This window comes from Proteus sp. G3927, from assembly GCF_963894685.1.
GTDB lineage: Bacteria > Pseudomonadota > Gammaproteobacteria > Enterobacterales > Enterobacteriaceae > Proteus > Proteus mirabilis.
The window spans coordinates 1-57671 of sequence record NZ_CAWQGX010000003.1 but is presented as its reverse complement, the minus strand read 5'-3'; the positions used below and the strand labels follow the sequence as shown (position 1 = coordinate 57671).

General features: G+C 39.7%; 42 protein-coding genes and 2 rRNA genes (1 of these 44 running past the window's edge). 20 read left to right on the top strand and 24 right to left on the bottom strand.

The annotated features are described in order from the left end of the window. Both AACV00_RS00350 and yddG read right to left on the bottom strand, forming a co-directional pair. A protein-coding gene (locus AACV00_RS00350; RefSeq protein ID WP_004250120.1) for a bifunctional O-acetylhomoserine aminocarboxypropyltransferase/cysteine synthase crosses the window boundary here: on the bottom strand, positions 1–1165 show its 5' portion. 110 nt of this gene lie to the left of the window's left edge; only the first 1165 of its 1275 coding nucleotides appear in the window; it begins with the start codon at positions 1163–1165; its stop codon lies beyond the left edge, outside the window. 188 nt (positions 1166–1353) lie between these two features. Continuing rightward, positions 1354–2289 carry an aromatic amino acid DMT transporter YddG gene (yddG, locus tag AACV00_RS00345; RefSeq protein ID WP_004245877.1) on the bottom strand — a complete coding sequence of 312 codons (936 nt, stop codon included), beginning with the start codon at positions 2287–2289 and terminating at the stop codon, positions 1354–1356. A gap of 869 nt (positions 2290–3158) precedes the next feature. On the opposite strand from yddG, the gene AACV00_RS00340 reads away from it, so the two are divergent. The 6 genes from AACV00_RS00340 (at position 3159) to AACV00_RS00315 (ending at position 8998) form a co-directional block, all read left to right on the top strand. Next, on the top strand, positions 3159–3719 hold the full coding sequence (locus AACV00_RS00340) for a fimbrial protein (protein WP_004245878.1): 561 nt from the start codon (positions 3159–3161) through the stop codon (positions 3717–3719). A 98-nt stretch (positions 3720–3817) separates the two neighbouring features. Continuing rightward, positions 3818–4495 carry a fimbrial biogenesis chaperone gene (locus AACV00_RS00335; protein WP_004245879.1) on the top strand — a complete coding sequence of 226 codons (678 nt, stop codon included), beginning with the start codon at positions 3818–3820 and terminating at the stop codon, positions 4493–4495. 36 nt (positions 4496–4531) lie between these two features. Continuing rightward, complete coding sequence (locus AACV00_RS00330; protein WP_161679900.1) at positions 4532–7063, top strand: fimbria/pilus outer membrane usher protein; 2532 nt, start codon at positions 4532–4534, stop codon at positions 7061–7063. After that, positions 7063–7581, top strand: a complete 519-nt coding sequence (locus tag AACV00_RS00325; RefSeq protein ID WP_161679902.1) for a fimbrial protein — start codon at positions 7063–7065, stop codon at positions 7579–7581. The genes AACV00_RS00330 and AACV00_RS00325 overlap by 1 nt, the downstream gene beginning before the upstream one ends. Beyond that, a complete protein-coding gene (locus tag AACV00_RS00320) occupies positions 7581–8654 on the top strand; it encodes a fimbrial protein (protein WP_004249173.1) in 1074 nt (357 codons plus the stop codon). Before AACV00_RS00325 ends, AACV00_RS00320 begins: the two co-directional genes overlap by 1 nt. A 26-nt stretch (positions 8655–8680) precedes the next feature. Further along, positions 8681–8998: a helix-turn-helix domain-containing protein gene (locus AACV00_RS00315; protein ID WP_004245886.1), complete on the top strand. Its 318-nt coding sequence runs from the start codon at positions 8681–8683 to the stop codon at positions 8996–8998. A 132-nt stretch (positions 8999–9130) separates the two neighbouring features. On the opposite strand, the gene potD is transcribed toward AACV00_RS00315, so the two are convergent. From potD to AACV00_RS00290, 5 genes are all read right to left on the bottom strand, one after another. Next, positions 9131–10174 carry a spermidine/putrescine ABC transporter substrate-binding protein PotD gene (potD, locus tag AACV00_RS00310; RefSeq protein WP_004245887.1) on the bottom strand — a complete coding sequence of 348 codons (1044 nt, stop codon included), beginning with the start codon at positions 10172–10174 and terminating at the stop codon, positions 9131–9133. 116 nt (positions 10175–10290) lie between these two features. Beyond that, the gene (gene potC / locus AACV00_RS00305) at positions 10291–11070 is read right to left on the bottom strand and encodes a spermidine/putrescine ABC transporter permease PotC (protein ID WP_004245888.1); all 780 of its coding nucleotides are present in this window, start codon (positions 11068–11070) and stop codon (positions 10291–10293) included. Beyond that, positions 11067–11927, bottom strand: coding sequence for a spermidine/putrescine ABC transporter permease PotB (potB, locus tag AACV00_RS00300; RefSeq protein ID WP_004250112.1), 861 nt, complete (start codon positions 11925–11927; stop codon positions 11067–11069). The genes potC and potB overlap by 4 nt, the downstream gene beginning before the upstream one ends. Further along, positions 11911–13026: a spermidine/putrescine ABC transporter ATP-binding protein PotA gene (potA, locus tag AACV00_RS00295; protein ID WP_004245891.1), complete on the bottom strand. Its 1116-nt coding sequence runs from the start codon at positions 13024–13026 to the stop codon at positions 11911–11913. Before potA ends, potB begins: the two co-directional genes overlap by 17 nt. Before the next feature lie 443 nt (positions 13027–13469). Beyond that, positions 13470–14744 carry a S8 family peptidase gene (locus AACV00_RS00290; protein WP_223878647.1) on the bottom strand — a complete coding sequence of 425 codons (1275 nt, stop codon included), beginning with the start codon at positions 14742–14744 and terminating at the stop codon, positions 13470–13472. 892 nt (positions 14745–15636) lie between these two features. On the opposite strand from AACV00_RS00290, the gene dusA reads away from it, so the two are divergent. Beyond that, positions 15637–16671 (top strand): tRNA dihydrouridine(20/20a) synthase DusA, encoded by a 1035-nt coding sequence (dusA, locus tag AACV00_RS00285; protein WP_004245894.1) that lies wholly within the window; start codon positions 15637–15639, stop codon positions 16669–16671. 106 nt (positions 16672–16777) lie between these two features. On the opposite strand, the gene AACV00_RS00280 is transcribed toward dusA, so the two are convergent. Then, the gene (locus AACV00_RS00280; RefSeq protein WP_004245895.1) at positions 16778–17761 is read right to left on the bottom strand and encodes an NADPH:quinone reductase; all 984 of its coding nucleotides are present in this window, start codon (positions 17759–17761) and stop codon (positions 16778–16780) included. A 167-nt stretch (positions 17762–17928) separates the two neighbouring features. Here AACV00_RS00280 and dnaB point away from each other — a divergent pair, with 167 nt between their 5' ends. The 3 genes from dnaB to AACV00_RS00265 are packed head-to-tail and all read left to right on the top strand — an operon-like array spanning position 17929 to position 21719. Continuing rightward, a complete protein-coding gene (gene dnaB / locus AACV00_RS00275) occupies positions 17929–19338 on the top strand; it encodes a replicative DNA helicase (protein WP_004245896.1) in 1410 nt (469 codons plus the stop codon). A gap of 40 nt (positions 19339–19378) precedes the next feature. Then, entirely contained in the window at positions 19379–20470 is a 1092-nt protein-coding gene (gene alr / locus AACV00_RS00270; protein ID WP_004245898.1) for an alanine racemase, read from the top strand. 55 nt (positions 20471–20525) lie between these two features. Further along, the gene (locus AACV00_RS00265; RefSeq protein ID WP_012368490.1) at positions 20526–21719 is read left to right on the top strand and encodes an amino acid aminotransferase; all 1194 of its coding nucleotides are present in this window, start codon (positions 20526–20528) and stop codon (positions 21717–21719) included. Between the two features lie 121 nt (positions 21720–21840). On the opposite strand, the gene AACV00_RS00260 is transcribed toward AACV00_RS00265, so the two are convergent. The 3 genes from AACV00_RS00260 to uvrA all read right to left on the bottom strand — a co-directional run bounded on the left by AACV00_RS00260 (position 21841) and on the right by uvrA (position 28070). Then, a complete protein-coding gene (locus AACV00_RS00260) occupies positions 21841–23190 on the bottom strand; it encodes an L-cysteine desulfidase family protein (RefSeq protein ID WP_004245900.1) in 1350 nt (449 codons plus the stop codon). 61 nt (positions 23191–23251) lie between these two features. Beyond that, on the bottom strand, positions 23252–24583 hold the full coding sequence (locus tag AACV00_RS00255) for an amino acid permease (protein ID WP_004249166.1): 1332 nt from the start codon (positions 24581–24583) through the stop codon (positions 23252–23254). 652 nt (positions 24584–25235) lie between these two features. After that, positions 25236–28070, bottom strand: a complete 2835-nt coding sequence (uvrA, locus tag AACV00_RS00250; RefSeq protein WP_004249165.1) for an excinuclease ABC subunit UvrA — start codon at positions 28068–28070, stop codon at positions 25236–25238. A gap of 252 nt (positions 28071–28322) precedes the next feature. On the opposite strand from uvrA, the gene ssb1 reads away from it, so the two are divergent. Both ssb1 and zur read left to right on the top strand, forming a co-directional pair. Next, positions 28323–28847, top strand: a complete 525-nt coding sequence (gene ssb1, locus AACV00_RS00245) for a single-stranded DNA-binding protein SSB1 (RefSeq protein ID WP_004249162.1) — start codon at positions 28323–28325, stop codon at positions 28845–28847. 341 nt (positions 28848–29188) lie between these two features. Further along, positions 29189–29719, top strand: a complete 531-nt coding sequence (zur, locus tag AACV00_RS00240) for a zinc uptake transcriptional repressor Zur (protein ID WP_004245904.1) — start codon at positions 29189–29191, stop codon at positions 29717–29719. A 180-nt stretch (positions 29720–29899) separates the two neighbouring features. On the opposite strand, the gene lexA is transcribed toward zur, so the two are convergent. Both lexA and AACV00_RS00230 read right to left on the bottom strand, forming a co-directional pair. Beyond that, positions 29900–30511, bottom strand: a complete 612-nt coding sequence (lexA, locus tag AACV00_RS00235; RefSeq protein ID WP_004245906.1) for a transcriptional repressor LexA — start codon at positions 30509–30511, stop codon at positions 29900–29902. Positions 30512–30638: 127 nt separating this feature from the next. Next, positions 30639–31010: a diacylglycerol kinase gene (locus tag AACV00_RS00230; RefSeq protein WP_049202973.1), complete on the bottom strand. Its 372-nt coding sequence runs from the start codon at positions 31008–31010 to the stop codon at positions 30639–30641. A gap of 130 nt (positions 31011–31140) precedes the next feature. Between AACV00_RS00230 and plsB the strand changes: the two genes are divergently transcribed. Further along, on the top strand, positions 31141–33624 hold the full coding sequence (gene plsB / locus AACV00_RS00225; protein WP_020946339.1) for a glycerol-3-phosphate 1-O-acyltransferase PlsB: 2484 nt from the start codon (positions 31141–31143) through the stop codon (positions 33622–33624). Positions 33625–33737: 113 nt separating this feature from the next. Here the strand turns inward: plsB and ubiA are convergent, their stop codons facing one another. The 3 genes from ubiA to pgi form a co-directional block, all read right to left on the bottom strand. Next, positions 33738–34592 (bottom strand): 4-hydroxybenzoate octaprenyltransferase, encoded by an 855-nt coding sequence (gene ubiA, locus AACV00_RS00220; RefSeq protein ID WP_004250107.1) that lies wholly within the window; start codon positions 34590–34592, stop codon positions 33738–33740. A gap of 28 nt (positions 34593–34620) precedes the next feature. Further along, the gene (gene ubiC / locus AACV00_RS00215) at positions 34621–35130 is read right to left on the bottom strand and encodes a chorismate lyase (RefSeq protein WP_004245914.1); all 510 of its coding nucleotides are present in this window, start codon (positions 35128–35130) and stop codon (positions 34621–34623) included. A 221-nt stretch (positions 35131–35351) separates the two neighbouring features. Beyond that, the gene (gene pgi, locus AACV00_RS00210; RefSeq protein WP_161679904.1) at positions 35352–36998 is read right to left on the bottom strand and encodes a glucose-6-phosphate isomerase; all 1647 of its coding nucleotides are present in this window, start codon (positions 36996–36998) and stop codon (positions 35352–35354) included. 264 nt (positions 36999–37262) lie between these two features. On the opposite strand from pgi, the gene lysC reads away from it, so the two are divergent. Together lysC and AACV00_RS00200 are read left to right on the top strand one after the other, a co-directional pair. Then, entirely contained in the window at positions 37263–38633 is a 1371-nt protein-coding gene (lysC, locus tag AACV00_RS00205; RefSeq protein WP_017628492.1) for a lysine-sensitive aspartokinase 3, read from the top strand. 148 nt (positions 38634–38781) lie between these two features. Next, complete coding sequence (locus tag AACV00_RS00200) at positions 38782–39459, top strand: hypothetical protein (protein WP_161679906.1); 678 nt, start codon at positions 38782–38784, stop codon at positions 39457–39459. A 71-nt stretch (positions 39460–39530) separates the two neighbouring features. On the opposite strand, the gene AACV00_RS00195 is transcribed toward AACV00_RS00200, so the two are convergent. Together AACV00_RS00195 and metH are read right to left on the bottom strand one after the other, a co-directional pair. Then, a complete protein-coding gene (locus AACV00_RS00195; protein ID WP_004249153.1) occupies positions 39531–40109 on the bottom strand; it encodes a hypothetical protein in 579 nt (192 codons plus the stop codon). A gap of 133 nt (positions 40110–40242) precedes the next feature. Then, on the bottom strand, positions 40243–43914 hold the full coding sequence (metH, locus tag AACV00_RS00190; RefSeq protein ID WP_161679910.1) for a methionine synthase: 3672 nt from the start codon (positions 43912–43914) through the stop codon (positions 40243–40245). A 262-nt stretch (positions 43915–44176) separates the two neighbouring features. Here metH and iclR point away from each other — a divergent pair, with 262 nt between their 5' ends. From iclR to AACV00_RS00175, 3 genes are all read left to right on the top strand, one after another. Then, positions 44177–45013, top strand: coding sequence for a glyoxylate bypass operon transcriptional repressor IclR (gene iclR / locus AACV00_RS00185; RefSeq protein WP_004245921.1), 837 nt, complete (start codon positions 44177–44179; stop codon positions 45011–45013). A gap of 304 nt (positions 45014–45317) precedes the next feature. Further along, entirely contained in the window at positions 45318–47174 is a 1857-nt protein-coding gene (gene edd, locus AACV00_RS00180; protein ID WP_004249150.1) for a phosphogluconate dehydratase, read from the top strand. A 78-nt stretch (positions 47175–47252) separates the two neighbouring features. After that, positions 47253–47894, top strand: a complete 642-nt coding sequence (locus tag AACV00_RS00175; RefSeq protein ID WP_004245923.1) for a bifunctional 4-hydroxy-2-oxoglutarate aldolase/2-dehydro-3-deoxy-phosphogluconate aldolase — start codon at positions 47253–47255, stop codon at positions 47892–47894. Between the two features lie 72 nt (positions 47895–47966). Here the strand turns inward: AACV00_RS00175 and aceK are convergent, their stop codons facing one another. From aceK to aceB, 3 genes are all read right to left on the bottom strand, one after another. Further along, positions 47967–49685, bottom strand: coding sequence for a bifunctional isocitrate dehydrogenase kinase/phosphatase (gene aceK, locus AACV00_RS00170; protein ID WP_104459548.1), 1719 nt, complete (start codon positions 49683–49685; stop codon positions 47967–47969). A 71-nt stretch (positions 49686–49756) separates the two neighbouring features. Then, entirely contained in the window at positions 49757–51064 is a 1308-nt protein-coding gene (gene aceA / locus AACV00_RS00165) for an isocitrate lyase (RefSeq protein WP_004245925.1), read from the bottom strand. Between the two features lie 75 nt (positions 51065–51139). Further along, entirely contained in the window at positions 51140–52732 is a 1593-nt protein-coding gene (aceB, locus tag AACV00_RS00160) for a malate synthase A (RefSeq protein WP_049197717.1), read from the bottom strand. A gap of 341 nt (positions 52733–53073) precedes the next feature. Here aceB and metA point away from each other — a divergent pair, with 341 nt between their 5' ends. Continuing rightward, a complete protein-coding gene (gene metA / locus AACV00_RS00155; protein ID WP_004245927.1) occupies positions 53074–54003 on the top strand; it encodes a homoserine O-acetyltransferase MetA in 930 nt (309 codons plus the stop codon). A gap of 56 nt (positions 54004–54059) precedes the next feature. Here metA and AACV00_RS00150 read toward each other — a convergent pair whose 3' ends face one another. Further along, positions 54060–55163 (bottom strand): glycerol dehydrogenase, encoded by a 1104-nt coding sequence (locus AACV00_RS00150; RefSeq protein ID WP_004245929.1) that lies wholly within the window; start codon positions 55161–55163, stop codon positions 54060–54062. A gap of 359 nt (positions 55164–55522) precedes the next feature. On the opposite strand from AACV00_RS00150, the gene idi reads away from it, so the two are divergent. Continuing rightward, the gene (gene idi / locus AACV00_RS00145) at positions 55523–56068 is read left to right on the top strand and encodes an isopentenyl-diphosphate Delta-isomerase (RefSeq protein WP_161679908.1); all 546 of its coding nucleotides are present in this window, start codon (positions 55523–55525) and stop codon (positions 56066–56068) included. Positions 56069–56190: 122 nt separating this feature from the next. Here the strand turns inward: idi and rrf are convergent. Together rrf and AACV00_RS00135 are read right to left on the bottom strand one after the other, a co-directional pair. Continuing rightward, positions 56191–56306, bottom strand: a 5S ribosomal RNA gene (gene rrf, locus AACV00_RS00140). Between the two features lie 204 nt (positions 56307–56510). Next, positions 56511–57671: ribosomal RNA gene (locus AACV00_RS00135) — 23S ribosomal RNA — on the bottom strand; the annotation flags it as partial.

Genomic DNA, 57671 nt, shown 5'->3' with positions numbered 1-57671 from the left:
CTTCATCATTGAGTTGGCGATGAGTGGTTGATGCAGGATGACAAGCCAAGGATTTAGCATCACCAATATTGACAAGACGCACAATCAATTTCAATGCATCGATAAATTTCGCACCCGCTTCAGCACCACCTTTGATACCAAAAGAGAGAATACCAGCAGGTTTACCTGACATATAACGTACTGCTAAATCATGCTCTGGGTGGCTGGTTAAACCTGCATATTTAACCCAGACAACTTGAGGATGATTTTGCAAATATTCAGCAACTTTTTGCGCATTTTCAGTATGACGCTCCATACGTAACGCTAATGTTTCTAGACCTTGAAGAATTAAGAAGGCGTTAAATGGCGAAAGGGCGGCTCCTGTTCCACGCAATGGAGCAACACGGCATCGCGCAATATAAGCAGCCGCACCAAAGTGCTCAACATAATTAACCCCATGATAAGAGACATCCGGTGTATTGAGGATTTCAAAACGATCTTTATGTTCAGCCCAAGGAAATTTACCTGAATCAACGACGATCCCACCAATAGAGTTACCATGACCACCAATATATTTAGTGAGTGAGTGAATAATAATATCAGCACCATGCTCAAAAGGGCGACATAGGTAAGGCGTTGCTACCGTATTATCAACAATTAAAGGGACACCATGACGATGAGCCACAGTGGCGAGAGCTTGAATATCAACAATATTACCACTTGGATTAGTGATAGATTCACAAAATACCGCTTTGGTTTTCTCATCAATTAACGCTTCAAGTGCCAGCAGATCATCATGGGGGGCAAAACGCGCTTCGATACCGATACGGGGAAAAGTATGTGCCATTAAGTTATATGTACCACCATAGAGTTTCGCAACCGACACAATGTTATCGCCCACTTGTGCAATGGTCTGGATAGCATAAGTAATCGCAGCCATACCCGATGCCACAGCAACTGCTGCAATCCCTCCTTCTAAGGCGGCAACGCGTTGTTCCAATACATCATTGGTTGGGTTCATGATACGCGTGTAGATATTGCCAGGTACTTTTAAGTCAAATAGATCAGCACCATGTTGCGTATCATCAAATGCATAAGAGGTGGTTTGGTAAATAGGCACCGCAACAGCTTTGGTGGTTGGATCAGGTGAATAACCAGCGTGAACAGAAAGTGTCTCAAGTTTCATAGCAATCCCTTTGTTCTTATCATATAGGTAGCTTCTAAATAGAAGTTAGATCTTTTAACTTATAAGTAATATAGATAAGCGGATATTAGCCTTGTCGCATAGTGAAAAAATTTCAACTTATACCAATGAGACTTTTTTAAAATCGAGAGTATTTATTCAAATACCCCCAATTGGCACGAAAATTTGACTTAAGAACCCTGTTTTACATTCGATTTGCTCGTTTTTGGCATTTTTGTCATTTTTTGACGAGTCGCTAACCAACAAATTAAAGAGCCGCCTGTCACCATCATAACGCCTTGCCAAAATGAAAAAGAGAGTGCTGTAGAGAGTAGTAGGGATGAAAAAGCCGTAGAAATTACCGGAGTAAAATAAGAAAGCGTCGCTAATAATGTCACATTACCGCTGATCATTCCTGCCGTCCACGCCGCATTAGCTAACCCTATCGCAGCCCCAGTAATAAGTAACAGTGAGATACTTTTTACATTAACCACCCACTCGATTGGAGCAGAAAAAATATATTGCCCCCAAAGTGCCAATGCCGTTAAGAAAAAGAAAGGCACAATACCATTATGTCCCCCCGAAATAAGACGAGTCACATTACTGTAAAATGCCCATAACACGGCGCCGATAAACGCCAAAATATAACTGAGAGGGTTACGACAAATATTATTCCATAAGCTTTCTATTGTCAGTGGATTATCACCACTAACAACCCAAACAAGCCCACTGAATGAGCATAATAAACCCACAATCAATAGGATAGAGAATCGCTGTTTATTTAAGAATACCGCTAATGCCAGTGTAAAGCTGGGCCATAAATAGTTAACCATGCCAAGCTCTATAGCTTGTGCTCTATCACTAGCAAATCCTAGCGCCAACGATAAACAGATTTCATAGCTAACAAATAAAAGTGCCCCCCAAGCAAGGTAACGCTTAGGAAAAAGAGATAACTTAGGTACCCCTAAGATCAAAATCAAAAACAGCGTTCCCGTTGTGTAAATCAGCGCAGCACCCCCTACCGCACCAAAATACTCACTGATATTGCGAATTAACCCAACAATGGTACTCCAAAGGAATATCGCCACAATGCCATAGAGTGTTCCTTTTGATGTACTGGAAATCATGTTTATACCTTCAGATTTAAGTTTTTCTCTATATAGCCGATAGTAAAACAGAATCGGGATAATTGCTTGAATTACTCACTCCCTATAGAAGAAGCGCACTCGAAAATGAAACATTTTGTTACAATTAATATAGCAAATTAAATATATTGATTTACTCCCAATACGAGTAATAAAAGTATCTTTTATTTTTATACGATAAAAATACGCTTTGTAATTTCCAATAAAAATGAATAAACAATATTTCTATTTTATTTACAAATAATAAATTTTAATTTTAAAATTTACTTAAATGCCCCCTTTCAGCGTGCTTTTTTGCTTAACAAAAAGCCATTTTTCGTTTCATTTTATAAAAAAACTGTCCATAAAATACATTTTATGAAACATCATCTTATAAGTATAAGTACGCTATCTTTTTACGATATATCAGATAAATGATAAGATAGATGTAATAAAATCAAATAAAAAACCAAGCAATATCAATCAGATAAAAAATCACTCACAAAACATTAGACAAAGTAATATATTTTTCTATTTTTTAACAATTAAATATTACCGATAGTTGAGCAGATATTAATAGAATTTATCTATAAAACCAGCAAAAAACGATCGTTTAAAACGATTTCTCTATTTTTTTTACCACATTTATAATTTTTGTAAATTTGACTTAAGTGAATATATGGCAATTTATTCGTTTTCACGAAGATTGCTATCACTCGCTTTTGTTTTAATAAATAAAATAGTCTTATTTGGCATTTTCCAAAAATAATTTAATCCTTGTTTTTTATTATTAATAATAAAAACAGAATTAAATATTAGCTTATTTTATTAAGCTAAGTATTAAATATATATTGAAAATATAGGAACATTTAATGAAAAAGTTATTATTATCTGCAATTATTACTTCAGCAATGGCCATAATTGCTACACCTGCCCTAGCAGAAGATACTGGTACACCAGCACCAACAGAAGTTACAGTTAATGGTGGTACTATTAACTTTGAAGGTTCTGTCGTTAATGCTGCTTGTGGTGTTGATAGTAGTTCAAGTAACCAAACTGTTCGTTTGGGTCAATTCCGTGTCGCTGAATTCACTAAAAAAGGTGATGAAACAGGACGTATTCCTTTTAGCATTAAATTAAATAACTGCGATATTACTGTTTCATCATTAGCAGCAATTACCTTTAACGGTACAGCTTCTGATGGTGATGCAACTGCATTCGCATTACAAGGCAGTGGCGCAGCAACCAATGTAGCGTTAAAAATTACCGATTCAAGCAGCAAAAATGTTGTTCCAGGACAACCTTCTTCAACTCAAAAATTAATCGAAGGTGAAAACCAATTAAATTATAACGCTTCTCTTATTTCCACTGATGATACAGTGAAGGCAGGTAGCGCAAACGTTACAACTAACTTTATGGTGACTTACTCTTAATCACTTCATCACTTTTGATTGATGTCTTATCGCCAAGGACGGCCTATTTTTATCAAAAGTATTATTACTCCATATTCATTAGCTAATAAATATTTATTATGAAAAAGATATTTGCTTTTATTATTTTTTTATTCCCACTTATTGCTTATTCTAATGGTGTTTCATTAGGTGCTACGCGTATTATTTATAATTCTAATATTAAACAAACTAATCTTGTTGTGACTAATTCAGATAAAGAGAATAGTTTTCTAATTCAATCATGGGTATCTGATAATCAAGGTAATAAAAATAATGATTTTATTGTTACCCCTCCTTTATATATTCTTGACGCTAATAAAGAGAATGCTTTAAGAATTATGTATACAGGTGAACCTTTACCTGCAGATCGCGAAAGTTTATTTTGGATGAATGTCAAAGCTATTCCTTCTTTAGATGAAAAGCTTGCTAATGAAAATACACTACAAATTGCCATCCAGAGTCGGATAAAGCTTTTCTACCGTCCTAGTGGATTGTCCGCTTATACTGAAAAATATGCCAATGAAGTGACTTTTTCCTATAAAAATGGGGAGTTAATTGCCCATAATCCAACACCTTATCATATTACTATGGTCAATTTAGCCGCAGCCGACAGTCAACTTCCTTCAAGTATTATGATTAACCCATTTTCACAATTAACATTAGGAAAAGTTAATCAGAATGCTAATACCATTTCATTCCAAACCATTAATGATTATGGCGCACAGACTCCTGTTTTAAAAAAAGAAATCGTTCATTAATCACAGCATCTTTTTCAACCCTGTTGGTCAAAAACCATGGTTAATAAGAATACTAATAAAGATATCGTTTATTTTCTCTTTCCAAGTGTCATTGCATTGTCATTGACGCTGTCCTTTTCATCATATAGCGCAAACCGATTTAATCCTGCATTTTTGGCTGACTCTCCTGATGCCGTCACCGATTTAAGTTATTTTGAAGCAGGCAACCGCATTAAACCCGGTGATTATCTTCTTGATATTGTTTTTAATCATGAGTATCTGCGTAGTGAAAATATTCATTTTATTAGTCAAGATAACCATGTTATTCCTTGTTTAAATCGAGATGATTATCAATCACTCGGGATCAATATTAAACTATTTGCTGATTTTGAGAAATTCTCGGCAAATGAATGTATTGATATTGAAAAAATCATTCCAGATTCTGTTGTTAATTATGATATTGAGAAACAAGCTTTAAATATTCAAGTCCCTCAAGCCGCGTTAGATTTGAAAGCACGCGGTTATATTCCACCAGAAAAATGGGATAACGGTATAACAGCAGGTATTTTAAACTACACCTTTAGTGGCGCTAATAGCTGGGGAAATTCTCATAATAATAGCTACTACTTAAATCTACGTAGTGGGATCAATATTGGTGCTTGGCGATTACGCGATTATTCCACTTGGAATTCGTCAAACGGGAAAAACCAATGGAACCATATCAATACCTATCTGCAACGCAATATTGTGTCATTAAGAAGCCAATTACAAATTGGTGATAGTTATACCTCATCAACACTTTTTGACAGTGTTAATTTCCGAGGTATTTCATTAGAAAGTGACGACACTATGCTACCTGATAGCCAAAGAGGATTTGCACCTGTAGTCAGAGGTATTGCTAAAGGCAATGCTAAAGTGGTGATCCGCCAAAACGGTTATGTGATTTATCAAACCTTTGTTTCTCCGGGTGCTTTTGAAATCCGTGATCTCTATCCAACGTCAAATAGTGGCGACCTCTATGTCACCATTGAAGAAAATGATGGTAGCAAACACAGCTATGTTGTGCCTTATTCTGCTGTACCTATTTTACAGCGAGAAGGCCAAAAACAGTTTGTCATCCAAGCCGGTGAAATACGCCAAAATAACCAACATAAAAAACCTCGCTTTATACAAGGTCATCTTATTTATGGCTTACCCTATGACACCACTGTCTATGGTGGTGCATTAGCAACAAAAGATTACCAATCTTATGCCCTAGGAGCAGGTAAAAATATGGGTACCCTAGGTGCCTTCTCTACCGATATCACCTTTGCTCATAGCCAATTGCCAAATAACTCAACATCAGATGGTTATTCTTTACGTTTTCTTTATGCCAAGTCGTTAAACCAATTTGGCACAAACTTTCAATTGCTCGGTTATCGTTACTCTACTTCGGGTTTTTACACATTAGATGAGACATTAAATACACGTATGTCCGGTTATCTGTATGAAGATAATCAAAAAAAACCGTTGAGTTATTTTAATTTGTATAATCGCAAGAAAGGGAGCCTACAAATTAATTTATCACAACAACTGGGGGATTATGGCTCTATTTTTATGATGACCAACTGGCAAAATTATTGGGGAACTAATGAGAAAAATGTCCTAGTACAAACCGGCTACAATGGCAATATTAAAGGGCTCTCTTATAACGTCATTTATAGTTATAACAGAATGATGAATAGTGGTCAGCGTGACCAAACTTTGTCTGTGGGTCTTTCTATCCCATTACAATTGCTAATGCCGACAAGTTATCAATCCATCAATAGCACTTATCTCACATATAATTACAGCCACAATAATAACGGTTACTCGACACATAATGCGGGGATTGCTGGTACATTATTGGAAGACAATACCCTTAATTACAGTGTTCAACAAGGTTATAGCAATCAAGGTGGAAACTATACCGGTAGTGCGGCGTTGGGTTATCAAAGTCGCTATGGCAATTTAAATGCTAGCTATAACTATCATCAAGATGCTCAACAAATTAACTATAGCCTCGCTGGAGGTATGCTACTCCATAGTGGCGGATTAACCTTAAGCCAACCCTTAAGCGCTAATGCCATTTTAGTAGATGCTCGTAATACTGCGGATGTACCGATTGATAATGCGACAGGGGTTTATACTGACTGGCGAGGGTTTGCCGTTATTCCCTATGCTACCGCTTATCGACAAAATCGAGTGGCATTAGACACCACCGCATTACCCGATAATGTTGAAATTGAGCAAAACATTAAGCAAGTGATCCCAACACAAGGCGCCGTCATTAAAGTTCAGTTTGATGCTAAAAAAGGGTATCGCTTATTACTGACGCTACAACACCAAGGTCGCCCACTCCCTTTTGGGGCAATAGCAACTGATAAACAAAATCATCTGTCCGGTATTGTTGGCGATGATGGCTTACTCTACTTATCGGGTGTCCCTGATTCAGTAAAATTAGAGATCCGCTGGGGGCATAATGCCTCTCAATACTGTCAAGTGAACTATCAATTACCCGCCTCTCAACTTGATGAACCTTTTGTGAAAATGACACAGGAGTGCCAATAATGCACAAATTAATGCTTATTGTAGCGTTGTCATTACTGTTTACCACTAAGGGATCTGCTTACAATACATTGGTACACATTAATGCCAGAGTAACAGGAAACACATGTACGGTAGAGACAAACTCAAAACGTATTACCGTAAAATTAGGCCAAATCGCCACAAAAGATTTTATTTCTACGACGATAACGCAACAACGTACGCCTGTTATCCCTTTTAGTATTAAATTAGTCGATTGCCAACCTGAAGCCAGTGCTGTGAAGGTCAGTTTTAATGGTCGTGCCGATCCTATTGATAACGCCTTACTCGCCATTGATGCAACGGGTGCCAAGGGAGTTGCCATTTCCATTATGGATAACTCAGGAGCTTCCATCGATATTAACGATAAAAGCCAGTCTTATACCTTATTGCCTAACCAAGATAATACCCTGCAATTTTATGCTCGCTATGTAGCGACTCAACTTCCTGTTCAAGCCGGATCGGCGAATGCAACAGCAACCTTTTTACTGGAGTACCAATAATGACACGCTCTTTTTATTTCTTCACATTGCTGGTTTCTCTTCTTTGTATCCCGAGCCAAATGGCATGGGCTATTGCAGATCCATTAGTGGTAACCCCTCCACCTATGAATTTTGATGGTGCCGCCGATGGTACTCCCGCAGGAACGCCCATCACGTCAACTTGGATAGGTGAAACCTCTGTCCATAATGGTTTCAAATGTGAGAAGAAATTTTTGCAAAAATGTTGGGTTGAAACCCTCTATGCTAATGCTACTGGTTCAAAAATTAGCGGGATCTACTATTACGAAGGTAGTAATCGTTATCCTGTTTATTCACTCCCCGGAGTTAAAGGTATCGGCTATGCTTTTGGTTTAAAAGATAACAATGATAGTGTTGCTTACGTACCTATTGATGTTGATAACGGTTCGGGTGCAACGGTGATTTATCCTGCAGTAGGCTCTACCGTTAACCATAATGTGGATCGCGTTTCACTGAAAGGCAAAGTCGTCTTTGTGGTGACAGATAAACATCTTGAGACTGGCGTTTATAACATTCCATATACAGTTATCGCCAATACATGGTCTGAATATGGTGGAGGCCATAAAGGCAATAATACCTCTATCGTAGCAATTAACCCCGTCACTATTACTATTAAAGCTCGAGGCTGTACCGTAAATACCAAAAATCTCACCTATGAATTAGGTGATATCTCAATGCGAGATATGGCAGCCATTGGTTCAACATCAAAAAGTCAGGCTAAACCCATCTCTGTTACATGCGATAGTAATGTGCATTTATATGCCAGCATGACCGATCAGTCTACCTATTCTAATAATACAGATATCCTCACACTGACATCAGACTCTGATGCTTCTGGTATTGGTATTCAATTTTTCTTTAATGATAATCCAACTCCCGTGGTGTATGGCCCTGATATCAGTGCGATAGGACAACCTAACCAACGTTTACTCCATATAACAACTTCTAACAACGAAAACTACATATTAAACCTGTCAACTCGCTATATCACGACTGGGACACTAAAACCGGGTAAAGCAAACGGATTAGCCAGTCTCACTTTTTCTTATCAATAATGATTTGAATTTTTAAGGCTGATGAAATGATTGATAGCAGCAAAACGATTAATTTTCGTATAGGACAACGAATACGTCACTTGCGAAAAAATTTAAAATATTCGGGGAAACTATTTGCCAAAGAGTTAGGCATAAGTCAGCAACAACTTTCACGGTATGAACGAGGAACAAATAGGATCAGTATTGAGTTTGTTTATTTAATTACTGAAAAGTTTGATGTTCATATCAGCTATTTCTTACAAAGTAACTATATGATTAATATTGAGCAACAACGAAATATACAAGAAAAAAACAGCCTGCTGATTGCCGAGGCTTGTATAAAAAATGGCACTAATCGCCCTTAACTTATTTATCCTTTCGGTTCAAATACACACTGTCATCTATTTTATCGTTGATTTAATGATAATGTTCTCTTTTTTCTATACAAAATAAGAAGCCACCGTTTAACGGTGGCTTTTTGATACTGATAAACTTAATTAACGACCCGCTTTCAGTTTTTGGTAATAACTTTCGTATAAAACCGTCGCTTCACCCACATCATTTTGCCATTCGCCTTTACTGATAATCTCTTCACTAGGGTAAAGTGAGCTATCTTTTGTGATAGCTTTTGGCAATAATTTTTGTGCCGCTAAATTAGGTGTTGGATAGCCGATATTTTCAGCCACTTTTGCAGCAACTTCAGGGCGTAATAAGAAGTCGATAAGCTTATGCGCACCTTCAACATTTTTTGCATTTGCAGGAATAGCTAAGCTGTCCATCCAGAAGATACCGCCCTCTTTTGGCCATACCAACTCAATAGGAGCACCGGCTTCTCGCGCAATAAATGCAGAGCCATTCCAGATCATCCCTAGATTCACTTCTCCTTGCATATAAGGATTGGCAGGATTATCCGAATTAAAAGCCAGTACATTAGGCATCAGCTTTTGTAACTCTTTATAGGCTTCTTCAATCTGTTTTGGATCTGTGGTATTACCTGAATAGCCTAATTTTAATAAAGCCATTTGGAATACTTCACGTGCATCATCCGTTAACAGTAAACTATCTTTATATTCCGGTTTCCATAAATCAGCCCATGAAGTAATGCTACTTACATCAACTTCATCACTATTAATCCCTATCGCAGTCGCTCCCCAAATATAAGGGATTGAGTAGTCATTTTGAGGATCGAATGATTTATGTAATAAACTTGGGTCAAGATTATCAAAATTACTGAGCTTTGATTTATCAATCTTCTGTAGCATCCCCTCATGACTCATTTTAGAAATAAAATAAGTTGAAGGAACCACCAAATCATAAGCACCGTCTTTATAGGTTTTTAATTTGGTATACATGCTTTCGTTAGATTCGTAGGTGGAGTAAATCACCTTAATCCCAGTCTCTTTTGTAAACTGTTCCAGCAATCCTGGCGGTACATATTCCGTCCAGTTATAGAAATAGATTGTCTTACCATCATCAGCCGATGCTGTACCAATACTTAATGCCATTACACTGGCAGCAAGTACAGAGGACCACTTTTTCATTTAGGCTTCCTTCAGTGGTTGATGCGTTAATATCAAATAGGCGTAACGCCTACCTCCAACAGATTTGGTCATCAAGACCGTAAAAAGTGCGAGAAACTCGCACTAATACTTTTAAATTACGCTTTGCCAGTTCTATCTCGTAAGATCAACTGACTAATTAATACTAATACTAATGATAGCCCTAAAAGGATGGTTGCCAGTGCATTCACTTCCGGTGAAACACCTACTTTTACCATTGAGTAAATTTTTAATGGTAAAATTTCATAGCTTGGTCCAGTCACAAAAGAGGAGACAACCACGTCATCCATCGATAACGTAAAGCTTAATAACCAACCCGAGGCTACTGCTGGCATCGCTAATGGCATAATGATTTTACGTAAAATAGTAAATTCACCCGCCCCTAGATCCTTAGCGGCTTCAAGCATTTTGACATCAAAACCACTGAGTCGCGAATAGACCGTGACCACCACAAAAGGCAGACAAAAGGTAATATGCGACACCAGTAATGACCAAAACCCTAAGGAAATGCCTAATAGCATAAATAAAACCAATAATGAAATCGCCATCACAATATCTGGCGACATCATCACCACAAACAGCATACCACCAACAAACTTTTTACCACGAAAACGATAGCGATAAAGCGCCACCGCAGCCAATGAACCAATCAACGTCGCAAAGGTTGCTGAGGTGACTGCCATCGTTAATGAATGCCCTGCAGCTTGTAGCAGGCTGTCATTATTTAATAAAATGGTATACCAGTCAGTGGTAAAGCCTTTCCAGTTGATCCCGAAACGTGATGAGTTAAAAGAGTTAACTATCAGAATGATAATCGGGATATAAAGATACGCGTAAATGATGGACATAAATCCACCCCGCAATAACCGTCCTATCATTCTATTTCTACCTTCTTATGCAGTAGTTTTACGGCTCGGTAATACACAAATAGCATTAACCCCATCACCAGTGTTAAACAGATACTGGTAGCTGCCCCAAATGGCCAGTCGCGAATATTTAAGAATTGGCTCTTTATTACGTTACCAATAAGTAGGTTTTTCGCGCCCCCCATTAAATCCGCCACAAAGAATAAGCCCATGGCAGGTAACATTACCAATAAACAACCTGCGATGATCCCCGGCATAGTTAATGGGATAATAATACGAATAAAGGTCTGTAATTTATTCGCACCGAGATCTCGAGCCGCTTCCAAACAGGGTTTATCCAGTTTTTCAATGCTGGAATAGAGTGGCAGAACCATAAAAGGTAATAAAATATAAACCAACCCTAATACTACCGCCTCTGGGGTATAAATGATCCTTAGCGGTTTATCGATAAGCCCTATCCACAATAGAAACTCATTAAAATAGCCTTTCGTACTGAGAAAAATCTTTAACCCATAAATACGAATAAGTGAGTTAGTCCAAAAGGGAACTATTAATAAAAACAGCAGTAATGGTTGTATTTTCTTAGGCATTTTTGCCAGAAAAAAAGCAAAAGGATAACCTAATATTAAACAAGCTAAGGTCGCTACCAATGCCATATTAATAGAGTGCAGTAATACTTCTGCATACATTGGATCAAATAAGCGATAATAGTTATCGAGCGTAAAAACCATCTCGACTAAATTCGCATCATCACGGGTTAAAAAACTGGTGGCGATGATCATGATATTCGGTAAGAAGACGAACACCATTAACCAACCCACAACACCAGTAATAACGATGTTTTGAAATAGTTTACGTGTTTTCTTCATCAGCCAGCACGACCTCCCAGCTCTCAACCCAAGTTACCGCTATCTTTTGGTCTAACGAGTGATCAACATCCGGATCATCTTCATTAAAGAATTCACTCACCATCACCATCTTGCCATTTTCCATTTCAACAACAGAATCTAGCGTCATGCCTTTATAGTTACGTTCACGAACATAACCGATAAGTCCCGGAAGGTTTTCAAGATCGTGTATCTCTTCAACGCGCAGATCTTCTGGTCTGAGTAACACTTTCAGTTGCTGATTTTGAGTAACAGGTAATTGCGTGTAAATATCGCATTCGTGCCCTTCAACATCCGCTCTAATACGTGTCTCATCAATACGATGTAGGACACGTGCATCAAAGATATTGATTTCACCTATAAATTGAGCAACGAATAAGTTAGTTGGCTCTTCATAGATTTCTCGAGGCGTGCCGTCTTGCTCAATACGCCCTTCTTTCATTACCACGATCCTATCTGACATAGTCAGTGCTTCTTCCTGATCGTGGGTGACGAAAATAAAGGTGATCCCCAGTTTTCGTTGTAAGGCTTTTAGCTCATTTTGCATCTGCTTACGTAATTTGTAATCCAGAGCAGACAATGATTCGTCTAACAACAATACCTTCGGCTTATTGACCACCGCCCGTGCAATCGCGACGCGTTGCTGTTGACCACCAGAAAGGTGAGCAGGACGGCGTTGGGCAAAGTCCTCCAGTTGCACCATACGTAACGCTTCCATAACGCGACTATTGATCTCTGCAGCAGGTGTTTTCTGCATACGTAGACCAAAAGCCACATTTTCAAATACGGTCATATGGGGAAACAGGGCATAACTTTGGAAAACGGTATTTACAAAACGCTGTTCTGCTGGAATATGGGTAATATCCTGTCCATCTAGGATAATTTGTCCATCATCCGCGTCTTCTAAGCCCGCAATTAAACGTAATACCGTCGTCTTACCACAGCCTGAAGGGCCGAGTATGGTTAAAAACTCGCCATGGTTGATAGTCAGATCGAGGCGGGAAATGATTTGTTTTCCGTCGAAACCTTTACTTAAGGATTTTAATTCGACTAGTGGTGTCAGAGATGTTTTCTCAGTCATTTAAGGTAATACTCTATCCCGAAGAATAATGCAGATAGAACCGCCGCCGGAAAAGACTGTGTGAGCTGCCGGAGCAGTATGCTCCACAGAAGCCCAAAACCAGCAACGCCGTATGTATAGTACAAGGGGCAAATGATAAACGTAGTGAGGTAAAATTGAAAGCAAAAAGGTACATTTCTTATGAAAAACTATTCATTTTTAAGCTTTTCATCATAACTCTAGACTTTGTTATAAAAAACAAAAAATATAATATAATCAAATAATTAATAATAAGCATAAATACTAATAAATTATTTTAATTTATGATTAAATAAATTTTTTATCACAAATCATTCTATCGCGGTATTTTCAAGTCTAAAACAGACTTAAAAAAGATTATTTTCAGCAAGATAAATACTAAAAATACCTTCCATAGTCTTAAGCCATAGAAGGTATCCTTTCTATTAATTATATTGGATTAAATTTTTTAAATGTAAGATGGCATTATTCACATTAGGCAAAGGGCCAATCTTTTCATTTAATGATGGATAGGTTCCTGTTTTAATCAGTAGCTCTCGCATCTCTATTGGCGTTAATACCGTGTTGGTTTTATCTTTATACCAAGATTGAATAACTGCAGCCGCCCCCGCGACTAATGCACAGGCTGATGATGTTCCACTAAAATTAGCCGTATATTTGTTATTCCCATCACCATGAAAAAGATCACCATATCCGGCAGTAGTCACATCTTCTCCCCATGCTTGCACATGAATGGGGGAGCCATGCGTTGAGAAAGGTAAACGATTTAGCGTATAAGGCGAGCCCGCACCGACACGTATAGAGTGGTTATCGCTACGTTGACGATAGCTATCATAAAAAGGTAAATCGAGATCAACCCCCCCATTGCCGGCAGCCATGATCACAATAATCCCCGCTTCTGTTAATGTACGAGTGGCCTCCCAGATATGCATTTCATAATCAGCAGGAACATAAGCATGATGTTCACAAACTGTCTGCATCTCATATAAAACAATATCACCCGCGTGTAATTTCTGTTTACTGGCAATAATTGCTTCAATACGACCACTGCTTAATTCTGATATGGCATAAAACATATCTAATTTATAAGCAAGCCCAGTAATACCTTTACCGTCTTTTTTCCCCATAATTAACCCCGCCACTGCCGTACCATGGTCGGCTTGATCGGTTTTTTCAGTTAAAGGAAAAAGTGGCGTGATATTATTAGCTAACAAATCGGGATGTGATAAATCAAAATCCCACTCAATATCGGCCACCTGTATACCTTGCCCATAAGCATTTTTATTCCAAGCGTCTATAATACCTAACCCGTTTATTTCATTTGATTTTATTTTTGGGGTTTTTAAATAATGCTGATGGCGAGTTAAATCCGGCGTAATATTAGGTGGCTGTACAGGTAATTTTGGAATTTTTTGCACATATTCTATATCAGGATGTTGTTTTAATATTTTAATAATTTCATCTAATGTATATGTGTTATCATTAGGTAAATTTAAATAATAGTAATCATTTAAATGATTTGATGTAAGAGAAAGATGATTTTTAGGTGGTAATTGTGATGATGATAATACTGGAACAAAAGAAATATTAGATAAAAATGTATTATATTGATTATGGTAACCAGAGCGTAATAGTTTTTTATTTTGATCAAGTGAATGTATATTTTTTAGTTTGACTAGTATTTTCCTTTCAATATTCATAACCAATGCTCCTTTTCTATTTTTTATTTTTACTTTTGTTTTATAACGTAGATTTTTGAGCATTGGCTATTTTCATTTTTAATAGCATTGAGATAAATTTAATTATTAAGATAATATACTGTGTATTTATACTCATTAAATAATTTAGTTTTTCTTAGACAGCATGCACTTCCATTTGAATGGGATCAAAGATCCAGACCAGTGAGTGCACAATATAAATCTTTTTCATTGTTTTACTTGAGTCGCATTGGGATGGTTGCCTTGAGCTGAGGCTGGTTTTGGAATGAAAGTAACATCAATACCAACCGTTAAAGGCCAAGCTTTTCGTCTCTTTTGCATTGATTGGTTGGTGTAAAATATCTGATGTGACTTTTTACAGCGTATAATCGCATAAGTGTGGTTGTTTGTAAGTAGAGAGTCGAGAGTTAGATAGCGTCTTAATTATTGATTTTACAGGCATATTGATATTCCACTCTGATGATAAAAAAGTATATCTATACATCCGATGAAGAACAAGCTACTTGACATCAATCGGGAATTGACTAGAATCTAATCATCGACGGAAACGTCACTAGATTGAAAGCGCGGTACAGTGTGAAGCTGGTTGGTCTTAGACCCCGTTAGCGAGATATTTTCGAAGGGCTCCTTATAGGAGCCCTTTTCGATCTAATAATTAAACCTAGATTAGTTCATCAATAATTAAGCTTCGTACATAAAATCTAATTATATCGGCCTCGTTTTAGGGAAAGATCACACCACCTGCTCTATCACATTTTGTTATGCTATAGTAAGCCATCTCGATATAAATCCTCTCTTACTCTCAGTAAAACACCAAAATCTGGTGTCCTCATTGGTGTCCTGATAAAGAGAAAACACACTAAAATGGGTTATAATGCACGAAAATACACCAACCGATAAAACACTAGAAAACAAGCAAACACAGGGCACTCAAGGGAATTACCCACTTAATCGCTTCTCTGTTGCACCTATGCTCGATTGGACTGATCGCCATTGCCGTTATTTCTTTCGCCAGCTTACCAAAAATACTTTGCTGTATACTGAAATGGTCACAACAGGTGCCATTATTCATGGCAAAGGTGATTATTTAAAATATAGCAACGAAGAGCACCCGATCTCATTACAGCTTGGCGGCAGTGATCCACAAGCGTTAGCGCAATGTGCAAAATTAGCACAAGAGCGTGGCTATGATGAAATTAATTTAAATGTAGGTTGCCCTTCTGATCGGGTACAAAATGGACGCTTTGGTGCTTGTTTAATGGGTGAAGCACAACTCGTTGCAGATTGCGTGAAAGCTATGCGTGATGTGGTCGATATTCCTGTGACGGTAAAAACACGTATTGGCATCGACAACCAAGATAGCTATCAATTTCTATGTGATTTTATTGATACCGTCAGCCGTGATAATAACTGCGATACCTTTATTATTCATGCTCGCAAAGCTTGGTTATCGGGATTAAGCCCCAAAGAAAACCGCGAAGTGCCTCCTTTAGATTATCCTCGTGTTTATCAATTAAAACGTGATTTCTCGCATCTCACTATGGCAATTAATGGTGGCATTAAGTCACTAGAAGAGGCACAGGAGCACTTAAAATATATGGATGGTGTTATGGTAGGTCGCGAGGCTTATCAAAATCCATCAATATTGGCTCATGTGGATCACGTGCTTTTTGATAATCAGTTACCTGTTACTAATGCCGTCGCTGCCGTAAAAGCTATGTATCCTTATATTGAAAAAGAGCTTTCACAAGGCACTTATTTAGGTCATATCACCCGCCATATGTTGGGAATTTTCCAAGGTATTCCCGGGGCAAGACAATGGCGTCGTCATTTAAGTGAAAATGCCCACAAACAAGGTGCTGATTTAACCGTGCTAGAGAATGCGCTTAAGTTTGTGACCGAAAAATAGTCCTTTTTAACCCGTGATAAAAATCCATCTTACTCAAATTGCTTAATCAACTATTTAGTTAATCAGTTAATAAAGATGGATTTTTTATACTTGTAACCTTTAAAAACTATGGGATCAATAGACTTGAACCTTGAGATTGACGACTTTCAAGATAACGGTGTGCGGCTTTAGCATCAGCTAATGCAAATTTCTGATTATCTGGCACACTGACATCAATTTTACCACGACCAATTAACGTAAATAGTGCTTCACTTGCTGCATCTAACTCTTCGCGCGTCGTAATGTAGCCGGAAATAGAAGGACGAGTAACATAAAGTGAACCCAATTTATTAAGAATACCTAAATCAACCCCTGTTACCGCACCAGAAGCGTTACCAAAACTGACCATTAAGCCTCGGCGTTGCAAACAGTGCAACGAATCCAACCAAGTTGCTTTGCCAACAGAATCATACACAACGGGTACTTTTTGGTTATTGGTGAGCGCAAGGACACGTTCAACAATAGATTCAGTTTGATAGTTAATCACTTTCCATGCACCTGCGGCCTTAGCTTTAGCCACTTTCTCATCACTGCCTGCAGTACCAATCATTTTAGCGCCAATCGCTTTCGCCCATTGGCTGGCAATTAGCCCGACACCACCCGCCGCTGCATGGAATAAAAAGGTTTCCCCTGCACGTAATTTGTATGTTTCATTGAATAGATAATAAACCGTTAATCCTTTCAAAAAAGAGGCGGCGGCTTGTTCAAAAGAGATATTATCAGGCAGGCGAGCTACTTTATTTTCTGGTACATTATGCGTATCGCTGTAGGCGCCTAATGGAGATTGTGCATATACAACTCTATCCCCTTCTTTAAGTGAAGTAACATGAGCGCCTGTTTTAATCACAACACCGGCAGCTTCAGTTCCTAAGCCACTTGGGAAATGCTCTACTGGATATAATCCGCTACGCACATAAGTATCAATATAATTAATGCCAATGGCTTTATTGGCAACCTGTACTTCGTTATCGCCTAGAGGGGCGGGGGTAAATGAAGTTAGCTCGAGTACATCGGCATTACCATGAGCTGCAAACTGAATGCGTTTAGCCATCGTAATCTCCTTTATAAGATTGATGATTGACCTAGGATTATATAAACCAGCGTTGTAACGACCTGTAGAGATAATGACAAATGATCGTTATTTCTACAAGGCACAGATTATTGGGTTAGCGTATACTAATGCGCTGATTGATATTTTTTCGACTTTGTGCAGGATTTATGGCCAGAAACAAGACCACTGACAAGCTAATGTCTGAGATAAAAGATCGCCAAATGGAAGGGTTGAAACTTCCCCCCCATTCGCTAGAAGCCGAACAATCGGTGTTAGGCGGTCTAATGATAGATAACGAGCGTTGGGATAATGTCTCCGAGCGTGTCACTGCCGATGATTTTTATAGCCGACCTCATCGCACTATTTTTGCGCAAATGCAGCGTTTACTTGAGCTGGGTAAACCTATTGATCTGATAACCTTATCAGAAGCACTAGAACAAAACGCAGAATTAGAAAGCGTTGGAGGCTTTGCTTATTTAGCAGAACTATCCAAAAATACGCCAAGTGCAGCCAATATTAACGCTTATGCCGACATTGTTCGTGAACGTGCTGTCGTTCGCGATATGATCAAAGTCGCCAATGAAATTGCTGATGCTGGATTTGATCCCCAAGGACGCACCAGCGAAGATCTGCTCGATTTTGCTGAATCTCGCGTCTTTCAAATTGCCGAAACCCGCGCCAATAAAGATGAAGGGCCAAAAGCAATTGATGCCATTTTAGAAGAAACCGTTGAAAAAATAGAGCAACTCTACCAAAAACCTCATGATGGTGTGACGGGGGTATCCAGTGGCTATCAAGATCTGGATAAAAAAACTGCCGGACTGCAAAAATCAGATTTAATTATTGTCGCAGCACGTCCTTCTATGGGTAAAACCACCTTCGCGATGAACTTATGCGAAAATGCGGCAATGACGGAAGAAAAACCTGTACTTATCTTTAGCTTAGAGATGCCAGGTAACCAAATCATGATGCGTATGCTCGCTTCATTGTCTCGCGTGGATCAAACCCGTATTCGTACTGGGCAACTTGACGATGAAGATTGGGCGCGTATTTCAAGTACCATGGGTATTTTGCTTGAAAAACGTAATATGTATATTGATGATTCCTCTGGTTTAACCCCCACCGAGGTGCGCTCTCGTGCCCGAAGAATTTATCGTGAACATGGCGGTTTAAGCCTAATCATGATTGACTACTTGCAGTTAATGAGAGTACCTTCATTATCTGAGAACCGAACTTTAGAAATTGCTGAAATTTCACGCTCTTTGAAAGCATTAGCTAAAGAATTACAGGTTCCTGTTGTCGCTCTGTCACAGTTAAACCGTAGTTTGGAACAACGTGCTGATAAGCGCCCAGTTAACTCTGACTTACGTGAATCGGGCTCTATTGAGCAAGATGCCGACTTGATTATGTTTATCTATCGTGACGAAGTTTATCACGAAAATAGCGACCTAAAAGGGGTGGCAGAAATTATCATTGGTAAACAGCGTAATGGCCCTATCGGTACGGTAAGACTAACCTTTAATGGTCAATGGTCTCGCTTTGATAACTACGCAGGCCCTGCTTACGACGACGAATAACCATCCACCTTGACGGAATAAAAGGAAATAGAGAAATAACATGAAAGCGGCAACCGCAGTAATAGATCGCCGCGCTCTGCGTCACAATTTTCAGCATGTGAGAGACTATGCACCACATAGCCACCTGATAGCTGTCGTGAAAGCAAACGCTTATGGTCATGGGTTATTAGAAACAGCATATACTTTAATGGATGATGCTGATTGTTTTGGCGTAGCACGTATCGGTGAAGCCTTAACATTACGTAGTGGGGGGATTGTGAAACCCATCCTACTACTTGAAGGCTTCTTTGATGCTGTTGATTTACCCATTTTGGTGGTTAACCATATTGAGACTGTTGTTCATAGTGAAGAGCAACTCGAAGCGTTAGAAAATGCCGATTTAGAAGAACCCGTAAAAGTCTGGATGAAGCTCGATACTGGAATGCATCGTTTAGGCGTCCGTCCTGAAGAAGCTGAGGCTTTTTATCAACGACTTTGTGCTTGTAAAAATGTCCAACAACCCGTCAATTTGGTCAGTCATTTTAGTCGCGCGGATGAGCCTGATATTCCTGAAGTCACACAAAATCAAATTCAGCTATTTCAAGCCTTTATCCAAGATAAAGCGGGTGATAAATCTATCGCTGCTTCTGCGGGAATTTTATTTTGGCCACAAGTCCATTATCAATGGGTTCGCCCTGGGATCATCACATACGGTATCTCACCAACGGGTGATAACAGAACAGGTAAAGACTTTGGTTTAACCCCGGCAATGACACTAAAAACGAGCCTTATTGCGGTTCGTAAACATAAAGCAGGTGAACCCGTTGGTTATGGTGGCACATGGGTAAGTGAAAAAGATACTTATCTGGGTGTTATTGCTATCGGTTATGGTGATGGTTACCCACGTAGTGCACCTTCTGGCACCCCTGTTTGGATCAACGGTCGAAAAGTGCCGATTGTTGGACGCGTATCCATGGATATGATCAGCGTCGATTTGGGATCTGAGCTAATTGATCGTGTCGGTGATGAAGCTATTTTATGGGGAGATGTGCTACCCGTAGAAGAAATAGCCAAATATAGTGGTATTAGCGCGTACGAATTAATTACCAAATTAACTTCGCGCGTCATTATGGAATACCTAGACGAACAATAGCACACAAGATATTGTATCTATCTGGCACACAAAAAGTGATTGGAGAATAAAAGCCGTGTTTCAACAGGTTGAAGCGTTTGCGGGAGACCCGATTCTCTCATTAATGGATGTCTATAATAAAGATCCACGTCAAGATAAAATTAACCTAAGTATTGGTCTTTATTATGATGAAGAAGGCAAAACCCCCATTCTAGGCACCGTGTCTGTGGCGCGTCAGCAGCTTAATGCGATGACACCTACCGCAACACTGTATTTGCCAATGGAAGGACTCGCCCCTTATCGCCACGAAGTACAGACTCTCCTTTTTGGTGCTGATAACCCGCTTATTGCAGACAAAAAGATTGCTACCATACAAACATTAGGTGGCTCCGGAGCGCTAAAAGTCGGCGCAGATTTTCTACATCGCTATTTTCCAAGCTCTGAAGTTTGGATCAGTGATCCCACTTGGGACAATCATGCGTCTATTTTTGCGGGCTCCGGCTTTAAAGTAAATTATTACCCTTATTTTGATCCCGAAACCAAAGGGGTCAAATTCGATGCATTAATCGATTGCTTTAAAAAACTTCCTGAAAAAAGCATCGTACTGATGCACCCATGTTGCCATAATCCAACAGGCTCTGATCTCACCAAAGCACAATGGGATCAGGTCATTGAGATCCTCAAAGCGCGTCAAGCAATCCCTTTCCTTGATATTGCTTATCAGGGATTTGCTGAAAGTTTAGATGATGATGCTTATGCGGTTCGCGCTATGGCAAAAGCGGGGTTACCTGTATTAGTCAGTAACTCATTCTCTAAAATCTTCGGGATTTATGGGGAACGGGCGGGTGGCTTATCGATTGTATGTGATAACGCGAAAGAGTGTGAGCATGTATTAGGGCAATTAAAAGCGGGCGCACGTCGTATCTATTCAAGTCCTGCTAACTATGGCGCACAACTGGTTAATCAAGTTTTATCAGATCATGTATTAACCGCACAATGGCAAAAAGAAGTGGCTCATATGCGTGACCGCATCAAAGAGATGCGTGTAACTTTAGTTAATGCCTTAAAAGAAGCATTACCTGAGAAAAACTTTGATCATTTATTAACACAACGCGGTATGTTCAGTTATACCGGCTTTTCACCAGAGCAAGTAGATAGATTACGTGAAGAGTTTGGTATTTACCTGATTGGTACAGGTCGTGTTTGTATGGCGGGTGTCAATAACAATAATGTGCAGCGCATTGCACAAGCCTTTGCAGCCGTCAGTTAATTAATATAACCAACCATTCGTTGCTGATATTAGCTTAAAAAAATACCTGCCTATTTTCATAAGCAGGTATTTTCTTTACTGCATTACAACATTTTTCACTGTCTTTTTAGGTCTTTGCCTTTTATGCATTGACAGCTTGCTGCTTTTCCCCGGCATTACGGCGTGCTTTTTCTTCCATGATCTCAATAATTTGAATATCTGTATGTTGCATTGCACGACTGGCTAATGCGCAGAGATTCGCAATTGAACTATCAACATCATCACTGACAATCCCGTCAGTGCCCGCTACACTTTGATTTTGCATCGCCATTAAAACGGCTTTATACGCACTCGCCGCACTACTTGATACTTTCATTGCACAGCTATTCGACGCGCCATCACAGATAATGCCACTAATATCACCAATCATACTGTTGATTGACATACTTACAGTGGTGAAGTCTTTAGTCAGTAGCCATGCCATACCCGCAGCCGCCCCCATTGATGCAGTGGTTGCCGCACACAATGCAGACAGAGGTGGGAAATGGCTATGAACATAAATCGCCATTAAGTGCGATAAAACTAATGCCCGTAATAAAGTTTCGTCATCTGCTTGAATAAATTCAGCAACTACCATTACCGGCAATGTTGCAGCAATGCCTTGATTACCGGAGCCTGAGTTACTCATAGCAGGTAATACAGCGCCCCCCATACGTGCATCTGAAGCGGCAGACGTTCTTATCATGATTTCACTCAGTAAATCCTTACCTAATAAGCCATTCTCTTGCTGTGAAACCAGCGTCCGCCCTATCGCCAATCCATAACTATTTTTTAGTCCTTCTTCTGATAAAGCACCATTTAGATAAGCCGCATCAAGCATAAAGGCGACTTGATCTATAGGTACATTGAGTGCAAAGCGATAAATATCTTCAGCACAAACCGTCGCAAAAGGCTTTTCTTCTACGCTATCCCCGGCATGAGTCAAACTCGTTTTATCATCCTCAAAAACAACTTTGCCATTACACTCACAGCGCACAACATGGGTATGCTCTTTAGCAATACTGACAATGGCATAACCTGACTGACCATATACTTTTGCTTCGGAGTAGAGTACATCACTACATGGCGTTTTCACGCCAACCGTCACTTTTCCTTCAGCAACCAATGTCTTAGCCTGAGCGATAGCTTGTGGTGATGCTGTAAGTAATACTTCAAGGCCAGCATCCGGATTGCCCCCTGTCGCCCCTAATGCAGCCGCGATGGGCAATCCCGCCATTCCCGTTCCTGGTACTGTTACGCCCATTCCGTTTTTCATTAAATTAGGCGAAACCCACGCTTCAATACCAACAACAGGCTCAGCTAATAATGCGGTTGCTTTTGCCGCAGCTAATGCCAATGAAATCGGCTCAGTGCAACCTACTGCTGGCTTAACACCTTCACGTAATTGACGAATAAACTGCGACCATAAATGAGAATTATTGTTCTGGCTCATAATCTAACACCTTGGATTAATATCGTTGTTAATAACAGCTAACTCGAACCGCAGTTGACGACTATGAGAATGCCAAGAACGGAGAAACACAAAGTAGCAGACCCGTAAAGATAATCAGATAAAGTGATGCGCCTTTGTATTTATGTAACATCGGTACTTTGTACACTAGGTATGCAGGGATAAGACAACCGACCATACCAAAGATAGGACTACAAATTGAGGTAAAGCTCAGTACTGGTGCATTGAGAATAATGGCGCCCCAAGCTAACAGCACAGCAAAGATCATAATGCCGTTTTGTACCCATTTTTCATTGATTTTTTCAACGGGCATCATGCGTTGCAGAATATTCATCACAATCCCTTGTGTTGCTTCACGGAAACCGAGATAGACACCAAAGAATGCGGTCATTACTGCGAAAATATTCAGCATCACACTCACTACGGTTACCCAACCACCAGGGAAGAATTTTGCTGCAATCGCTAATGCAGAGATATTTTGCTCATAAGCTTTTACTGCTTCATCATGTCCCATTGCTAATGTGAAGGAGATCGCATAGAAAAACACCGTACAGAACAACACACCGAAAGCGATATTCATTGCACGTAATGCTTTATGACGCGCTACTTCACGATTTTGGTTACGACTACGATAAGAGATAACCATTGGGCTTAATGTTTGGATAAACAAAATAGAAGTTAATGTAAAAGGTAGTGTGATAATGGCTTCTTTAATTAAACGTCCGGCAGGTGGTAATGCGCCAACATTATACAGATGCCACATACCAATCATTGAAAGACCTAATGCCGCAACAACCAGTAGTTTTGTCATTACCATAAAGCTTGATAGCTTAAACAGTAATTGTTCACCACGAGAAGAAATAGCCACTAACGCACAGATTAAAATCAGACCATAGAATGGATTTTCTGATAATAAACTGTCAGTCACACCAAAAGTTTGTAGATAAGAAGCACTGTCATTCGTGATAGCTGTGGAATAGACAAACATCCAAATCACTAACATCACAAAATAGAGTGCACCTAATAAAATACCCCAGTTTTTACCGAGATAACCGGTGATAACGCTTGGGTAGTCTTTACACTCAGGAGATTCAGCCAACGTATTAATAAATAGGCGTTGGAAAAGGTACATTGCGGGGTAACCAATCACGGAGGAAAGTAAGAAAACCCACAATCCCATTAAGCCAACCTGTACAGGTAAAAAAACAATCCCTGCACCGATAGCCATACCGATACTCATGATAACCCAGCCCACATCATTGCCGTCAAATTTAATTGCTGCACGCCATTGTTCTTCTGTCATACCTGCTCGGCGAGCGCCAGCACTAGTTGCGGGATAGCTTGTTGTCTCTGTTTTTGAGGAAGCCGTTTCCATATTAGTACTCACTTTTTATATTGTAATTGTTAATAGCAAAACGAATTTTGGGGGTAAAAAGAACTATCTAACTTTGCGATGACCTAATAGCCTTACTTTTTGCAGGTATTTTTATTATGGGTAAATGATAGGAAATATTGCGGAGAAAAAAGTTGTTATAAATCGTGATAGCTGAAAACGTTTTGGGAAATAATTCTCTCACAAGGAGAAAAGTAGGATTATCTGTTCAAAGGGAACAGTAAATAATAACCTTCCCCCTACGGCAACCTTTTTATTTACATAATACTTTGAAATATAACAAAATATCACTATTGTTATACAATAATAGTCAAGTATAACAAATGAAACAAATCCATGAATAAACTGTGCTATGCATCACGATATACTATGATAATCCTTTCTATTTAGCTTTGTTATCTCGTATTTAGTTAAAATAATGTAATAAAACAGCAGAATTAACTATTTATTCTTTTTTTTATAAAAAGAGTGTTAATTATATAAAAAGCGGCTATCAGCGTGACTGACGAAAAAAGAATAGTTTTATCTAATAGAATTAATTTCTCTAATAAAATATCAAATTCCTTTTTATAAAGAAAAACGCTACAAACAAAATTTGTAGCGTTTAGACAAGAAGTGCGTAAACCGAGTGCTATTAATAACCGCGCTCTAAAATTGGTTTCAAAAACCTTGCCGTGTGGGAGCCTTCAAAGTCAGCAACTTGCTCTGGCGTACCGGATATCAAGATCTGACCACCACCACTGCCTCCTTCAGGCCCTAAATCAACGATCCAGTCAGCGGTTTTGATCACATCGAGGTTATGCTCAATCACCACAATTGTATTACCCTGATCACGCAACTGATGGAGCACATCAAGAAGTAACTCAATATCGGCAAAGTGCAAACCCGTGGTCGGTTCATCCAAAATATAGAGGGTTTGGCCTGTACCCCGTTTTGACAACTCTTTGGCTAATTTAACCCGTTGTGCTTCACCACCCGATAACGTAGTGGCAGACTGTCCTAAACGAATATAAGAGAGTCCCACATCAATCAATGTTTGTAGCTTACGCGCTAATGCGGGCACCGCATCAAAAAACTCTCTTGCTTCTTCGATTGTCATATCTAGCGCTTCGTGAATATTTTTCCCTTTATATTTAATCTCAAGGGTTTCACGATTATAACGTTGCCCTTTACACTGATCACAAGGCACATACACATCAGGTAAAAAGTGCATTTCAACTTTTAATACACCATCGCCTTGGCAAGCTTCGCAACGCCCCCCCTTCACGTTAAAACTAAAGCGCCCTGGCGTATAACCGCGAGTTCGTGATTCTGGTACACCAGCAAAAAGTTCACGGATCGGGGTAAATACTCCGGTATAAGTCGCAGGGTTGGAACGTGGCGTACGACCGATAGGACTTTGGTTAATATCAATCACTTTATCAAAGTGCTCTAATCCCTCAACGTCTAAATAAGGTGCTGGCACGCTATTAGTGGCGCCATTTAATTGACGTTGAGCAATGGGGAATAACGTATCATTAATTAAGGTTGATTTACCCGAGCCAGATACACCGGTAATACAAGTAAATAAACCAACAGGTATTTTTAAATTAACGTTTTTTAGGTTATTACCTTTCGCCCCTAAAATAGTGAGCATTTTTTCGCGATCAACAGGAACACGCTTTTCAGGGATAGCAATACGGCGTTCGCCACTTAAGAATTTACCGGTTAATGAGTTGGGATTATTAACAATATCTTCCAGTGTACCCTGAGCGACTATCTCACCACCATGAACGCCAGCACCCGGCCCAATATCAATAATATGATCAGCGGCACGGATAGCGTCTTCATCATGCTCAACGACGATCACCGTGTTACCTAAATCACGCAAGTGGATCAACGTTTCCAGTAGGCGATCGTTATCGCGTTGATGCAAACCAATTGAAGGCTCATCAAGTACATACATTACCCCTACTAATCCAGCACCAATTTGGCTTGCTAGGCGAATACGCTGCGCTTCGCCGCCTGATAATGTCTCCGCTGAACGAGAAAGAGTGAGGTAATTTAATCCCACATTGACCAAGAATTTTAATCTGTCACCAATCTCTTTTAATACTTTTTCGGCAATTTTCGCTCGCTGACCACTGAGTTTTAGATTTTGGAAAAAGCTCATCGCATGACCAATACTGTAATCCGCAATTTCAGGTAACGTGGTATTTTCAACATACACATGGCGAGCTTCGCGACGTAAGCGAGTACCACCACAAGAGGCGCAAGGACGATTGCTAATATATTTAGCTAACTCTTCACGCACCGCACTCGATTCTGTTTCACGATAGCGGCGCTCCATATTATTTAATACCCCTTCAAAAGGATGATGGCGAACCACAACATCCCCTCGATCATTGGTGTATTTAAATTCAATATTTTCTTTACCTGAACCGGATAAAATCACTTTCTGGATCTTGTCGGGTAATGAGTCAAAGGGGGCTTCAACATCAAAATGATAGTGCTCGCCTAATGAGCGCAACATTTGGAAATAGTAAAAATTGCGCCGATCCCACCCTTTAATCGCACCACCGGCCAGAGAAATTTCTCGATTCTGGATCACCAAATCAGGATCGAAAAATTGTTGAACCCCTAAACCATCACAAGTAGGACACGCACCTGCGGGGTTATTAAAAGAGAATAACCGTGGCTCTAGTTCACTCATGCTATAACCACAAATAGGACAGGCAAAGTTTGCAGAAAAAACGATATCTTCAGCACTGCTATCGTCCATATCAGAGATAACAGCAGTACCGCCAGAAAGCTCTAATGCGGTTTCAAAAGATTCCGCTAAACGTTGAGCCAGATCGTCACGAACTTTAAAGCGATCAATGACCACTTCAATGGTGTGCTTTTTCTGTAACTCCAAGGTAGGGGGATCTGATAAATCACACACTTCACCATCGATACGAGCACGAATATAGCCTTGTGCAGCAAGATTATTGAGTAATTTTACATGCTCACCTTTGCGCTCTTTTACGATTGGCGCCAATAACATTAAGCGTTTACCTTCAGGTTGCGCTAAAACATTATCCACCATTTGGCTTACCGTTTGAGCCGCTAAAGGGATATCGTGATCAGGACAGCGCGGTTCACCCACACGTGCAAATAATAGACGTAGGTAATCGTGGATCTCGGTAATGGTACCGACCGTTGAGCGTGGGTTATGTGATGTCGATTTCTGCTCAATCGAAATAGCGGGCGATAACCCTTCAATATGATCAACATCAGGCTTTTCCATTAAGGAAAGAAACTGACGAGCATAAGCTGAAAGCGATTCAACGTAACGCCGTTGGCCTTCCGCATAAAGCGTATCAAAGGCTAAAGAGGATTTACCTGAGCCAGAAAGTCCCGTAATAACAATAAGTTTATCGCGAGGAATGACCAAATTGATATTTTTTAGGTTATGGGTGCGAGCGCCCCGTACTTCGATTTTATCCATGAATATATCCCGGATTAAGTGAGTCGCCGAAAAAGAAAGAATCGGATAATTATGACACAAAACTAGCTGAATGGATATACAGTATATATATTGAAACTGAATGATAATGAAAATTTGCCATATTAAGACAATAAAATGTCGATCCTGTTCTCAATGGAGAAATTCATTACTCATCATATTCAAATTTTAGCTTACGTGATAAACTTCATCGCTTATGATTTCAAAAAATTTACTTTCGCAGGAGTACCTCACATGGCGAGCAGAGGCGTTAACAAAGTTATTCTTATCGGTAATTTAGGGCAGGATCCAGAAATCCGTTATATGCCAAGTGGTGGTGCAGTGGCAAATCTGACACTAGCAACTTCAGAAAGCTGGCGCGACAAACAAACCGGTGAAATGAAAGAGAAAACCGAATGGCACCGTGTGGTCATTTTCGGCAAACTAGCAGAAATTGCTGGCGAGTATCTGCGTAAAGGTTCACAAGTTTATATTGAAGGTCAATTACAAACACGTAAATGGCAAGATCAAAGTGGTCAAGATCGCTACAGCACTGAAGTTGTGGTGAATATCGGTGGCACAATGCAGATGTTAGGTGGCCGTGGTGGTCAAGATAATGCACCTTCACAAGGCCAAGGCGGTTGGGGTCAACCTCAGCAACCACAAGCATCACAACAGTTTAGTGGTGGCGCACCATCTCGCCCAGCACAACAACCAGCAGCGGCACCAGCGCCAAGTAATGAACCACCAATGGACTTTGATGACGATATTCCGTTCTGACGGTTACTTAAGAACTTACCTTATCTTCTAAGTTATATAACATCAAACGCTAAAGCCTGTTATCCCATTAACGGGCTTTTCTTTGTTTCATGCTTATCCCGCATTTGCCAATCATATTGTCACACCTTGTCTATTTCCCATTGGCTATTACTCGTTCATCATTGGCGTTAAGGTAAGTCTTGTGAATAAATATTAGCCCCTTCCACTATGGTTAGATTTGATTTACTGATAATGACAATTTATAGCGTTATTTTCTCAAAATCCCACTTTCCACAAAGGTTTGCTCAAAAAAAATATGGTAAGATCATCGTAATTAATCACGTCTGAGAGCATCCTATCCTATGAATGAAGAGAAATTGCTCGCTCAGGCAGAAAAGATCTGCCAGAAACGAGGTGTTCGCCTGACTTCACAACGTCTGGCAGTATTGCGTCTGATCATGCAACAACCTACCGCAATCAGCGCTTATGATTTATTAGATTTATTACGCCAAGTAGAGCCTCAAGCTAAACCACCTACCGTATATCGTGGATTGGAATTTCTACTTGAACAAGGTTTTATTCACAAAATAGAATCCACCAATAGCTATGTGCTTTGTCATCATTTTGATGATGCTGAGCATACATCGGTGATGTTAATTTGTGATCGTTGCTTATCAGTCACAGAAAAAAGTAGCCATAAAATTGAAGGGGCGATCACCACACTCGCTAAAGATAATGGCTTTCATTTACGCCATAGTGTGATTGAAATTCATGGGCTGTGCGCTCAGTGCCATGAAGCCCAAGCCTGTACACATCCAGAAGGTTGTCACCATGATCATAGTATGGATGATAATCTTAAGCAGAAAAAAACCGGTGACTATAAGCCTCGTTAAGCAGATAAAAGATAAAAGTCAGCGGAACATATGTTTTTTTGTATAAATTAAAAACAGAAAATGCAGATGATTTTACACATCATCTGCATCTTTTTGACGTTCTCCCCGCCCTGATGAACTGGAGGACGAGGTTTCGGCGCATCTGGTACAATAATTTGTATTGAATGAATTAGATACAAATTACAGCCATTCGCCGTTACGGATAACCCCTACTGCTAATCCTTCCACAGTAAAGCTCTGCTCACGTAAATCAACGATAATAGGTGAAAACTCTGGATTTTCTGCGTGCAGTTCTATCTTACTACCGACTTTCTTAAATCGTTTTACAGTTACTTCATCTTCAATACGTGCGACAATCACTTGGCCATTATGGACATCTTGTGTTTTATGCACAGCAAGTAGATCGCCATCCATAATACCGATATCTTTCATCGACATACCATTAACACGCAGTAAAAAATCTGCGCTCGGTTTAAAAAGCATAGGATCAACTTGATAATGGCTTTCGATATGCTCTTGCGCTAAAAGTGGTTCACCGGCTGCAACTCGTCCAATTAATGGTAAGCCTTCAGGCTCTTCTTCAAGTAGCAAACGGATACCTCTAGATGCACCAGAGACAATTTCTATCACGCCTTTGCGAGCAAGTGCTTTTAAATGCTCTTCTGCCGCATTAGGTGAGCGAAAACCAAGTTGGGAAGCGATTTCCGCCCGTGTTGGTGGCATACCCGTTTGCGAAATGTGATCACGAACCAAATCGTAAACCTGCTGCTGCCTTGCAGTTAATGCTTTCATTCCGCCCCCTGTTTGTTTATACAGTCAGACTGTGAGTATATACAGGTATATGCCGATTGGGAACTACAAATGCATATAAAACACGCATCTTTGCATTATTTTTCGACAATTGTCGATTTTTTTTACTTTATGCAAAAAAATGATGCCAAAGAATGGTTCCCCAAGTAAATAATCCCAATATAATAGCGACGAGAACGGCAGCTGATCCCATATCCTTTGCTCGTCCTGATAATTCATGACGTTCTGTACCAATGCGATCGACGACAGCTTCTATAGCACTATTGACCAGTTCTAAAATGACGACAAGGACGACTGAAGCAATCAATAAAATGCGCTCTAGAACACTGACATCGATAAAAAATGCAAGGATAATTGCTATTAAGGTCACAATAGCTTCTTGTCTAAAAGCGGCTTCATTGATCCAAGCGGCGCGTAAGCCCTGATATGAATAGCCACCAGCTTTAATGATTCGGGTAAGACCTTTATTTTGATTAGCCATAATAAACTCTATCGAAAACAAACGATTATTTTGCCACTTTTCTCTATTAATATTGTCACAGCACCACAGATCTACGAAAGACTTTCTGTTATGCTTTCGAAGTATTGCTAATAAGAGGCTACAACTATTTATGTCAGCTTGGCGTAAACTATATTATAACACATTGAATTTACCACTGAAATTGTTGGTAAAAAGTAAACGAGTTCCGACTGATCCTATCACTGAGTTAGGCTTAGATAAGTCGCGATCTTTCCTTTATGTTCTGCCTTATCACTCTAAAGCAGACTTACTGACATTACGTCAGCAATGTTTATCTCTTGGCTTGCCAGATCCTCTGCAACCCATAGAAATTAACGGAACCAAACTGCCAGCCTATGTCTTTATTGACGATGGCCCTAGAGTATTCCGTTACTACTCTCCCGATCCGCGTAAAGATTCAGTGAAAACATTCCATGCTTATCTTGATGCTCATCGTAACAATCCGCATCTTGATATTGAAATGTTACCTGCTTCAGTGATGTTCGGTCGCTCACCGGGTCGAGAAGGTCATAATGGCGTCCCCCATTTACGCTTATTAAATGGGATCCAGAAATTTATTGCCATCCTCTGGCTAGGTCGAGATAGTTTTGTCCGTTTCTCGCCGACCGTATCCATGCGCCAAATGGCGAATGAACATGGAACCGATACCAGCATTGCTCGAAAACTTGCGCGTGTGGCGCGTATTCACTTTTCACGTCAGCGTTTAGCAGCAGTTGGCCCAAAACTACCTGCACGCCAAGATCTCTTCAATAAACTATTGGCATCCAAAGCCATTGAAAAAGCCATTGAAGATGAAGCAAAAGCGAAAAAAATTACGCTTGATAAAGCACGTAAAAATGCCACTGATATCATGGAAGAGATCGCCGCTAATTTCTCTTATGAAGCGGTACGAATGACTGATCGTGTATTAAGCTGGACATGGAATAAGCTCTATCAAGGTATCAACGTTTTTAATGCAGAACGTGTGCGCCAACTTGCGCAAGATGGACATGAAATTGTCTACGTACCTTGTCACCGTAGTCATATGGACTACTTATTGCTTTCCTATGTACTTTATCATCAAGGATTGGTTCCCCCACATATTGCTGCGGGTATTAACCTTAATTTCTGGCCAGCAGGACCGATTTTCCGTCATTTAGGGGCTTTCTTTATTCGTCGAACCTTTAAAGGAAATAAACTTTATTCAACCATCTTCCGGGAATATTTAGGTGAGTTATTCTCTCGAGGCTACTCTATTGAATATTTTGTTGAAGGTGGACGCTCCCGTACAGGTCGACTGTTAGATCCTAAAACAGGGACGCTGTCAATGACCGTGCAAGCCATGTTACGTGGTGAGACACGCCCTATTTCCATCGTTCCCATTTATATTGGCTATGAGCATGTCATGGAAGTTGCCACTTATGCCAAAGAGTTGCGTGGTGCGACAAAAGAGAAAGAAGGTTTTATGCAGATGATCAGAGGATTGCGTAAACTACGTAACCTTGGTCAAGGCTATGTCAATTTTGGTGAACCTATTTCGCTATCACAATACCTTAATCAGGCAGTGCCTGACTGGCGCGATGATATTGATCCCATTGAGCCACAACGTCCAAGCTGGTTAAATCCTGCAGTTAGTGCGTTAGCGGATAATATTATGGTCAATATTAATAATGCTGCTTCGATTAATGCGATTAACCTTGTCTCTACGGCGTTGCTAGCATCCCGTCAGCGAGCACTAACTAAAGAACAATTATTAGAGCAAATAGATTGTTATCTACAGTTACTGCGTAATGTGCCTTACTCATCAGATATGGTTGTCCCCGATAAAAGCTCAGAGACATTATTAGCACACGCCTTGCAAACAGATAAATTCCAAGTTGAGCAGGATAGTCTTGGTGATATTATTATATTGCCTCGTGAAAGTGCCGTATTGATGACTTATTATCGCAATAACACCATTCACTTAATGGTTACACCATCATTAATTGCGAGCATTGTCTTGCATCACGAGCGTATTCACCGTGATGACTTAATGAAACAGGTAGAATTAATTTTCCCTCTTATCAAAGCTGAGTTGTTTATTCGCTATGAAAAAGAGGAGTTACCTGATGTGGTTAATACACTGATTAGTGAGCTTTGTCGCCAGCGTCTAATTTGCTGTGCTGATGATGGCATATTACGGATCAATCCAGCACGTATTCGCCCATTACAGCTTTTAGCAGCAAGTGTTAGAGAAACGCTACAGCGTTATGGTATTACGCTCTCTCTACTCAATTTTGCTCCTGAAATTAGCCGTGCACTATTAGAAAGAGAAAGCCGCATTTTGGCGCAACGACTTTCTGTATTGCATGGTATTAACGCACCTGAGTTCTTTGATAAAGCGGTTTTCTCCACTTTAGTTTCTACACTGCGTGAAGAAGGTTATCTCAAAGATAATGAAGATATCCTCAAAGCAGATGCCTCTGCACTTTACCAAGTTATTGCGAAATTAATGTCACCAGAAATTCGTTTAACCATTGAGAGTGTAGGCGTTACTGAAGATAACAATTCAGCACAAGCGATTGAGGAAAACCCTGAGTCCAGCATGGATAAGTAGTTGCTTAATAGCAAATCGCGCTATAATCAGTAATAGAAAAGGGATAAGCAATTGGCTTATCCCTTTTATTTTTATGCAATTTCAGTAATCAGCTAGCGCTGGTAATATGTTTATTAGAAATAATTAAATAAAATACCTGCAAATAAAACAAAACCAACATAATTATTATTCATAAACGCTTGAAAACAAGGGGCCCTTTCCCGTTCAGCAATTAATTTCTGTTGATAAATAAACAGGGCTGTCACGAGTAACAATGACCAATAATAGATCCCTTTCATATTCAGCAAAACGCCAATCGCCACTAATAATGCCAACATCACTAACTGTAAAATACCAATAATGATTTTATCGTAACGACCAAACAGAATGGCTGTCGATTTCACCCCTATTTTTAAATCATCATTGCGATCGACCATGGCATATTGAGTGTCATACACAACAGACCAGATAATATTGACCAAAAAGAGTAACCAACATACTAAAGGTAGTGTTTCAGAAACTGCAGCAAATCCCATAGGGATAGACCAACCAAAGGCCATACCTAAAATTAATTGAGGCAAATTACTAAAACGTTTTACAAAAGGATAAAACCATGCGAGTGCAAGTGCGGCAATAGATAACCAAATGGTCATGGTGTTTAACGTAAGCACTAATCCAAACGAAAACAGCACCAAGACAATAAAGATAATCTTGCTCTCTTTCTCCGTTACAGCACCACTAGGTAATGGTCTATTTTTAGTTCGTTCAACGTTGCCATCAATTTTTCTGTCAGCAAAGTCATTTATTACACACCCAGCGGCACGCATGGAAAACACACCTAGAGTAAATACAATTAGGATATGCCAGTCAGGAAAGCCTTTAGCGGCGATCCATAATGCCCAATACGTTGGCCAAAGTAATAATAGCGCTCCAATAGGCTTATCTATACGCATTAAACGGCTATACGCCTGCCATTTATTGTGCGTCATACTTCCCTCCAATTTTAGCTCCCCCTAACTACTGCTTATATACAGGTGATGCAGGCAAAAACACCTCAGTTAATAATAAAGGTTTATCTGAAAGCTGGAAACGGGAACGACGTAACCAATGTCCATTTTGTTGCCCAATATGAATAAAATCACGACTTAAAGTTGTTTCCTGGAACAGATAACGTCCTAATGGCACCGTACGCAAATTCACTAATTGGCGATCTTCACCCGTTAATGTCTCTTCCGGCACTAATGTTCGCCCTAATAACCAAGGTACATTATCCCCACAAAGGACGATTTCTCTTAGCCAATAGCGTCGGCTATAAGGTAAACACTTTTGTTCATCAGCAGGCTCGATATATTCAATAAAACCTTCTTGATATGGCATTACCGTCACTTGATGGCAATGTTGCTCAAAACGTCGTGTCATTGAACCTAATTCCAGCAGCCAACTTAAGGTATTTTCTGCGACTTCTTCACGCTCTTCATCTGATAACCAGTGAATAGGTGCGTGAGTGATTATGGATTTTTTAAACATTCTTTCATCATCACAACTATGATGATCCTAACTTTATAAATCATTATGCACTAAGGATATCATGATGTAGCGATAGGAAGTTAAAAGCTGATAACATTTCGTATAAATAATCTAAAAAAACGTTAAAAGATAATCAGAATTCACTCAAATTGAGAAAAAACAAAGGAGGTCACCATCAACCTCCTTGGTTATAAGCGCTTAATCACACTTAATTTATTCTCTTAACGCCATGCTTTGTAACGATTAATTAAATTATTTGTTGAACTATCATGACTGTTAACACTTTCCTTACCTTTTAACTCAGGCAATATGCGATTAGCTAATTGTTTGCCCAACTCAACGCCCCATTGGTCAAAGGTGAAGATATTGAAAATTACACCTTGTACAAAGATTTTATGTTCATACATCGCAATTAACGCGCCTAATGAATAGGGAGTGATCTCTTTTAAAAGAATGGAGTTGGTGGGACGATTCCCTTCAAACACTTTAAATGGTGCCACATACCCCATGGTTGCAGGATCTTTTCCTGCTGAGGCAAACTCTGCATCGACTTGCTCACGAGTTTTACCAAATGCCAATGCTTCGGTTTGTGCAAAGAAGTTCGACATTAGTTTTGCATGATGATCAGATAATGGATTATGGCTGATCGCTGGTGCAATAAAATCACAAGGGATCAGTTTGGTTCCTTGATGAATTAATTGATAAAACGCATGCTGGCCATTAGTTCCCGGCTCTCCCCAAATAATAGGTCCGGTTTGGTAACTGACTTTGTTTCCATCACGGTCGATATATTTACCATTGGATTCCATATTACCTTGTTGGAAGTAAGCAGCAAAACGGTGCATATATTGATCGTATGGCAGAATCGCTTCAGTTTCGGTACCAAAAAAATTGTTATACCAAATGCCAATAAGCGCCAATATCATCGGAATATTATTTTCGGCTTCAGTGGTGCTAAAGTGATTATCCATAGCATGAGCACCAGACAATAACTGCTCAAAGTTGTCATAACCAATAGATAATACAATGGACAAACCAATTGCTGACCATAATGAGTAGCGGCCACCAACCCAATCCCAAAACTCAAACATATTTGCGGTATCAATACCAAATTTTTCTACTTCAGCACTATTAGTTGATAACGCAACAAAGTGTTTCGCAACAAAAGCACTCTCTTTAGCCGCAGATAAGAACCAATCTCTTGCAGAGTGTGCATTAGTCATGGTTTCTTGTGTGGTAAAGGTTTTTGAAGCAATCAAGAATAGCGTTGTTTCTGGATCGCATTTCTTCAAGGTTTCAGCAATATGTGTGCCATCAACATTAGAAACAAAATGCATGGTCAAGTGGTTTTTATAAGGGCGCAGTGCTTCTGTCACCATATACGGGCCTAAATCAGAGCCACCAATACCGATATTGACTACATCAGTAATCGCTTTACCTGTGTAACCTTTCCATTCACCACTAATCACACGCTCACTAAATACTTTCATTTTATGCAATACGGCATTGACTTCTGGCATCACATCTTTGCCATCGACCATAACCGGTGTATTGCTACGATTACGTAATGCAGTGTGGAGTACCGCACGATCTTCCGTACAGTTGATTTTTTCACCGCTAAACATGCTCTTTATCGCACCAGCAACATCACACTCTTTAGCCAGAGTCTGTAATTTATCTAATGTTTCTTGGGTGATACGGTTTTTTGAAAAATCGACTAGAATTTGGTCTGAAAACGTTCTTGAAAAGGTGTTAAAGCGTGATGGATCTTGAGAGAACAGTGTTTTCATTTCTGTATCTTTCATCACGGCAAAATGGTCTTCTAATGCCTTCCAAGCTAAGGTATGAGTTGGGTTTACATTTTTCATTCACAATACTCTCTTAAGATTACAATCCGATACTCTCAGATTGTAGCCTGTCATTTAATAGTTACGGTCAATTCTTTCTTATTTGATGATATTCGTCAAAACCATTCAACAAATCTAGTATTAATTACTTACATAGGCAAAACCGATAATCTTTGAGTGATTATTAATTAAATTGATTATCCTTCACTCTTGATTGACTCTTTTGGCAATAACCGATATTCCTAACTGTGTTTAACATCTCACTGGGACTAAAGGAATACAACAATGAAAGATAATACTGCAACACCTTCATCACCTTTTACTATCGCCAAATTTGGTGGCACTAGCGTGGCAAATTTTGCGGCGATGGAAAAGTGTGCAGATATTATCTTAAAACAGAAATCAGTCCGTGTGGTGGTTCTTTCTGCTTCAGCGGGGATCACCAATTTGCTTATCGAACTTGCGACAGGTGTTGACGCAACACAACGAGCCGCTTTATTGGCTCAAGTTCGTGATATTGAATACGCCATCATCAATCAACTATCACAAGCAGAAATTATTTCTCAAGAAATAAACCGCTTATTGGAAAATATTGAAATGCTGTCAGAAGCGGCAGCCTTGGCAACTTCTGATGCGTTAACCGATGAGTTAGTCAGCCACGGTGAATTGATGTCAACGTTATTGTTTGTTGAACTGTTACGTGAAAAAGGAATAAGTGCAGATTGGTTTGATGTCAGAAAAGTAATGAAAACCAACGATCTGTTTTGTCATGCTGAGCCAGATATGGCGCAATTAACTGAGTTAACACAAAGTTTAATTCAGCCCCGCTTAACAGAAACCGTGATTGTTACCCAAGGTTTTATCGGACAAGAGCCTAAAGGAAAAACCACCACCTTAGGACGTGGCGGAAGTGATTATACTGCGGCACTGATTGGTGAAGCATTAGGGATGTCACGTGTCGATATTTGGACTGATGTGCCTGGTATTTATAGCACTGATCCAAGAATAGTCCCGCAAGCACATCGTATTGATCATATTGCCTTTGATGAAGCGGCTGAAATGGCAACCTTTGGTGCTAAAATTCTCCATCCCGCAACGTTATTACCTGCAGTGCGTAGTGGTATTCCTGTGTTTGTCGGCTCAAGCAAAGCACCAGAAGAAGGTGGCACATTGGTTTGTGCACAAACTGATAATCCTCCTGTGTTTCGTGCCATTGCACTACGTAGAAACCAGACACTACTTACCCTGCATAGTTTGAAAATGCTTCATGCCCGTGGCTTTTTGGCAGAAATATTTACCATTTTATCACGCCACCATATTTCGGTTGATGTGATAACCACATCAGAAGTCAGTATTGCTTTAACATTGGATACCACAGGTACCACTAGCTCATCAGGCAGTCTGTTAACTAATGCTTTATTAACAGAATTATCCGCATTATGTCGCGTTGAAGTAGAAGAAGATCTGGCATTGGTCGCTATCATTGGTAATTCACTATCGCAAGTAAATGGCTTAGGAAGCCAAATTTTTGGCACTTTAGAGGATTATAATATTAGAATGATAAGTCATGGTGCGAGTACCCATAACTTATGTTTATTAGTGGATGGCAAAGATGCAGATAATATTGTCAGAAAACTACACGATACGTTATTTTAAATAATGAATAGTTACATTCTAAAGGGAGCCAATGCTCTCTTTAGATTTTTTAAACCACACTTATGAAGTATATTTGCAATCTAATATCTCGTTAAAAAGATAATATTAATATTATTATTATTATTATTATTATTTTTTAAGGAAATTTATGAGTATTGCATCCTCTTATGATATTTGTCACATTGTTAAAAATAAAGTAAAAAATAAATTAGATCTATTTTTACATACAAATAAATATTTAAATCAGCTACGAAGTGAAATAGTGTCACTAAAAAACTCTAACAATACTCCTGACAGTTTAAATATAAATAAACAACCATTGATAGGAAAAGGACTTAGTGAAATAGAAAAAAATATTGAATTTATTGATAGGATACTTGATCAGGAAAATAAAAATCTACAACAATATAAAAGAGATTTGAATTCATTCAAGACAAAACACCTACTGTATCCTTCTTCCCAAAAGGATATTACAAATATGAATAAAACATTATTATCTAATATTTCAAACAAGATAAGTAATATAAAGGATATAAAGGATATAAAGGATGATTTAATAAAACAGCGTACTGAATTAAATAATCGTAGATCATTATCTAAAATCACCACAATAGATTTTTTATATTACGTTGAACATAAACCATTTTATATAAAAAAGGAAAATATATCTTTCAGTGAAATTGATATTCAATGCATTCACAACATGAAGAAAATATATGACAACATATGGTTTAAAAATGTAGAAGATAATTTAAAATCAAAATTATATTCTGATATTATCAAAAAAATAGATAAAGAAAAACCATCAAATAAAGTAGTTACGTAAAGTATTAATCATTATTCTCTAATTGTTAGTCATCTTAAGTAGGCTCCTTATAAAAAGCCTACTTTCATCGTTTAATATACCCGATAACCACCATATTTTTTAGCAAATTGATTAAATTTACCAAAATCAATCAACGCGATTTCTAACGAGCGATATGCAATATGAGACATCTTAGCCACTTGTTCCACAAATACATGGTTATCTTCAAGAAGCTTAGCTGTAAGTGCTGAGGCAATAATCTCACACTCTTTCGGTGTCACAATCCAACCATCATTTGTAGCAAACTTATAAATTGGAATACACCCTTCTTTTTCACTCTCTTTAGCTAACAATGCCTCTTCTTCTTGCATAGCTTGCTTAAATAGTGTGATCTCTTCTTCTAGGGGGGCTGGATGTGTAGGAATATGATGATAAATATAGTCACCAATTTCTTCCATGCGCGCCGGTGTCATTTCAGCCTTAAGCCAAATCTTATCAAACATTTTTTCATCTAATAATGCATCTGTATCCAAATTCCCTGTTAATTGCATCAGATTTAAAAACGCATTAATGATAACTTCATTTAATGGGTAATTTCCTTTGGCTAAAGAAGGAAAAGGAACTTTAGTGCCAACTGTTGGGGTTTGCTGAAGATACAAAGTATAACTCATCATCATGTCCTTTTTTCTGATACAGGCTTACAGCTTATACATCTTTAATGGGAACTGCGAGAGAAAATAACAAGGGGATATGATTATCACCTTGTTATTTATTACATTATTACAATCTTCAGATACCGTTTAATTAAGGCTCATAGCCTAAATTAGGGGCTAACCAACGTTCCACTTCACTCATACTCATACCACGACGTTTGGCGTAATCTTCCACCTGATCTTTTTGAATTTGAGCGACGGCAAAATATTTACTTTCAGGATGACTAAAATACCAACCCGATACCGAAGCCCCCGGCCACATCGCATAAGCATCAGTAAGCTTCATACCAATACGATTTTCTACATTTAACAGTTGCCAAATTTTTGCTTTTTCCGTGTGCTCTGGGCAAGCCGGATATCCCGGTGCAGGTCGTGTTCCTTGATATTTTTCTCTAATCAACTCGTCATTAGAGAGCGCTTCGTCAGGACTGTACCCCCAAATTTTGATTCTCACTTGTTGATGCAAATATTCGGCAAAAGCTTCTGCAAGACGATCGGATAGCGCTTTTATCATAATTTTATTGTAATCATCATGAGCATTATCATACTCATTAGCGAGTGCATCTTCTTCTAGACCGCCGGTAACTGCAAAAGCACCAAAATAGTCAGCAAGACCACTATCCACAGGGGCAATAAAGTCTGCCAAGCAATAGTTAGGGTACTCTTTTTTTTCTGTTTGTTGGCGTAAATGACAACAACGTAATAGCTCATGCTGTCGCGTTTCATCTTGGTAAATAATAATGTCATCACCAAGGCGATTAGCAGGGAATAAACCAACGATACCTTTCGGAGTCAGTAATTTTTCACGACTGAGTTTATCCAACATGGTATTCGCATCTGCAAAAACGCGTCTTGCCTCTTCTCCGACAACCTCATCTTCTAATATACGTGGATATTTCCCCGCCAATGACCAAGTCATAAAGAAAGGTGTCCAGTCGATATACTTACGTAAAGTTTCAATATTGGCTGTAACTTGTTGTACCCCTAATTGGTTCGGCTTAGGTGGCGTATAGTGTTGCCAGTCAAGCTGCAATGCATTGGCACGAGCTGTCGCTAAGGAAACGGGAGGCGTACGCGGTTTTTTTCTCGCATACTGCTGACGTACCACTTCATATTCATGGCGTGTTTTAGCGACAAAATCAGCCTTTTGTGTGGCCGATAATAATGCAGCGACCACCCCGACCGTTCTTGACGCATTCTGCACATAAACGGTTGGGTGGCTGTAATTAGGTTCAATTTTTACTGCCGTGTGCGCTTTCGATGTTGTCGCACCACCAATCATTAAAGGAAGAGAAAAACCGCGTCTTTCCATCTCCTTAGCAACATTCACCATCTCATCCAGTGATGGAGTGATCAATCCAGACAATCCAATAATATCAACATTTTCGTCAATGGCTGTTTGCAAGATTTTATCGCAAGGTACCATGACCCCCAGATCGATAATTTCATAGTTATTACATTGCAACACCACTCCGACAATATTTTTGCCAATGTCGTGAACATCTCCCTTTACTGTCGCCAGTAACACTTTTCCTGCCGAGCTGCCTGCTTTTTTTGTCGCTTGAATATAAGGTTCAAGGTAAGCTACGGCCTGTTTCATCACCCGTGCCGATTTTACTACTTGGGGTAAAAACATTTTACCTTCACCAAACAGATCGCCCACTGTGTTCATGCCATTCATTAATGGCCCTTCTATCACTTCGATAGGACTCGAAGCTTGTTGGCGGCACGCTTCTGTATCTTCAATGATAAATTCGGTGATCCCTTTCACTAACGCGTACTCTAGGCGCTTTTCGACCTCCCATTGTCGCCATTGCGCAAGCGTAGAGTGCTGTTCCTCACTTTTAGTACCACGATAACGCTCTGCGAGTGCCAGTAAATTATCAGTACTCTCTGCATGGCGATTTAAAATAACATCCTCTACCGCATTACGTAGTTCATCCGCTAATGAGTCATAAATAGCGAGTTGCCCAGCATTGACAATCCCCATATCCATACCATTTTTTACAGCGTAATAGAGAAAAACGGAGTGGATAGCTTCCCGAACGGGATCATTGCCCCGAAAAGAGAATGACACATTAGAAACACCGCCAGAAATTAAAGCATAAGGCAGTTGAGATTTAATATCCGCACAAACTTCTATAAAATCAACTGCATAATTATTATGTTCAGCAATACCCGTTGCTACAGCAAAAATATTGGGATCAAAAATAATATCTTCTGGTGGAAATCCGGCTTTTTCAGTTAATAGATAATACGCACGCCGACAAATTTCTATTTTTCGCTCTCGAGTATCTGCTTGCCCTATTTCATCAAACGCCATCACGACAACCGCAGCACCATACTTACGAACTAATTTTGCATGCTCAATAAAAAGGGCTTCCCCTTCTTTCATCGAAATCGAATTGACTATTCCCTTACCCTGAATACATTTCAATCCTTCCTCAATGACTTGCCATTTTGACGAGTCAATCATAATCGGGACTTTGGCAATATCGGGTTCACCCGCAATAAGATTAAGAAAACGTGTCATTGCTTCTATCGCATCTAACATGCCTTCATCCATATTGATATCGATGATTTGAGCACCGTTTTCAACTTGCTGACGAGCAACATCAAGGGCTTCTTGGTAATTACCTTCTTTTATTAAACGTTTAAATTTAGCCGAACCCGTCACATTCGTTCGTTCCCCTACATTGACGAACAGTGAATTATCATCAATGACCAAAGGCTCAAGACCTGAGAGTCGACAGGCTTTTTTAATGACGGGTAATGTTCTAGGTGCTATGCCATCAACCGCTTGAGCAATAGCCTGAATATGGGCAGGGGTTGTGCCACAACAACCACCGACAATATTAAGAAACCCAGCTTGCGCCCATTCCTTGATTTGTTCCGCCATCTCGTTGGCATCTAAATCATATCCACCAAAGGCATTAGGTAAGCCAGCATTAGGGTGAGCACTGACATAAGTTTCTGATATTTGAGAGAGAGTTTGAATATATTGGCGTAATTCTTTTGGCCCTAGCGCACAATTTAAACCAAATGATAACGCGTCGGCATGACGTAGTGAGTGATAAAAGGCTTCTGTGGTTTGCCCTGTTAATGTTCTACCTGACGCATCAGTGATAGTCCCTGAGATCATCACCGGTAATTCAATATTAAGATTATCAAACTCACATTTAATCGCAAAAATAGCCGCTTTAGCATTTAGGGTGTCAAAAATGGTTTCCACCATAATTAAATCCACCCCTCCTTTAATGAGTCCGCAGATCGCCTCTCGATAAGCCATCACTAATGTATCAAATGAGATATTACGAAATGCGGGATCGTTAACATCCGGAGAAATGGATGCTGTTCTATTGGTTGGCCCTAATACCCCTGCAACATAACGTGGTTTATCTGGCGTTAATGCACTCCATTTATCAGCACAGGCTCTGGCAAGTTTAGCAGCCTCTTCATTCAATTCTGCACATAACCCTTCCATCTGATAATCAGCCATGGCAATAGAGGTTGCATTAAAGGTGTTTGTTTCTACGATATCTGCACCGGCTTCAAAATAAGCATTATGAATTTCAGTAATGATCTGCGGCTGCGTCAAGACTAAAAGGTCATTATTCCCTTTAACATCACATTGCCAATGGGCAAAACGTTCACCTCGGTAATCTTCTTCTGCCAGCTGATATTGCTGGATCATGGTTCCCATTGCGCCATCAAGGACTAAGATCCGTTTGGCTAATGCTTGCGTAAGCTGCTGAGTTATCATGGTCACATTGCTTCCTCTACCAAAGAATATTGTGTTGTTGTTATTTTCGTTATATAGCAAGTTCGTTGTTTTTTATCCTATCATATCTCTTTGCAAAGATTCCTAAGAGGAATATGAGAGATTTTCACCTAACCATAACCCGATAACATCAATATTTGTTTTCATATGCTTTGTTTTGAAAAATATACAGATCAGAGGAGTTTTATTACGTTATATAGGTCATAATAGAGGATAATATGGACAGTATTTCTGGAGTGTAAGTATGACCGTCTCCCCTACCAATAAAAAAGCTCGTAAGCCAAAAACACCCGCAACTCAAAGTACTGCACAAGGTGGCCCCGTTCAGTCATTAAGCCGTGGCTTAACATTATTGGAATATATTTCCGAATCTCCAGGCGGTATTGCTTTAACTGATTTAGCTTTTCAAGCAGGACTACCCAATTCCACTACTCACCGCTTACTTACTACTTTGCAACAACATGGTTTTGTACGCCAAGTGGGTGATTTAGGTTTATGGGTAGTGGGCACTCATGCCTTTATTGTCGGTAGTAGCTTTCTGCAAACCCGTAACCTACTGGTTATGGTGCACCCTATATTGCGTCAATTAATGGAAGATTCAGGCGAAACCGTTAATTTGGCTATTCTTGATCAAGTTGAATTTGATGCGGTGATTGTCGACCAAGTACAATGTAATGCATTAATGAGAATGTCTGCCCCAATTGGCGGCAAGTTGCCAATGCATGCATCTGGTGCAGGTAAAGCATTTCTATCCACTTTACCGGAAAATAAGTTACTCCCCCTTTTACAGAAAAAAGGTCTGATGGCCTATACCCCTTATACCAAAACCTTACCTTCCGCATTAAAAGAGAATTTAGAACAAGCTCGTAAACAAGGCTTCTCTTTTGATGATGAAGAGCATGCATTAGGTTTGCGTTGTATTGGCGCTTGTATCTATGATGAACACCACCAGCCTTTTGCCGCTATTTCACTCTCTGGCCCCGTATCTAGAATGACAGATTCACGCATTACGGAATTAGGTGCACTGGTGATAAAAGCCGCTAAGCAGATCAGCCGTGAATATGGTGGTGTAAAAAGTTAATCCAGCTAGGCCTTTCTATTTATTTATGTACAAATTAGGAAGGCTTCTCCTTAAATAAAACGATTCAGCTTATGCAAAAATCGTTTTTTTCATTTTTAGCCGTTAAATATTAAAAAACTGTTACTTATCATCTTAAAAAATTGATATCGATCACAGATGTTGTTTAAGCTTGGTTTAAGAGTATTGCAACTGAGCTTGTTACCCGTAACAATGTTACCGGTAACAAGTTATTGCTAAGCGCTTATATTTTTTCTTATAGCAATAAGTAATGCCGTCACCCTGTGTGAATAAAGGAAGCACTATTATGAACCCGAAAAATCATGACCAGTTTCAGAACAACTTCGCCGCATTAAACGAAACCGTACAACAAGTGACTGAACGTATTGTTGCTCGCTCACAAATAACTCGTCGCGCTTATCTGAAAAAAATTGAAGCTGCTAAAAGCCAAACCGTACACCGTGCCCAGTTAGCTTGCGGTAATTTGGCTCATGGTTTTGCCGCCTGTCAAAGTGAAGATAAAAATTTACTTAAGAATATGGTTCATAATGATATCGCCATCATTACTGCGTATAACGATATGTTATCCGCTCATAAACCTTATGAAGATTATCCACAAAAAATTAAAGCGGCATTGCATACTGTTGGCGCTGTAGGTCAAGTCGCTGGTGGTGTGCCTGCGATGTGTGATGGTGTGACACAAGGGCAAGATGGAATGGAGCTATCACTGCTAAGTCGCGATGTTATTGCCATGTCTGCAGCTGTAGGGTTATCTCATAATATGTTTGATGGCGCCCTTTATTTAGGGATCTGCGATAAAATCGTTCCAGGGCTTACTATGGCAGCACTGTCATTCGGTCATCTGCCTGCAATTTTTGTCCCTGCAGGTCCAATGACCAGTGGTTTACCCAATAAAGAAAAGGTGCGTATTCGCCAACTGTATGCAGAAGGCAAGGTCGATCGTAATGCTTTATTAGAAGCAGAAGCAGCCTCTTACCATAGTATGGGAACTTGTACTTTTTATGGTACAGCAAACTCCAATCAAATGGTGATGGAGGCAATGGGCTTACATTTACCTGGCTCCTCTTTTGTTCACCCAGACACTCCATTACGTGAAGCATTAACAGAAGCGGCAGCAAAACAAATTGTACGCTTAACAGAAAACTCGGGGAATTATTTACCTATTGGTCAATTAGTTGACGAAAAGGTGATTGTTAACGGTATTATTGTGCTGTTAGCCACAGGTGGCTCAACAAATCTCACCATGCATTTAGTGGCAATGGCACGGGCGGCGGGCATTATGATTAATTGGGATGATTTTTCTCAATTATCACAAGTTGTGCCATTAATTGCTCGTATTTATCCTAATGGTCCGGCAGATATTAACCAATTCCAAGCGGCAGGTGGTCTTGCTCTTATTATTCGTGAATTACTGAAAAAAGGCTTAATTCATCGCGATGTCAATACGGTGGCAGGATTTGGTATTGAACGCTATACCTTAGAGCCGTGGCTAAATGAAGGTAAACTTGATTGGCGTGAAGGTGCAATACAATCTTTAGATAAAGATGTGATTGCCGATATCAATACACCATTCTCTTCACACGGCGGAACACAGGTGATGGAAGGTAATTTAGGTCGAGCAGTGATGAAAACGTCGGCGGTGCCTGATGAAAATAAAATTATTGAAGCACCTGCTGTTGTGTTTAATAGCCAACATGATATTGCCGCTAAATTTAGCGCCGGTGAATTGAATAAAGATTGTGTAGTCGTTGTGCGTTATCAAGGTCCCCAAGCCAATGGGATGCCAGAATTACATAAACTCATGCCTCCTTTAGGGGTATTGATGGATAAAGGCTATAAAGTGGCATTAGTCACAGATGGTCGTCTTTCTGGTGCATCAGGTAAAGTTCCTGCCGCTATTCATGTAACACCAGAGGCGGTAAACGGTGGACTATTAGCAAAAGTACAAGATGGTGACATTATTCGTGTTAATGGCAAAACAGGTGAATTAACACTCTTAGTTGATGAACAAACCTTAGAAGCTCGCCAAACTGAAATACCTGATCTCAGCGCAAACAATAGCGGTTGCGGTCGTGAGTTGTTCGTTAATTTACGTCGCCATTTATCAGGTGCTGAACAAGGTGCTTGCTGTATTGATTTTTAATACATAAAGTTTTCATTGCCTAATGAGGAGCAAGCCTATTTATTTGCTCTTCATTATTTCTGATTAGGAAAGATAAAGATGAATCATTGGAATACAAGTGCAGAGTCTGTACTAAAATCAGGGCCCGTTGTTCCTGTTATTGTTATTAATCATATTGAAGAAGCTGTACCTGTCGCAAAAGCGTTAGTCGCCGGTGGCGTAAAAGTTTTAGAAGTGACACTACGTACAGACTGCGCTATTGAAGCTATTCGTCGCATTGCTAAAGAAGTACCAGAAGCCATTGTTGGTGCAGGGACAGTGATCAACCCTCAACAATTAGCCCAAGTCACAGAAGCGGGTGCACAATTTGCCATTAGCCCAGGCTTAACCGATGCGCTATTAAAAGCTGCGGTAGCAGGCTCTATTCCTCTTATCCCTGGTATCTCGACTGTTTCTGAATTAATGCTCGGTATGAGTTACGGTTTAAATGAATTTAAGTTTTTCCCAGCAGAAGCTAATGGTGGCGTTAAAGCATTAAAAGCAATTGCAGGACCATTCTCACAAGTACGTTTCTGCCCAACCGGCGGTATTTCGCCAGAAAACTACCGTAACTACCTTGCACTGGAAAGTGTACTTTGTATCGGTGGCTCTTGGTTAGTTCCAAGTGATGCTGTGAAAGCAGGAGATTATCAACGTATTACTGAGCTAGCAAAAGAAGCTGTTGCTGGCGCTCAACATTAATTTAATGCTTTAATTATTACCCAATAAAGATAGGTATATCATTCGATTATCTATCTTTATTACTCTGTTTTATTAACAGATATCGTTATCAATAAAACGTTTACTTTGTGGATAGGCGTAAACATCTTCAATATACCCTTGTTTAATTCTTTGCTGCTGTTGTTGCCAGTATTCAGGTGAAAGAAGATCACGATGTTGAGCTTCAAAATAATGACATACTTGCTTATCACAACATAAAAAGTAACGAAACTCTTCAGGAAAAACATCATTTTCAGCAACGCTATACCAAGGCTCACTGGCCAGTTCATCTTCAGGATAGCGGGCGGGAGGAATGGCACGGAAATTCATATCTGTCATATAACTTATTTCATCATAATCATAAAAAATAACTCGATGATGACGTGTCACGCCAAAATTCTTAAATAACATATCACCAGGAAAAATATTTGCGGCAATCAACTCTTTAAGTGCTTGGCCATAATCTTCAACCACGGCTTTTAACTGTTTATCGTCACACTGCTCCATATAGATATTAAGTGGCGTCATACGGCGTTCCATATACAGATGGCTGATCAGTAACTTATCACCTAGATCTTCTAATTTGTTGGGGATCTCCTGTTCTAAGATCGCCATTAAGTCGTTACTGATCCGCTTTTTATCAATAACAAAGTTCTCAAACTCTTGCGTATCCGCCATTCGCCCAACACGATCATGTTCTTTCACCAAGCGATAGCACTCTTTGACACGCTCTGCGGTCATTGTTTTTTGTGGCGCAAACCTATCTTTGATCACTTTAAACACTCTATCGTAAGTAGGCAGTGTGAAAACGAGCATCACCATTCCTTTTACCCCCGGAGCTTCAATAAACTGTTCCGATGAAAAATTCATAAAAGCAAGGTATTCACGGTAATATTCAGTTTTGCCATGTTTCTGACAACCAATCGACATATAGAGCTCAGCAATAGACTTTTCAGGGAGAATATCCCGTAACCATGTTACTAATGCCGCGGGAAATGGCGCATAAACCATAAAATAAGAACGAGCAAAGCCAAATACAATACTGGCTTCATCTGTTGTCGTTAAACAGGTATCAATAACTAAGTGCTGTTCAATATTATGAATAGGTAATAACAGGGGAATGAATTGATTATTTATCACTATCTTACCAATCATCCATGCCGCTTTATTACGGTAAAATAGCTCATTAGCAATGTGAAATACCGCATTTTGTAATTCCTCATGGCTAAATTGCGTATAGAGCGTTTGGCAAATAAATTGAATATCTCGCGATTTATTTTGCCACGGTAAACGCAAAGGTAGGCGCGATAAAATATCTTGCAATAATGCGGGTAAATCACTTTGTATAACAAACGTTCTTGATAAAGGGCGAGGGGCTTGCGCAAAACGATACGCAGGTTGTGATGAAAAAACGAATAAGTTTTTTTTATTAAGCTCTCGATGATGAAATAGACGACAATAGACTGAATTAAAAAAACTTTCAGCAATTTCAAAACGGGGATAGTTAGGTAATAATTGTGTGTATCGCTCTTTGACTTTTTGTAAGAAAACACTTTCTTTATCAATATCATGTCGGATACATCTAAGTTGTTCCACAACTAATCCAACATGATTATCGTATAAGCGGATGCGCTCTTTCATCGCCAATTGAATACCATGCCAATCTGCTTGCTCAAAACGATATTGAGCACCTGACGTTATCTCAAGAAAACGCCCATATTGTGCATCAAAGCCTTGTAAGATCGTTTGAGCGACTAAGTCTTCAGCTGTCATCAACTGACCTCATGAAAAAGAGGAGCATCCTGCTCCTGAATTATCACCACAAAAGTGCATCACAGTAAGGACTAGAATTGTTGCTCTTCAGTAGAGCCAGTTAATGCCGTAACAGATGACATACCACCTTGAATAATCGTCGTCACTTTATCAAAATAGCCGGTGCCCACTTCTTGTTGATGAGATGAGAAGGTGTAGCCTTTCGATAGTGCAGCAAATTCTTTTTCTTGTACCTTTTCAACATAGTGTTTCATACCTTCACCTTTAGCGTAATCATGCGCTAAATCGAACATATTGAACCACATACTATGAATACCCGCTAAAGTGATAAACTGGAATTTATACCCCATCGCAGAAAGCTCATCTTGGAAATGGGCGATCGTGCTATCGTCAAGATTCTTTTTCCAGTTAAAAGATGGAGAGCAGTTATACGCTAACATTTTACCGGGATATTTATCATGGATCGCTTCGGCAAATTTAGCCGCCATTTTCAGATCTGGCGTGGAAGTCTCACACCAAACCAAATCGGCATAAGGGGCATAAGCAAGCCCTCGACTAATGGCCTGATCAATTCCTGCATGAGTACAGAAAAAACCTTCAGCGGTACGCTCACCAGTTAAAAATGAACTATCGTAAGGATCGCAATCTGAAGTTAAGAGATCTGCCGCATCCGCATCAGTTCTGGCAACCAATAAGGTAGGAACATCCGAAACATCTGCCGCTAAACGTGCTGCCACCAGCTTTTGCACAGCCTCTTGCGTAGGTACTAAGACTTTTCCGCCCATATGACCACATTTTTTCACTGCGGCTAACTGATCTTCAAAGTGAACGCCTGCTGCACCCGCCTCAATCATTGCTTTCATTAATTCAAATGCGTTAAGTACACCACCAAAACCCGCTTCCGCATCAGCAACAATAGGAAGGAAAAAATCAATATAATCTTTATGCTGAGGGCCGATACCATTTGACCACTGAATTTGATCAGCTCGTCTAAACGTATTATTAATACGCTGAACAACATTGGGTACAGAGTCCACCGGGTATAAAGATTGATCAGGGTACATACTGGCAGCAGTATTCGCATCAGCCGCCACTTGCCAACCAGATAGATAAATGGCTTCTAATCCCGCTTTAGCTTGCTGTAATGCTTGCCCTCCCGTTAAAGCCCCCAATGCATTGACATATCCCTTCTTCGACTTACCATTTAATGATGACCAAAGCCGTTGCGCACCACGTCTTGCTAAGGTATGTTCAGGGTTAACGGAACCTCGTAATTTAATGACATCTTCTGCGCTATAAGGACGTTTGATCCCTTTCCAGCGAGGTTGTTCCCACTCTTTTTCTAATTGGGCAATCTGCTCTGATCTACTCATAGACATAAAATAACTCCTATAAATCTGGTAGTGATGATGTTTTATATTTGCAGTTTATAAATACGTTATGACGTATCTTTTTTAATTTAAAAGTTGATAACCCGGTAAAGTCAGAAAATCGACTAATTCATCTTGGGTAGTAATGTTATCCATTAAGGTTGCTGCTTCTTTAAAACGACCTTGCTCAAAGCGGGTATCACCCACTTCTTGGCGAATAACTTCCAGCTCTTCTTTCAACATGTTGCGAAAAAGCGCTTTTGTTACAATCTGTCCATCTGATAATGGTTTTTGATGACGGATCCATTGCCAAATAGAGGTTCGAGATATCTCCGCCGTGGCGGCATCTTCCATTAGCCCATAAATAGGCACACAACCATTACCTGAGATCCACGCTTCAATATATTGCACAGCAACGCGGATATTCGCTCTCATTCCTGTTGCTGTTCTTTCACCTTCACAAGGGGCCAATAACATTTCTGCGGTGATCTTTTCATTACGTTGTACATCAAGTTGGTTTGCTCGCTCTCCTAATACCGCATCAAACGCAGATAACACCGTTTCGGCTAATCCAGGGTGAGCTATCCAAGTACCATCATGGCCATTAGTTGCTTCAAGCTCTTTATCCTCAAATACCTTTTGTAAAATGACACCATTTTGCTCCGCAGAGCGACTGGGGATAAAAGCAGACATTCCTCCCATCGCAAATGCACCACGTTTATGACAAGTTTGAATAAGTAGTCGGGAATAAGCACTTAAGAAAGGTTGAGTCATAGTGATACCCTGTCTATCCGGTAACACGCGATCAGGGTAATTCTTCAACGTTTTGATATAGCTAAAGATATAATCCCAACGTCCACAATTAAGGCCCACAATATGCTCTTTCATATGGAATAAGATCTCTTCCATTTGAAATACCGCCGGTAAAGTTTCAATTAATACTGTGGCTTTAATAGTTCCGCTGGCTAAACCGAAGCGTTTTTCAGTGAAATGAAAAACATCACTCCACCATTTTGCCTCTTGCCAAGTTTGTAATTTAGGAATGTAAAAATAAGGCCCGCTGCCCTTTGCCTGTAATGTTTTATAGTTATGGTAAAAATATAAGGCAAAATCAAACAAGCACCCAGGAATAGGTTTTCCCTGCCATAGCACATGCTTCTCAGGCAAGTGTAATCCCCTGACTCGAGCAATTAACACCGCAGGCGATGCTTTTAGTTGATAGCACTTACCTTGTTCATTGGTGTAGGAAATTGTTCCTTTGACAGCATCACGTAAATTAATTTGGCCATCAATAACCTTATCCCATGTCGGGGCAAGTGAATCCTCAAAATCTGCCATAAATACTTTTACATTAGCATTTAATGCATTGATCACCATTTTACGATCTACGGGGCCTGTAATTTCGACCCGACGATCTTGCAAGTCTTTAGGAATTGGATTCACTTTCCATTCTGAGTTTATAATGGAATCTGATTCTGAAATAAAATCAGGAAGCATTCCATTATCCACTTTTTGTTTCCAAATTTCTCTTTCTGCTAATAAGGTGTCACGACGTTCTGAAAACTGACTGACCAAATCAGTCAAAAATGACTCAACATCATGATTTAATATCTCTTTTTCAGCTATCCCAAAAGGTTTGGTGAAGCTTAATGCTTCTGTAGTTAATGATTGTGACATTCTGCATTCCCCTAAAATCTTTTACACACCTGATTAAGATTAATGCAGTTTTTACAAAAATCAAAAATGAATTCCATTTTTATTTAAACATTTTTTAACAATGTGATTACACCAATGTTTTTTGGCTGAATAAAAATGGCTATTTCAAAAATAACTCGAGGGATCTTGGTTTGTTGAATGATTAAACAAACTAAAATCATGCGAAGATCACATAAAGCTCGGCTTATAACATTTACTTATATGAATATTCTTCATATACAGCATCTACACCTCGACTTTTAGATCTGAATTGGCTAAATTCAGGCTTCTAGATGTCTAGATGTTTTTTAGAGGTTATTGAGATGCCGATCAGAGTACCAGACGAACTACCCGCAGTGAGTTGTTTACGCAATGAGAATGTCTTTGTCATGACATCAAGTAGAGCGAGTATTCAAGATATTCGTCCTTTAAAAGTACTGTTACTCAATCTGATGCCCAAAAAAATAGAAACAGAAAATCAATTTCTACGGTTGCTCTCTAATAGTCCATTACAAATTGATATCCAATTATTGCGTATTGATTCTCGTGTTCCCAAAAATACACCTGTTGAGCATCTTGATACTTTTTATTGTGATTTTGCCCAAATTAAAGAACAGAATTTTGATGGCTTGATTGTAACGGGAGCACCATTAGGTTTAGTTGAATTTGAAGATGTGGCTTATTGGGAGGAAATAAAAGAAATCATTACATGGGCAAAAGAGCATGTTACTTCAACACTTTTTATTTGCTGGGCCGCTCAAGCGGGCCTAAATATTTTATATGACTTACCTAAATATACCTTAAAACAAAAAATTTCTGGGGTATATCGTCATACAACATGTGATCCTTTCGCGTTACTGACTCGTGGGTTTGATGAAACATTCTTTGCCCCTCATTCACGTTATGCTGGTTTTCCTGTTGAGTTTATTCAACAAAATACAGATTTAGAAATATTAGCAACATCAGAGCAAGCAGGGGCTTACCTATTCGCATCTAAAGATAAACGTGTTGTCTTTGCCACAGGTCACCCAGAATACGATCCCAATACATTAGCTGACGAATATCATCGTGATGTTAAAGCTGGTTTAGCACCACAACTACCTGAAAATTATTTTCCCGATAATAATCCTAATAAAAAACCTCTTGTATCTTGGCGTAGTCATGGACATTTACTCTTTGCAAATTGGCTAAATTATTATGTTTATCAAATTACACCATTTGATCTGGCACAGATGAACCCAACTTTAGATTAAAATCAAACCCCAAATTCAATTTATTTGGGGTTTGATATTTAAAAAAAATACTGAGATTATTTATAGCGATGCGCTAATGCATTCGCTGCAATCATTGCGTTGTAGACATCTTCTTCAGTCACTTTCATCGGCATATTGCCCATGGTATCACCTTCTGCACAAGCAATTTTCGCTACATTACGCCATTCACTTTCAATAAACTCTTTCATTCCCATATCTTCAAGCGTTAATGGCAATTCAGCCGCTTTGATAATACGAATAACTTCATCAATTTCTTCTTGTGGCGCATTTTCTAACACTAATTGTGTTAATAATCCAAATACCACTTTTTCACCATGTTGCACATGATGTAAGGAAGCAACTGCAGACATACCATTATTGACCGCATGAGCGGCTGCTAAACCACCTGCTTCAGCCCCCACACCACTTAAATAAATAGTCGCTTCAATAGTTTGCTCTAAAGCTTGTGTGGTAATTTTATGGCGCACAGCATCCATTGCTTTATCAATATTTTCACTCAATATTTCAAAACACAATTGTGCTAGACCTAAACCTGTACGTGATGGGCGTTGATTAACTAAATTAAGTCCATCAGCTTGATAGCAAGCACGTGCTTCAAAATAAGTGGCTAAAGCATCACCGACACCTGCAGAGAAGAAGCGTTGTGGTGCAGAAGCAATAATCGCGGTATCCGCAATCACCATATCAGGATTCTGAGGTAAGAATAAGTATTTATCAAATTCACCATTTTCTTTATAAAGAACAGAAAGTGCTGTACAAGGTGCATCTGTAGAAGCAATCGTTGGGAATAAAATAACAGGGAGGTGATGATAATAAGCAACCGCTTTAGATACGTCTAATGTTTTACCACCACCGATACCGATAATAACATTCGCTTTATTTTCAACAACAATCTTACCCAAGCGATCCACTTCAGCTTCTGTACATTCGTAATTAAATTTTTCAACGAAACCAGATAGCCCATTTTCTTTAATTGACGACAAAGCTTCTTTATTTACTTTTTCTAGGAAAAATTCATCGCTGATAATAAAAGCATTATCTCCGAAATCTTTCATATAATTACCAACAGAAGCAAGTAATTGACTACCAATAAAGAATTTTTTAGGGGATGTTACAGAGCGAGGTAATATAGAAGACATAACTAAATTCCTTTATTTAGATTTTGCTACAGTAAGTAGCAGAATTAACATTTATCTTACCCCTCATCAGAATTCGAATCTAGTAAACTCTGTAATAGATATTATCAATATATTCTATTTAGTTTAAAGAAAACAACATGTTAATAAAATAATAAATTTTATAGAATGGCAAGATAGCTTATCGTAAAGAAGATAATTTCCCTTAAAACTTCAATTAAACCTAGAAAACTAAACAACTATATTATGATGTTATCAGTAGCGTTACCCACTAATACCATTAAAGGAACAACACAATTAACCATTATTTGATATACATGCATGGTATATTCGCGTTATAACTCTCTTTTATTTTTACCAAGGTGATTTTTGTGAAAGACGCCGTGATCCTCGTTGATAAAAATGACAATGAGCTAGGAACCATGCCCAAGCTGGAGGCACATATTACTGGCGCCTTGCATAGAGCCTTTTCATTATTTATTTTCAATTCTAAGCAACAAATGTTGATCCAGCAACGAGCACTGACTAAATATCACTCTGGTGGTCTATGGGCGAATACTTGTTGTAGCCATCCTTTACCCAATGAACCTCTATCACAAGCAATACATCGGCGTTTAAATGAAGAATTAGGTATGCAGTGTGATATGCAACCTATTGGTACGATTTTATATAATGAGAAAGTCACGGATGATCTTATTGAGCATGAGTTTGATCATCTTTTTTTAGGCTTTAGTGATAAAACACCACAGTGTCATCCCGATGAAGTTATGGATCATCGTTGGATTTCATTAAACGAGCTTTATCATGATGTAGAAAAACACCCTGAAAACTATAGTGCATGGTTCTGCCAGATATTAATGGCTCTTGGTATAGAGCAGTTTACTCGATGGAGTAAAAATATTACTTAGTTGCTCTCTTATTGAAATTGATACTTAACTATAAAAAAGTGTTAGCATGACTCAAGGTAAAATACGATCTTCTAAACGCAAAAAAGCCAACCCAGTGGGTTGGCTTTTTTGTCTTATTTAATGCTTGGCAGTTCCCTACTCTCACATGGGGAGACCCCACACTACCATCGGCGCTACGGCGTTTCACTTCTGAGTTCGGCATGGGATCAGGTGGGACCACCGCGCTATGGCCGCCAAGCAGAATTCTTCAAATTCTGTAATTATTCGTCTCATCCTGAGACTCACCCCTTCGGGGCCAGTGCTCCGCACTGTTCCAGTTTGTTCCAGACAAACTGGTCTGTCTATTACTCGCTTCCTTCCTTTCGGTAAGTCGCCAGTAATTTAATCTTGAACAAGCTGACTTTATTGTTTCGTCTCTCTGACAAAACACTTTCGGTGTTGTCAGGTTAAGCCTCACGGTTCATTAGTACTGGTTAGCTCAACGTATCGCTACGCTTACACACCCAGCCTATCAACGTCTTAGTCTTAAACGTTCCTTTAGGTCGCTTAAAGCGACAGGGAAGACTCATCTCGAGGCAAGTTTCCCGCTTAGATGCTTTCAGCGGTTATCTCTTCCGCACTTAGCTACCGGGCAATGCCATTGGCATGACAACCCGAACACCAGTGGTGCGTTCACTCCGGTCCTCTCGTACTAGGAGCAACCCCTCTCAATCTTCCAACGCCCACGGCAGATAGGGACCGAACTGTCTCACGACGTTCTAAACCCAGCTCGCGTACCACTTTAAATGGCGAACAGCCATACCCTTGGGACCTACTTCAGCCCCAGGATGTGATGAGCCGACATCGAGGTGCCAAACACCGCCGTCGATATGAACTCTTGGGCGGTATCAGCCTGTTATCCCCGGAGTACCTTTTATCCGTTGAGCGATGGCCCTTCCATTCAGAACCACCGGATCACTAAGACCTACTTTCGTACCTGCTCGAGCCGTCACTCTCGCAGTCAAGCTGGCTTATGCCTTTGCACTAACCGCATGATGTCCGACCATGCTTAGCCAACCTTCGTGCTCCTCCGTTACTCTTTAGGAGGAGACCGCCCCAGTCAAACTACCCACCAGACACGGTCCCCGACCCAGTTTATGGGCCTAGGTTAGAACATCAAACGTTAAAGGGTGGTATTTCAAGGTTGGCTCCATGCAGACTGGCGTCCACACTTCAAAGCCTCCCACCTATCCTACACATCAAGGCTCAATGTTCAGTGTCAAGCTATAGTAAAGGTTCACGGGGTCTTTCCGTCTTGCCGCGGGTACACTGCATCTTCACAGCGAGTTCAATTTCACTGAGTCTCGGGTGGAGACAGCCTGGCCATCATTACGCCATTCGTGCAGGTCGGAACTTACCCGACAAGGAATTTCGCTACCTTAGGACCGTTATAGTTACGGCCGCCGTTTACTGGGGCTTCGATCAGGAGCTTCGCTTGCGCTAACCCCATCAATTAACCTTCCAGCACCGGGCAGGCGTCACACCGTATACGTCCACTTTCGTGTTTGCACAGTGCTGTGTTTTTAATAAACAGTTGCAGCCAGCTGGTATCTTCGACTGGCTT

Bases quoted from the DNA above. Each gene is read 5' to 3' on its own strand.
- yddG (WP_004245877.1), bottom strand. From the start codon at position 2,289: ATGATTTCCAGTACATCAAAAGGAACACTCTATGGCATTGTGGCGATA.
- AACV00_RS00340 (WP_004245878.1), top strand. From the start codon at position 3,159: ATGAAAAAGTTATTATTATCTGCAATTATTACTTCAGCAATGGCCATA.
- AACV00_RS00335 (WP_004245879.1), top strand. From the start codon at position 3,818: ATGAAAAAGATATTTGCTTTTATTATTTTTTTATTCCCACTTATTGCT.
- AACV00_RS00330 (WP_161679900.1), top strand. From the start codon at position 4,532: ATGGTTAATAAGAATACTAATAAAGATATCGTTTATTTTCTCTTTCCA.
- AACV00_RS00325 (WP_161679902.1), top strand. From the start codon at position 7,063: ATGCACAAATTAATGCTTATTGTAGCGTTGTCATTACTGTTTACCACT.
- AACV00_RS00320 (WP_004249173.1), top strand. From the start codon at position 7,581: ATGACACGCTCTTTTTATTTCTTCACATTGCTGGTTTCTCTTCTTTGT.
- AACV00_RS00315 (WP_004245886.1), top strand. From the start codon at position 8,681: ATGATTGATAGCAGCAAAACGATTAATTTTCGTATAGGACAACGAATA.
- potD (WP_004245887.1), bottom strand. From the start codon at position 10,174: ATGAAAAAGTGGTCCTCTGTACTTGCTGCCAGTGTAATGGCATTAAGT.
- potC (WP_004245888.1), bottom strand. From the start codon at position 11,070: ATGATAGGACGGTTATTGCGGGGTGGATTTATGTCCATCATTTACGCG.
- potB (WP_004250112.1), bottom strand. From the start codon at position 11,927: ATGAAGAAAACACGTAAACTATTTCAAAACATCGTTATTACTGGTGTT.
- potA (WP_004245891.1), bottom strand. From the start codon at position 13,026: ATGACTGAGAAAACATCTCTGACACCACTAGTCGAATTAAAATCCTTA.
- AACV00_RS00290 (WP_223878647.1), bottom strand. From the start codon at position 14,744: ATGAATATTGAAAGGAAAATACTAGTCAAACTAAAAAATATACATTCA.
- dusA (WP_004245894.1), top strand. From the start codon at position 15,637: ATGCACGAAAATACACCAACCGATAAAACACTAGAAAACAAGCAAACA.
- AACV00_RS00280 (WP_004245895.1), bottom strand. From the start codon at position 17,761: ATGGCTAAACGCATTCAGTTTGCAGCTCATGGTAATGCCGATGTACTC.
- dnaB (WP_004245896.1), top strand. From the start codon at position 17,929: ATGGCCAGAAACAAGACCACTGACAAGCTAATGTCTGAGATAAAAGAT.
- alr (WP_004245898.1), top strand. From the start codon at position 19,379: ATGAAAGCGGCAACCGCAGTAATAGATCGCCGCGCTCTGCGTCACAAT.
- AACV00_RS00260 (WP_004245900.1), bottom strand. From the start codon at position 23,190: ATGAGCCAGAACAATAATTCTCATTTATGGTCGCAGTTTATTCGTCAA.
- AACV00_RS00255 (WP_004249166.1), bottom strand. From the start codon at position 24,583: ATGGAAACGGCTTCCTCAAAAACAGAGACAACAAGCTATCCCGCAACT.
- uvrA (WP_004249165.1), bottom strand. From the start codon at position 28,070: ATGGATAAAATCGAAGTACGGGGCGCTCGCACCCATAACCTAAAAAAT.
- ssb1 (WP_004249162.1), top strand. From the start codon at position 28,323: ATGGCGAGCAGAGGCGTTAACAAAGTTATTCTTATCGGTAATTTAGGG.
- zur (WP_004245904.1), top strand. From the start codon at position 29,189: ATGAATGAAGAGAAATTGCTCGCTCAGGCAGAAAAGATCTGCCAGAAA.
- lexA (WP_004245906.1), bottom strand. From the start codon at position 30,511: ATGAAAGCATTAACTGCAAGGCAGCAGCAGGTTTACGATTTGGTTCGT.
- AACV00_RS00230 (WP_049202973.1), bottom strand. From the start codon at position 31,010: ATGGCTAATCAAAATAAAGGTCTTACCCGAATCATTAAAGCTGGTGGC.
- plsB (WP_020946339.1), top strand. From the start codon at position 31,141: ATGTCAGCTTGGCGTAAACTATATTATAACACATTGAATTTACCACTG.
- ubiA (WP_004250107.1), bottom strand. From the start codon at position 34,592: ATGACGCACAATAAATGGCAGGCGTATAGCCGTTTAATGCGTATAGAT.
- ubiC (WP_004245914.1), bottom strand. From the start codon at position 35,130: ATGTTTAAAAAATCCATAATCACTCACGCACCTATTCACTGGTTATCA.
- pgi (WP_161679904.1), bottom strand. From the start codon at position 36,998: ATGAAAAATGTAAACCCAACTCATACCTTAGCTTGGAAGGCATTAGAA.
- lysC (WP_017628492.1), top strand. From the start codon at position 37,263: ATGAAAGATAATACTGCAACACCTTCATCACCTTTTACTATCGCCAAA.
- AACV00_RS00200 (WP_161679906.1), top strand. From the start codon at position 38,782: ATGAGTATTGCATCCTCTTATGATATTTGTCACATTGTTAAAAATAAA.
- AACV00_RS00195 (WP_004249153.1), bottom strand. From the start codon at position 40,109: ATGAGTTATACTTTGTATCTTCAGCAAACCCCAACAGTTGGCACTAAA.
- metH (WP_161679910.1), bottom strand. From the start codon at position 43,914: ATGATAACTCAGCAGCTTACGCAAGCATTAGCCAAACGGATCTTAGTC.
- iclR (WP_004245921.1), top strand. From the start codon at position 44,177: ATGACCGTCTCCCCTACCAATAAAAAAGCTCGTAAGCCAAAAACACCC.
- edd (WP_004249150.1), top strand. From the start codon at position 45,318: ATGAACCCGAAAAATCATGACCAGTTTCAGAACAACTTCGCCGCATTA.
- AACV00_RS00175 (WP_004245923.1), top strand. From the start codon at position 47,253: ATGAATCATTGGAATACAAGTGCAGAGTCTGTACTAAAATCAGGGCCC.
- aceK (WP_104459548.1), bottom strand. From the start codon at position 49,685: ATGACAGCTGAAGACTTAGTCGCTCAAACGATCTTACAAGGCTTTGAT.
- aceA (WP_004245925.1), bottom strand. From the start codon at position 51,064: ATGTCTATGAGTAGATCAGAGCAGATTGCCCAATTAGAAAAAGAGTGG.
- aceB (WP_049197717.1), bottom strand. From the start codon at position 52,732: ATGTCACAATCATTAACTACAGAAGCATTAAGCTTCACCAAACCTTTT.
- metA (WP_004245927.1), top strand. From the start codon at position 53,074: ATGCCGATCAGAGTACCAGACGAACTACCCGCAGTGAGTTGTTTACGC.
- AACV00_RS00150 (WP_004245929.1), bottom strand. From the start codon at position 55,163: ATGTCTTCTATATTACCTCGCTCTGTAACATCCCCTAAAAAATTCTTT.